The following is a 57,671-nucleotide window of genomic DNA, read 5'->3' as shown; positions in this document are numbered from 1 at the left end:
GGTCGTATGCCATCTGCGGTAGGTTACCAACCAACACTTGCAACAGAAATGGGTCAATTACAAGAGCGTATTACATCTACAAATAAAGGGTCTATCACGTCTATCCAAGCGGTATATGTACCAGCCGATGACTATACTGACCCAGCACCAGCTACAACGTTCGCTCACTTAGATGCAACAACAAACTTAGAGCGTCGTTTAACACAAATGGGTATTTACCCAGCCGTAGATCCATTAGCATCTACATCTCGTGCACTTTCTCCAGAAATCGTGGGAGAAGAACATTATGAAGTAGCTCGTCAAGTACAGCAAACTTTACAACGTTATAAAGAGCTTCAAGATATCATCGCTATCTTAGGTATGGATGAGTTATCTGAAGAAGATAAGTTAGTTGTACATCGTGCTCGTCGTATTCAATTCTTCTTATCTCAAAACTTCCACGTAGCTGAGCAGTTTACAGGTCAAAAAGGTTCTTACGTACCTGTGAAAAATACAGTTAGTGGTTTCAAAGAAATTCTAGAAGGAAAATATGATGACCTTCCAGAAGATGCATTCCGTTTAGTTGGTGGCATTGAAGAAGTTATTGAAAACGCGAAGAAAATGATGGCGTAAGGCCTTAGGAGGGACGAAGTATGAAGACATTTCCAGTCAGTATTGTAACTCCTGATGGACCGGTTTACGAAAAAGAAGTAGAAATGGTAAGTGTAAAAGCAGAGAGTGGGGAAATGGGGATCTTACCGGGTCACATTCCAACTGTTGCACCATTAAAAATTAGTGCAGTTCGTCTGAAAAATGGTGGACACACTGATTATGTAGCAGTAAGCGGTGGCTTTATCGAAGTTCGTCCAGATAAAGTAACTGTATTATCATCATCTGCTGAAGAAGCAAACCATATCGATATCCATCGTGCAAATGAAGCGAAGCGTCGCGCTGAGCAACGTATGCAAGATAAGCAAGCACATGTTGACTTTAAACGTGCAGAAATGGCATTACAACGTGCCGTGAACCGTTTAAACGTTTCTGATATGAAATAAAAAAATCCGTAAAGGCTTTGCCTTTACGGATTTTTTTATGTAGTTTATGGATAATTTTACAAAAATGGTATAATTATATTGATGCTTGTATAAGTAGAGAATAGACAACAATTTATAAAGGGGATGAATAAATGATCGGTGAAATGAAACGAGAAGCGTTGCACTCTTTAAAGGGAAAATGGGGACTAGGTGTTGGATCAACGATTTTATATTTTATTTTAAGTTATGTTGTTTCAATGGCTGCAATGCTTATACTTCTAATTCCAGGAATTATTATATTTTTCTTATTTGCTGGTTTAACAGGTCCACTTGAACAGGAAACCATATCAATTGGCGCAGGTATTACATTTGGTGTTTTTTATTGCATTATGATAATTTTAAGTAACGCATCATATGGTATTACCTCATACGGTTATATAAATGTATTTTTACAAATTAGTAAGCGAGAAGGCGCTAAAGTAGATCACTTATTCGAAGGATTTCGTGGCTTTAAAAGAATGATGAAAACGATGTGGGCTATGCTTGCGATTCTATTATATACAGGTACATGGATTCCGATGTTGCTAGTAGCCTTATTCGCATTTTTTGGTGAAGAAGGAAATCCATCGTTTACTGTTGCTTTCTTTGTACTAATAGCTATTTCGATCGTTGTTATGATTGTGATGTATTTTTCTTATGCGATGACGTACTATGTAATGGTTGAAAATCCAGAGTATAGTGTGTCACAAGCAATGAAAGAAAGTAAGCATCTTATGAAGGGACATAAATTAGATTTGTTTCTTTTATGGCTTAGTTTTATAGGATGGGGTATTTTAGCGATTTTAACACTTGGAATAGGTTTTCTTTGGCTTAGCCCATATATGAGTACAACGACAGCGCATTTTTATCGCTATCTTTCAAAAGATGAATTGTAGTCGGAACATGCTATACTAATAGAGTTATTATGTATAGGAGGAAAATTATGATTAGTGATTTAAAAGGAGAAGCGCTAGATTCATTAGAAGGAAAATGGGGCTTAGCTGTCGGGGCAACATTACTGATTTCGATCCTTATTTCAGTTTTTAGTCTTAGTGTTGATTTCATTTTCTCTCAATTTTGGGATTGGAAAGAAGTAAATAACTCACTTTCAGTAGATGTTATTACAATATTGATGATAGGTCCATTAACGTTAGGTGGTTATTATTTAGCGTTACATATCATTCGTGAAAAAGAAGCGCGTATTGGGCATATATTCAGATGGTTTACAGAAGGAAGTAAGTTTATAAAGTCATTCTTATTATATATAGTAGTGAACATTTATATTTTCTTATGGTTTTTACTATTTATTATTCCAGGCATTATTAAATCATTTTCTTATGCAATGACGTATTTTATTATAAATGATCATCCTGAGTATTCTATAAACCAAGCTATTACAGAAAGCCGTCGTATGATGGATGGACATAAGATGGAGTATTTCATTTTATGTTTAAGCTTTATTGGTTGGTTTATATTGAGTTGTATTACATTAGGGATTGGATTCCTATGGCTAATTCCATATTTTTATACGACGTCAGCAGCTTTTTATGAAGAGATTGCAGAGGAATATTACGAGAAAAAAATTCCGACACTATAAAGTGAAACTTTAATCAGTGGGAGGTATCTCCACTGATTATTAGTTGAACCAATCGGACATTTACGGGCAGTTGATCTCTCACCTAACTTCTTCGCTCCAGCCTAATTTTGATGTGGGAATCTTACTGCCCGTTAATGCGGGGTAAAGTGAAACTTTAATTAGTGGAGACATCCCACCTTGTTTACTCGTTTTACTGTCCGCAAACAGCATGATAAAAACACCCAGTATGAGCTATTGGTTCATACTGGGTGTTTTTTGTAGAAATTTTATAAATTGATGACCCGTAAGTGGTTTGCTAAAATAGTAACCTTGCATATATTTACAGTTGTTCTTTTGAAGAAATTTAAGTTGTTTTTCTGTTTCAATTCCTTCAGCAACCACAGAAAGATTTAAAGTATTTGCAAGGGAAAGGATAGTGGAAACGATGGCTCTTTCCTCAGGCCGATGATCGGCTAGTTGTGTAAACTCTCTCGGTACTTTTAATGTATCGATAGGGAAAATGGACAAATAAGCGAGAGAAGAATAGCCGGTTCCGAAGTCATCAATGGACGTTTGAATACCATATTCCTTTAATTGCTTTAGCTTGGATAACGTTTCTTTTTCATCGATCATGGCAATTCGTTCTGTTAACTCAAGTGTTACATCTTTTGGATCGACTTTAACGTCTGTTATTATTTGTAAAATATTCTTAATTAAATTATTTTGCTGGAACTCTTTAGCCGATAAGTTAACACTTATTTTTAAATCTTTATAGCCAAAAGTATGCCATATTTTTAGCTGACGACAAGATTCATTTAATACCCAATGGCCAAGTGGAATGACTTGGGGAGTCTCCTCTACAATTGGAATGAACTCACATGGCGGAATGTCACCTAGGAGTGGGTGTTTCCAGCGTAGCAATGCTTCAGCACCAATAATCTTGTTCGTCGTAATATCAATTTGTGGTTGATAGACGAGATAAAATTCTTCGTTTACTAAAGCGAGTGGTAAATCTTTTTCAATGCGAGCTTTTCGTTCCATTTTTTTATACAATTCTTTCGTGTACAGAGAGCTACCATTTTTCCCTTTATTTTTTGCTTCGTACATGGCCATATCAGCATGTTGTAAAATTGATAACGGATCTTCGCCTGCTTCAGGATATATTGCAATCCCGATGCTCGGTGAGATTTGTAAATGTTGATTTTCAATTTCAAATGGTTCATTCATGGCTGCTACAATCGTATCAGCTATTTTTTTCACATCTGGCCTCTTTTTATAATTTTCGATAAGGATTGTGAACTCATCTCCAGCTAATCGGGCAAGCTTCATATTTGGTGTCGCTATACTTTCGAGTCTTTTTGCTACTGCAATTAATAGCAGATCTCCTACCCTATGACCGAGGGTATCATTAATAACCTTAAAGCGGTCTAGGTCAAGAAACATAACAGCAAAAGGCATTTTTGATATCTCGGATCGAGCAATTGCTTGTTCTACATATTGATGAAATGCACGTCGATTTGCAAGCTCTGTTAGCGTATCATGATATGCTAGAAAATTAATTTGTTCCTGTTGTTGTTTGCTTTCTGTAATATCTTTAATCATTAAATAAACTCCAGAAATATGATTCTTTAAAAAGATAGGAACAGCTGTCACATGCAAGTAGTAAATATCTCTATTTTTATGATATGCCCGTATTTCTAAAGAAATAGATTTCCCCTTTTTTACGCGATGAAAGGCATTAATGATTTCTTCCAAATCTTCTTCATACGTAAGTGAATAGTAAGGTTGATTTAATAATTCATTCGTTTGATAACCAAGTAAAGTCGTACCAGCGTTATTCACTTTAAGAAAATTACCGTATAAATCTAATGTGAAGATTGGATCTGGATGATGCTCGTATAAAGATTTAAACATTTGTTGGTTATGATATAGTTCATTTTTTTGTTCTACTAAATCTTCTGTACGCAGTTCAATTTGCTTTTCGAGTTCTGAGTTGAATTGCATTTGGGCTAGTAATAATATTTTATTTTGTTTTCGAACTAAACTATGGCGTATGAGAACGAAGGAGAAAGTTATCATAAGCCCGATTACTACAATAGGTGCAAAAACGTATTCAACTAATATGAAAACAATAAGCATTACGACAGAAATATAAGGTAATGATAATCTGATCGATTCCCCAAGTTTAGGTGTTAATAGCACTTGTTCTTGTCTTTCAGGTTCTTTTGTATGAAGTATACAGGCGATTGCTACTAGTACTAAAGTTACTTGATAGAGAGGAGTAATTGTAAACATAGAATACTCAGGTATGAAGTATTTGATATAAGCATAAATCGCATCTGTAGTCGCATATAAAATTAAAGCACTGCCAAGGAGCGCACCAACTTTTTTCGGTAATAAGGAAAGTGGTTTGAATAAAAGGTTAATTCCTATGAGAAAAAAGAGTAAATCAGTCATTGGATAGGTAAGTTGAACAAATATGTCGATATAGGATGTTGAAGAAATGTGAATGGTTCGTTCAATAAGTAAGTAGTAACTTAAAGTAAATTGTGCTGTAACAATAATACAAATATCACATATCATAAAAAGCTTTTCTAATAAATCTCGGTTATGAATAATTTCATATAGAAAGGCAAATGTAAAGCTAATTAAAAAAAGTAGGTAAAAAAAATCAGACGGATCAACGAATGTATAGTATTCCTTTAAAATTAAACGTTGATAGGCAACGACGATATCACCAATGAAATAAGAGAGGGTTCCAACAGATAAAATGGTCCAAAATAAACGAGGTAACCCTTCTTTCATGTTTGAAAAATAAAGTATATAACTACAAGCGATAATATCAATGAACAATGTACTCATGCCAATTAATATTTGAAAAGGAAATGAGTATTCATATAGAAAAGGCATTGCCACGTAATGAATCAATATAGATAACAATGTAATGCTTATAAGAATACTTACATGTGTTTGTTTTTTCATTTATCTCACCCACGGGATATACATATAAATTCCTCTTTTTATTTTTTATAGTTTCTATACTTATTTTGCACAGATAGAGCCAGTTATAAAAACAGATTTTAATAATTCTCGTTTCTGTCCTCAACATGTCGACATAGGAATTTGAAGTTTGCTATAATGAATTAAATAGTTGCATTATTTAGAAAAATTTAAAAATAATAATTACTGCAACTAGGACATATTGTTTACTAAGTGAACTTGTTCTTAATTCAGGGGGGAGGGTTTCACAATGGCAAGTGTATATGAAAATAGTTATATGATCGTTTTGATTTTCTTGCTATTAGGCATATTGCTTCCGGTAGTGGCTCTTACATTAGGAAGGATGCTGCGTCCAAACAAACCAAGTGCAGCGAAAGCGACGACGTATGAGAGTGGGATAGAGCCTTTCCATAATGCAAATATTCGGTTTCATGCTCGTTATTATATTTTTGCTTTATTGTTTGTCATCTTTGATGTAGAAACTTTATTTTTATATCCATGGGCTGTTGCATATGACAAGCTCGGTTTATTTGCACTGATTGAAATGCTCATCTTTGTTGTAATGTTGCTAGTTGGATTAGCGTATGCTTGGAAAAAGAAGGTGTTACAATGGTTATAAATTTTGAGGAATTACATCCAAATGAGCGAGCGGAATTAGAACGAAATATCTTTTTTTCTACATTGGAACAGTTGAAAGGATGGGCACGGAGCAATTCTTTATGGCCGATGACATTCGGACTGGCATGCTGTGCCATTGAAATGATGGGAGTAGGTTCATCACATTATGATTTAGACCGATTTGGGTCATTTTTTCGGACTTCACCAAGGCAATCGGACGTTATGATTGTATCGGGAACGGTAACGAAGAAGATGGCTCCTATTGTTCGGCGCTTATATGATCAAATGCCTGAACCAAAATGGGTTATTGCAATGGGATCTTGTGCGACTGCAGGTGGTCCATATGTAAATTCGTACGCTGTTGTGAAAGGTGTAGATCAAATTGTACCTGTTGACGTGTATATCCCTGGTTGCCCACCAAATCCTGCTGCTTTAATTTACGGGATTAATAAATTGAAGGAAAAAATTCGTTACGAGGCAAAGACAGGGAAGCAGGTGACGAATAAATGAGCAATCTGGATAAAGATTTAGAGGATTTAAAAAAAGAAGCGGCTAGGCGGGCGAAGGAAGAAGCGAGAAAACGTCTTGTTGCGAAGCATGAAGCAGAAATAAGTAAAATTGAGGAAGAAAATCAGGGAAAAGAGAAAGCGCTACCAAAAAATGACGAACTGACTGTAGAAGAAGCGAAACGACGTGCAGCAGCTGCTGCAAAAGCAAAAGTGGCAGCATTAGCGAAGCAAAAAAGAGAAGGAACAGAAGAGGTAACGGAAGAAGAAAAGACCAAAGCGAAGGCGAAGGCAGCAGCAGCCGCAAAAGCAAAAGCAGCGGCGCTAGCGAAGCAAAAAAGAGAAGGAACAGGGGAGGTAACGGAAGAAGAAAAGGCCAAAGCGAAGGCAGCAGCAGCCGCAACAGCAGAGGCAACGGAAGAAGAAAAGGCCAAAGCGAAGGCAGCAGCAGCCGCAAAAGCAAAAGCAGCGGCGCTAGCGAAGCAAAAAAGAGAAGGAACAGGGGAGGTAACGGAAGAAGAAAAGGCCAAAGCGAAGGCGGTAGCAGCTGCAAAAGCAAAAGCGGCAGCGTTAGCGAAGCAAAAAAGAGAAGGAACAGAAGAGGTAACGGAAGAAGAAAAGGCCAAAGCGAAGGCGAAGGCAGTAGCAGCTGCAAAAGCAAAAGCAGCGGCGCTAGCAAAGCAGAAAGCCTCGCAAGGTGATGGGGATTCGGGAGATGAAAAGGCGAAGGCAATTGCAGCAGCAAAGGCAAAAGCGGCAGCGGCTGCAAGGGCGAAGACGAAGGGTGCTGAAGGTAAGAAGGAAGAGGAACCGAAGCAGGAAGAGCCATCTGTGAATCAACCGTATTTAAATCAGTATGTTGAAGTTATTAAAGGGAAAATAGGGGAGGATGCATTAGTAGATTCCTACATTAATAAACTTTCAAAGGACGTGCCAACTCTTGTGGTGGATTCCGCGAAGTATTATGAAGTGATGGAGTCATTGCGATTCCATGAGGGACTTGCTTTTGATTACATGTCAGAGCTACATGCGACGGATTTTGTGACACATATGGAAGTGTATGTTCATTTATTTTCATATGGAAAGAAACAGTCAGTAGCGGTGAAAGTAAAGCTGGATAGGGAAGCACCGCAAGTAGAATCCGTGACGGCGCTTTGGAAAGGGGCGGATTGGCCAGAGCGGGAAGCGTATGATTTGCTTGGTATTGTATTTAAGGGGCATCCGAATTTATCACGTATTTTAATGCCTGATGATTGGGTAGGGCACCCGCTTAGGAAAGATTATGAACCGTATGATGTGGAGGTGTAGCTAAATGATACGTACGGAAGAAATGCTTTTGAATGTAGGTCCTCAGCATCCGAGTACGCATGGTGTGTTCAGGCTTGTTATTAAGATTGATGGGGAAATTATTAAAGAAGCTACACCGGTTATTGGATATTTGCATCGCGGAACCGAAAAGATTGCAGAGAGCTTACAGTATACGCAAATTATCCCTTATACAGATCGAATGGACTATTTATCGGCCATGACGAATAATTACGTCATTTGCCATGCTGTAGAGACGATGATGGGGCTTGAAATCCCAGAGCGGGCTGAATACTTGCGAGTGCTTGCGATGGAGCTTGGAAGGATTGCGAGCCACCTCGTTTGGTGGGGGACAAATCTTCTTGATATAGGAGCGGTCAGCCCGTTTTTGTACGCGTTTCGTGAGCGAGAGATGATTATTAATTTATTAAACGAATTATGCGGTGCCCGGCTTACTTTTAACTATATGAGAGTCGGGGGTGTAAAGTGGGATGCGCCGGACGGTTGGATTGAAAAAGTGGAAGAGTTTGTTCCGTATATGCGAGAGCAATTGGCAGGTTATCATGATCTCGTTAGCGGTAATGAGATTTTCTTAAATCGCGTGAAAGGCGTTGGTACATATAGCGCGGAAGAAGCGATTTCGTATTCTTTAAGCGGAGCGAATTTGCGATGTACCGGAGTGAACTGGGATCTTCGCAAGGATGAACCATACTCCATTTATGATCGCTTTGATTTTGATATTCCTGTTGGGAGCGTGGGGGATGCTTGGGATCGCTACGTTTGCCGAATGCAGGAAATTGAGGAGTCTTTAAAGATTGTTGAGCAAGCAGTCCAGCAGTTCCCAAAAGAAGGAGCTGTGCTGGCGAAAGTGCCGAAAATTATTAAGGCGCCTAAAGGGGAAGCGTTCGTCCGTATAGAGTCGCCGCGTGGAGAGATTGGTTGCTATATTGCTAGTGACGGAAAGAAAGAGCCGTACCGTTTGAAGTTTCGCAGGCCGTCTTTTTACAATTTGCAAATTTTACCGAAGTTATTGAAAGGTGAAAACATCGCCAATTTAATTACGATTTTAGGTGGAGTTGATATTGTACTTGGGGAGGTTGATGGCTGATGATTGAAACGCTCTTACAATCACCTTCAAGCTGGACGAATTTCTTCATTTTTTTCGGATTAGCGGTGCTCCTATTATTTGCAGTCCTCGGTTTCGTTACATATGGTATTTTGGCAGAACGGAAAGTGATGGGTTTTATGCAAGGGCGAATTGGACCAAACCAAGTTGGGGGCCGGTTCGGTCTGCTGCAAACGGTAGCTGATGTTTTAAAACTATTACTGAAAGAAGATAGTATTCCGAAAGCGGCAGATAAACCGTTGTTTATATTAGCGCCTGTCATTGCATTCGCACCGGCATTTATGGTGCTTGCAGTCATCCCGTTTACTGATAAATTTCAGTTCGCGGATATTGGCGTAGGCTTACTGTATTACATTGCTGTTTCTGGCATTACGACGATTGGTGTCGTAACCGGAGGATGGGCATCAAATAATAAATATTCCCTTTTAGGAGGGATGCGTGCGGCGGCGCAAATGATTTCTTATGAAATTCCGCTCGTAATGAGTGTAATTGGCGTCGTTTTGTTAGCTGGTAGCCTGAATTTAAATGAAATTGTAGCGGCGCAGGAGAATGTTTGGTACATTTTCGTGCAGCCAATCGGTTTTGTCGTTTTCTTAATCGCAGCGGTAGCGGAGTTAAATAGGACACCATTCGATTTACCAGAAGCAGAGTCGGAACTTGTTTCTGGATATCATACGGAATACTCAGGGTTTCGCTGGGCGTTTTTCATGCTTTCAGAGTACGTATATTTCTTCGGAATGGCATCTTTAATTACAGTGCTCTTTTTAGGTGGATGGAATCCAGTTATGTTCCTTGGATTTATTCCAGGAGCTGTATGGTTTGCTTTGAAATTTAGCAGTGTAGTCTTTCTATTAATTTGGTTCCGCGTTACGTTTCCGCGTATAAGAGGGGACCAGTTAATGGAGTTTGGCTGGAAAGTATTATTGCCAATTGCACTTGCAAATATTTTCTTAACGGCATTGATTAAGGAGTTATTCTTCTAATCTATGAGGGGGGTGCCAGTAAGAGATGAAAGGACTATTTAAAGGATTAAAATATACATTAAGCAATTTGAGTAAGAAGAAGGTGACTTATGATTATCCGAATCAACCGTTGCCGTTGCCAGACCGCTTTCGAGGTATTCAAAAATTTTATCCGGAAAAGTGTATTGTTTGTAACCAGTGCTCCAACATTTGTCCGACAGACTGTATTCAGTTAACGGGGAAAAAACATCCGGATCCTACGAAAAAAGGGAAAATTATCGACACGTATGATATTAATTTTGAAATTTGTATTCTTTGTGATTTATGTACAGAAGTTTGTCCGACAGAGGCGATTGTTATGACAAATAACTTTGAGCTCGCGGAATATTCACGTGATGATTTATTTAAAAATTTGCAGTGGCTTGACGAAAACGACGAAAACGTCAGGAAGGAGAATAAAGCATGAATGGCGAGTTTGTAGCATTCTTTATCCTATCCTTGTCTGCAATTATCGGCGGTATTCTTATGTTGAACTTAACGAAAGTCATGCATATGATGCTAGCTCTCGTTCTGACATTTCTTAGTATCGCAGGTTTGTACTTTCTTTTATCGGCCGAATTTATAGGGGTTGCACAAATTTTACTTTACTCTGGTGCGATCACAATTATTATGATTTTTGGCATTATGTTAACGCAACATAACGCAGAAAATGAATCGCGTCTTACTCTTCGAAAATGGATTATCTTCTTTGCAGTTGTAGCATTTGGGGCAGTTATGTATTTCGCTGTTAACAATATTGATTTTGCAAATGAAAGCACACAAGGAAGTTTACCTCTCCATGAAAAAAACACACTTCAAATCGGTACACTTCTCTATTCAGAATATATTATTCCATTTGAGTTAACCTCAGTCATTTTACTTGTAGCACTTGTTGGCGCGATTATACTTGCGAAGAAAGATGAGAAAGAGGAGGATTCCAATGAGTAGCGTTCCGGCTTCTGCGTATTTAACGCTTGCGATTATTTTGTTTTGCATCGGTTTGTTTGGCGCTTTAACGAAGCGAAACACAGTGATTGTATTAGTTTGTATTGAATTAATGCTTAATGCGGCCAATTTAAATTTAGTAGCGTTTAGTAAATTAGGCTTGTTTCCAAATTTAACAGGGCAAATTTTCTCTCTGTTTACGATGGCTGTAGCAGCAGCGGAGGCGGCAGTAGGACTCGCCATTTTGATTGCTTTGTATCGTAATCGCACGACGGTTCATGTAGATGAAATGGATACGCTCAAAGGATAGCATTGTGACCGAAAAGGGGGAAGGAAACAATGATCGATTATGCATGGCTCATACCGCTTTTCCCGCTTGTTTCGTTTTTGTTATTACTTATATTCGGGAAGAAAATTAGAGAAGGAAGCAGTGTACTTAGTATTTTTTTCGTCTTTCTCTCCTTTATATTTGCGGTACTCGTATTAATAGAACGGTTTTCAAAAGTAGGAGTGAAGCATAAGTGGGTATGGCTTAGAGCTGGAGATATTGATATATCATTCGGCTTTGAAGTGACTGCATTAGGGGCTTTAATGCTGTTTATCGTCACACTTGTGAGTTTACTTGTACATGTGTATTCGAAAGGTTATATGAAAGGTGAGGAAAGACTACCAACCTTTTATGCCTATTTAGGGCTCTTTACATTTGCGATGCTCGGGCTCGTTATATCCCCGAATTTATTACAGCTATATATATTTTGGGAGTTAGTAGGCCTCGGTTCATTTTTGCTCATCGGTTTTTATTTCTTTAAAGAAGAAGCGAAGGCTGCTGCGAAAAAGGCTTTTATTATGACCCGCATTGGGGATGTCGGTTTATTTATTGGGATGATCTTAATTTTCTGGCATGCAGGTAGTTTTGAGTATGACGCAATTTTTAGAGCGATTCATACGGGGGATCTTACCCCTACGATGATTACAATAACGGCGATATTAATTTTTATCGGGGCGATGGGGAAATCAGGTCAGTTCCCGCTGCATACGTGGTTACCGGATGCAATGGAAGGGCCGACGCCTGTTTCGGCACTTATCCATGCGGCGACGATGGTCGCAGCTGGCGTATATTTAGTGGCGACGATGTTTCCGTTATTTTCAGCAAGTACGGTGGCAATGCAGACGGTGGCAATCGTTGGAGCCTTTACCGCAATATTTGCGGCTTCTATCGGTCTTGTACAAACGGATATAAAGAGAGTGCTTGCTTATTCTACAGTTAGTCAGCTCGGGTATATGATGCTTGCGCTAGGGTCTGCCGGTTATGTAGCTGGTGTTTTCCACTTAACGACACACGCCTTTTTTAAAGCGCTACTATTTTTGGCGGCAGGAAGTGTCATTCATGCAGTGCATACGCAGAACATTAATAAAATGGGTGGTTTACAGAAGAAGATGAAAGTAACGGGTGCACTATTTTTAATCGGTACTCTTGCAATTAGTGGTGTACCACTCCTTTCCGGTTTCTTTAGTAAAGATGAAATTTTAGCGGCGGCTTGGATGAACGGCAATTACATTTTATTCATATTAGCAGTAATTGCAGCATTTTTAACAGCTTTCTACATGTTCCGGCTATATTTCCTCGTCTTTACTGGGGAAGCGAAGACGAAGGAAGATGTGCAGGAATCGCCCCGCATTATGACATATCCGATGATTGTCCTTGGTGTCCTTGCAGTCGTGGCCGGCTATATAAATACACCGTGGTTTGGAACGTTTCTCGGGGATTGGCTTACGAAAGATGTAGCATTTAAAGTGCGAGAGGTACATGGACCAGTTTGGATTATGATTGTTGCGACGCTTGTTTCCTTGGCTGGGATTGCTCTTGCATATTTCATATATGGCAAGAAATCCATTTCTAGAGATTGGGCTGGGGATGAGGGAACACCCCTTTATAACCTTTTGAAAGAAAAATATTATGTGGATGAACTATACAATATAACGGTGATTCCTATTACGAAAGGAATCTCTCATGTGCTTCGCTTATTTGAAGTTTATGTAGTCGAAGGAATTGCCGTTTTAATAGGGAGTCTAGTTAAAGGGATAAGCGGAATCGGGTCTAGACTTCAAAACGGAAATGTACAAGTGTACGGGACTGTAACAGCTGTTTCGCTTGCAGTGCTCGTTATTATTTTGCTCTATACAGGAGGGGATTTACGATGAATGATTTGTTATTAACGTTCTTCATTTTTTCCCCGCTTTTAGGAATTCTCTTACTTGTATTCATACCGAAAAAAGAGTCGCGTACAGTGCGAGCGCTTGGTTTATTTGGAACGGCGCTTCCATTTGGAATCGCTATCGTCCTCGCTTGTACATATGCTTCTGGAAAGAGTTTGTCGCTATTTGATGAAAAAGTGAAATGGATTAAATTTGGGGATTTTGCCGCGATAGATAAAAGATGGTTTTCCATTTATTACGAGCTTGGTATTGATGGTTTATCGCTCGTTATGATGGTGCTGACGGCCCTTCTAGCGATGCTTGCAGCAATTGCAGCATTTACTATTAAAAGGAATTTGAAAGCCTTTTATATGCTGTTACTTATGTTAGAAATAGGGATGCTCGGCGTCTTTGCTGCTCAAAATTTAATGTTGTTCTTTATCTTCTTTGAAATTACATTGCCGCCAATGTTTTTGTTAATTGGGAAGTGGGGGAAATTGTCGAGTGAAAAGGCTGCTTATAGTTATTTAATATATAACGGCATTGGCTCCGCTATTTTGCTCATCGTTTTCTCGGTTTTATTTGCGAAAACAGGCACGACAAATATTGCAGAATTGAAAGAGATATTAGCAGGAGTAAATGCGGGGGGAGGACAAATCATCCCGAGTAGCTTACAGCTTGGTGTATTCATTGCTATAATGATTGCTTTTGCGATTAAACTCCCTGTTTTTCCATTACATCGCTGGATGGTTAATGTGCATATTGAAGCGCATCCGGCTGTAGTTATGCTTCATGCGGGCGTTTTACTGAAGATTGGAGCATATGGTATGATTCGCTTTGGAAAGGGTCTGTTCCCGGAATACTTTCGCGAGTTTGCAACGCTCATTGCGATTTTAGGAGTCATTAATTTATTGTACGGAGCCTTCTTAGCGCTCATCCAAACGGACTTTCGGAAGGTGCTTGCTTACTCTAGTATTTCGCATATGGGTATTGTATTAATGGGTCTTGCAGCGTTAAATGCACCAGGTACACAAGGGGCACTATTCCAAGTTGTATCGCACGGTTTAATTGCGGCCTTACTCTTCTTCTTACTTGGTGTTATAGAACAACGTTTTGGAACGTCGGATATTACAGCGCTTGGCGGACTTGCAAAAAGTGTCCCAATACTTAGCGGATTCTTCTTAGCGGGAGGAATGGCGTCGCTTGGATTGCCGGGCATGTCTGGATTTGTTAGCGAGTTTCTTGCCTTTCTTGGTTTATTCCAAGGGGAGCCGGTCATTGCGGCAGTCGGTGTACTTGGCATCATTTTAACCGCTGTATACGTATTAAGGGCAACACTGCAAGTAACATTCGGTAAGAAAGAATGGGAAGCGAAAGCTGATATACACGGATGGGAGTATGTCCCTATATTGCTACTTATCTTCTGCATTATTGCAATTGGAGTAATGCCAGAAATACTCGGAGAACCGCTTCAAAATACATTGAAAACATTGGGGGTGAAGTAGGGTGGATATGAATACGTTACTTAGCTTATCATGGCATCTCATGGTGCCAGAATTCATTATTCTCGGAGCTGCCATCCTTCTTTCCATATGTGATTTGTTTTTTAAGCTGAACCATAGATATGTAGCGATTAGTGCAATCGCAGCCGTCATATTAGCAATCGTGTCATTAATTATGCTATACGATGAACCAGCAGGAGATATTTTGAACGGATCGTTTGTGTTAGATGGGTTTTCAAAAGGATTTAAAACGTTATTATTAGGTGGAGTAGCCCTCATTTTATGTATCGCAATGAGCGATGATAAGAAGAATCCAATTGAGGATAAGGGAGAATATTATTACTTATTTTTAATGGCGCTTCTTGGGGCTATGTTTATGGCTTCTAGTGTCGACTTTATTACACTTTTCGTCGGTTTAGAGTTGCTTTCACTTTCTTCGTATATTTTAGTAGGAATACGAAAAAAGAACAGTGCATCAAATGAGGCGGCGATGAAATATGTCATTAATGGAGGAATTGGAACGGCAATCACACTTTTTGGAATGAGTTATTTATACGGCATTACGGGGTCGACCAATATCGTGGATATGCAAAAAGTATTTGCCGGGGAACTTGCTGGTGGTATTCAGTTATTGTTAGCTCTCGCATTTCTACTATTGCTCGTTGGGCTCTCATTCAAAATTGCAACGGTGCCGTTTCATATGTGGGCACCTGACGTATATGAAGGGGCTGCTACACCTGTTACTGCTTTTCTTGGAACGATTTCTAAAATTGCGGGGTTCTTACTCATTATTCGTCTGTTTCTCATGGTTTTTGCAAGTGTATTGGTGCAAGGAGACATACAATCTTTATACGGACGTATGAGCATATACATCGCGGTGCTAGCTAGTATTACGATGATTATTGGAAACGTAGTCGCGTTAAAGCAATATAACGTAAAACGTCTATTCGCCTATTCAGGGATCGCGCATGCGGGGTATTTACTCGTTCCGCTCGTAGCGTTATCACCATTTACGATGGATGGCATGTGGTTTTACATGCTTGCATATATGCTTATGAATATAGGCGCGTTTGCAATTATCCACGGCTTAATCTTACAAACCGACAAAGAAAATATCACCATTTTCACAGGATTATATAAAAGATCGCCATTTACAGCGATCGTGATGACGATTTTTATTTTATCGTTGGCCGGGATACCAGGAACAGCTGGTTTCATCGGGAAAATTAACATCTTTTTAGGTGCACTTCATGTAGAGCCAGCTCATTACGTACTAGCTTCTATCATGATGGGGACGACAGTCGTTTCATTCGTATATTATTTCCGTATTTTACAGCAAATGTTTTTCCGTACGGGAGAAGTAGAAGAGAAAATTCGTTTGCCACTAAATATAAAGGTTGTTATGAGCCTTTGTGCAATTTCGATTGTAATACTAGGGATTATGCCGATGGTTGGATACAATTTCTTTTATGAATATTTTCCATTAATGAAGGATTTCTTCTTCCTAGGGAACGTGGTACAATAGTGAAAATAAAAGGTGTGGAGTTGTTACTCTGCGCTTTTTATTTTGTGTGAACTACAATTGAAAATGCATATAGGTATACGTTTTTAAAGAGAATTTTACAACTTAAAATGTAAGATGCCTATTTGTATTTGAAAAAGTGTGGCGCCTACTTATTATGGTATCGTTTTTATAGTATTTTGTAAGTAGTAGCTAGGTAAAAAGGGGTCGATTTTTTGGCACATCTTTTAGGGCAACAAGCACTGATTGCCATTGTTTCGCATTTATTGTTTATTACCATTACGTGGTGGGCCTTACAAGGTATTCACATTGAGCGTCTAATGAAGCCTGGAAAGGTGATGCAGACGCGAGTATTACTGATCCTAATTACAATTGCAATTGGGACATCTGTAAGTAACTTTTTCCTTGATTATTTAGGCTATTCAAAGAGTTTAACGTATTTAGTAAAGTAAGTGTATAGAACCTCATATCTCCGTTAACAATGGGGATAGGAGGGGATGAAATTGAAGCTTAAAGCCATTCTTATTGTTGCACTTAGTGTTGTTTTATTTTTGGTTGGATATAGAGAGATGAAACCGATTAGCGATGAAAAGAAAATGGAGAGCATGATCGCAGCTTTAGAGAAAAATGATGCTAAAGTAGAGAAATGGTCATGGTTAGCGCGAGAAACAAAAACAATTTCTAATATACATACGTTTCAAAAATTGTTAAACGAGGTGAAGGACAAGGCGAATATTCAAAAGTGGGAATTAGAGCAATCTCCAGATGGATATAAAGCTACATCCTATAAAAAGTTTTCGTCTTATGAAGAACGAGTAGTAGTAACTTGGAGTAAGGAAAATACTAAAGAAAACACTTTCATTATTTTTGAAGTAAGTGGGGCGAAATGGGACCCGAAGTATGTTAAGAACATGAATAAAATTTTTAGTGAAAAACCTATAATTTACACTTGTGTTCAAGGTGTACTGAATGATAAGATTGAAGGTGTTTTGCAAAATAAAACCAATCAGTTTTTGAAAGATCTTTCAGCAAGAGCGATCGAACAGATAGAAGAAAGAGCATTTGTGTCAGTCTCCGCATACAATAAAAAGTGGGATGACGCTCTTTCAACAAATAGAGAGAAAATAAATGTGCAAATAGCAATACGTTCTACAGACAACAAAGATACAATTGTGGTTGGCACACCGATCATAACTTCTGAGTATTGAGTGAATAGATACTGAAAAAAGGACACGGAGGGGAATAATTTGGAAAAGATCATCGTCCGTGGCGGAAAGCGGTTAAACGGCACAGTGCGTGTTGAGGGCGCAAAAAATGCTGTATTACCTATAATCGCTGCAGCCCTATTAGCGAGTGATGGAAAGAATGTACTATCTGAAGTACCAGTTTTGTCTGATGTATACACAATTAATGAGGTATTACGTCATTTAAATGCTGAAGTCGTATTTGAAAATAACCAAGTAACAATCGATGCTTCTAAAGAACTAAACATTGAAGCACCATTTGAATATGTACGTAAAATGCGTGCATCTGTTCAAGTAATGGGACCATTATTAGCACGTAACGGTCGTGCTCGTATTGCACTTCCTGGTGGATGTGCAATTGGTTCACGTCCAATTGACCAACATTTAAAAGGCTTCGAAGCAATGGGAGCAAAAGTACAGGTTGGTAACGGTTTTGTTGAGGCATACGTTGAGGGAGAACTAAAAGGAGCTAAAATTTATTTAGACTTCCCAAGCGTGGGCGCGACAGAAAACATTATGTCTGCAGCTACATTAGCAAAAGGGACAACAATCCTTGAAAACGCAGCGAAAGAACCAGAAATCGTTGACTTAGCTAACTTCTTAAATGCGATGGGAGCAAAAGTACGCGGAGCTGGAACTGGAACGATTCGTATCGAAGGCGTTGATAAATTATATGGTGCAAACCACTCTATTATTCCTGACCGTATTGAAGCGGGAACATTCATGGTTGCAGCGGCAATTACTGGTGGAGACATCTTAATTGAAAATGCTGTACCTGAACATTTACGCTCAATTACAGCGAAAATGGAAGAAATGGGTGTTAAAGTTATTGAGGAAAATGAAGGTGTACGTGTTATCGGCCCAGATAAGTTAAAAGCGGTTGATATTAAAACTATGCCTCACCCAGGTTTCCCAACAGACATGCAATCACAAATGATGGCATTATTACTACAAGCTGATGGAACAAGTATGATTACAGAAACGGTATTCGAAAACCGCTTTATGCACGTTGAAGAATTCCGTCGTATGAATGCTGATATTAAAATCGAAGGTCGTTCTGTTATTATGAACGGTCCAAACAGCTTACAAGGTGCTGAAGTAGGCGCAACTGACTTGCGTGCTGCAGCTGCATTAATCTTAGCTGGTTTAGTATCAGAAGGTTACACTCGTGTAACTGAGTTAAAGCATCTTGACCGTGGTTATGTAGATTTCCATAAGAAATTAGCTGCATTAGGTGCAACTATTGAACGTGTAAACGAAAAAGTAGAAGAAGTGAAAGAACAAGAAGTTTCTGATCTTCACGCTTAATTGAAATAGTCTCTACGTCTTTTGACGTAGGGACTATTTTTTTGGGTTATTACTGTTATAGTCAAGAAATTCTATACTTATGCACGTACCAGTAAAAATATTTAGAAAATTTTTGTTTTAGATGGTTCCCCTTAAGTATGTTCTAAAAGAAAGAGTTGTTCCATAAGAATGAATGGAGTAAAGCTTTTGGATATTGGGGGAAATAAGATGAAATTTTCAAAGCCACTTTTCATCACAGTAGCGCTTCTCATAGCGCTCGTTATCATTGTACCTGCTGCTCTTGTTATTCCATTTGCGAAAGCAAAAGTAGGGGAAGAAGCAGCTTCCAAAACTCCTCCAGCGATAGAAAGTATACCAGCTCCAGGGAAAGTGGATACAGCAGTTCAAGTTGCTGTATATCGTGAGAAACAGAAGAAGGTAGAAACATTACCTATGGAGGAGTATGTGACCGGTGTAGTAGCTTCTGAGATGAATGCCAGTTTTGAAATAGAGGCGCTAAAAGCGCAGGCATTAGCAGCGAGAACATTTGTAGTGCAGCGTATGCTAAGCGGAGGTAAGAAAAACAATGCGGACGTGACAGATACGGTGAAAGATCAAGTGTACAAAAGTAAAGAAGAATTGAAGAAACAATGGGGCAATAACTACGAAAATAATTTGAAGAAAATCGAGGATGCTGTTTCGAAAACCGCAGGACAAGTTTTAACATATGATGGAAAACCAATCTCAGCATCCTTCTTCTCAACGAGTAATGGACGGACAGAAAATGCGGCTGATTATTGGGGAAATGATTATCCGTACTTAAAGAGCGTAGATAGTCCGTGGGATCAAGCTTCTCCGAAATTTACGAGTGAGCAAACCTTTACCGTAGCTGATTTTCAAAAGCGTCTCGGCGTGAAAGTACTAGCGGACGGAAAAGTTGGTGATATTAAAGAGCGTACAGAGGGAAAACGTGTAAAAGATGTAGCGTTTCAGGGGAAAACATTAACTGGAAGAGATGTACGTGACAAATTAGATTTACGCTCTTCTGACTTCACGTGGAAACAAGAGGGAGATAAAATCATTGTTACGACTAAAGGATTCGGCCACGGCGTTGGCATGAGCCAATACGGCGCGAATGGTATGGCAGCGGAAGGTAAGAAATATACAGATATTGTCGCTCATTACTACAAAGGCATTGAAATAAAGACAATGAACGATTATGAAGGCAAGTTGATGGTGAAGAAGTAGGGTACAAAAGGAGCTAATTTTAATTAGCTCCTTTTGTCATTATTTGTAGAAAACAAATGAAAGGTGACTTGTACGCCTCGTGTTATAATACAGTTATGTGAATATATAAAACATAATAACAGGGGGTAATGAAAAATGATGATGGATGTACCACTTCTCATTCCGTCAATGATGGAACGAGCGGAGAAATATTTTTCGAAAAAGGAAGTTGTTTCACGGACTGCATCGCGTATTCATACATTAACATACGGAGAAATTGCAAAACGGACACGTAGGCTTGCTAGCGTATTAACGAAAATGGGGATTGAAAAAGGGGATAAAGTAGGTACGATTGCTTGGAATCACCATAGACATTTGGAAGCATACTTTGCAATTCCAGGAATCGGAGCAGTGCTACATACAATTAATTTAAGACTTTCCGCTGATCACATCTCATATATTATTAACCATGCAGAAGATAAGATTATTCTTGTCGATGAAGATATGGTGCCTATATTAGAAAGTATTCAACACGAAATCCCGCATATAAAAGCCTTTATCATTATGACAGACGATCATAAACTACCTCACACAACTCTATCACCAGCATACCATTACGACCAACTACTCGAAGGAGGCGATGAGACATTTCCGTTTGTAAAAGATTTAGATGAAAAAGAACCAGCCGGTATGTGCTACACATCGGCTACGACAGGAAAACCGAAAGGTGTAGTTTACACACACCGTAGTATTGCACTCCACAGCTATACATTGGGACTTGCAGATGGCGGGAATATATCGGAAGTAGACACTTGTATGCCTGTCGTTCCGATGTTCCATGTTAATGCATGGGGATTACCGTTTGCGAGTACGTGGTTTGGTACGAAACTCGTATTACCAGGACCGCATTTCACACCGAAGATTTTAGCAGAATTAATTGAAAGAGAGAACGTCACAATTACAGCTGGCGTGCCCACGATTTGGATTGGCTTATTGCAAGAACTAGAAAAACATCCATATGATATTAGCAGTATAAAAACGATATGGTCAGGCGGATCAGCTGCCCCGCTAAGTATGATTCGTACGTATGAAGAGCGATATGAAATTGCATTTAGACAAATATATGGAATGACAGAAACAAGTCCGGCTGTTGTCATTAACTGTCCGAAATCATATCAACGTGATTTACCGAAAGAAGAGTATTATAATTTACGTTCGCGCCAAGGATATTTATTCCCTGGGTTAGAAATGAAAGTGATTGGACAAGACGGTGAAATTAAGTGGGATGGAGAAGAGATGGGAGAACTGTGTTTAAGGGGTCCATGGATCGCAGGTAGCTATTATAAGGATGAGCGTACAGAAGAATCAATGAAAGACGGTTGGCTCCATACAGGAGATATTGTCACGGTTGATTCGGAAGGGTTTATTAAAATTGCAGATCGTACGAAAGACTTAATTAAAAGCGGAGGTGAATGGATTTCTTCCGTAGACTTAGAAAATGCCTTAATGTCACACGATAAAGTGTTAGAAGCATCTGTTGTGGCGGTGCCGCATGAAAAATGGCAAGAACGCCCCGTTGCTTGTGTTGTATTAAAAGAGGGACAAGCAGTTGAAAGAGAAGAGCTGTACGCTTTACTAGAAGCCGAATTTCCAAAATGGTGGATGCCAGATGATATTTTATTTGTAAACGAAATTCCGAAAACATCTGTAGGGAAATTCTTAAAGAGAGCGCTGCGTGATCAGCTTAAGATGTATATGGTAGAGCAGAAATAGAGAAGAAGGCTATCCTTTCATTTGGATAGCCTTCTTTTTATAGTACTTCATAAAATATCAAAAATTTCCATTAATTGTTTGGTATAATGTGATAAAAAGCATTCGGGGGAGACGAAATGGCGTTATTGGAGTTGAAACAGTTAGGAAAGACGAACCAGTTACCGGTAATTGAGCTAGAGGTTGAGAAAGGGCAATGTATTGTTTTGCAATGTAATAATCATACAGCTAAAGTGTTGCACCGCATCATTATTGGTGAGGAAGAAGCTTCAACTGGCAATGTGCTATTTGAAGGTGAAGCGATTGGAAAGAAACATTATTCCCGCATCGGCTTCTGTTTCTTGAAAGATGAGGCATATGATCGTTTGAAGGTAAAGGAATACTTCAAGTTCTTAATAGGATTGTATGAATCAAATATGAGCACAGAAGAAGTAGTGCAATATGTCGGTCTCTTAGATAAGTTAAACGTTAAAATAGAAAAATTATCATTTTCAGAGAAACGTCGGCTTCATATCGGGCGTGTTATGATTCATAATCCAGATTTAGTTGTTTTGGAAGAGCCAGAGCAAAATGTAGATACAGAGAGTACGATTATGATTCGAAAAGCGATTATGAAAATGAAAGAGCAAGGAAAGGCAATTTTTATTACATCATCGTTTCTATCGGACGCCCTTTCGTTAACAGAAGATGTATACATATTAAACAATGATGGTGTGAAAAAAGTAGAAATCGAACAAGAGGAAGCAGAAGAAGTCGATGAAGAAAAAGTCATTCAAATGATTCCGCAAATGAAGTTAGAAAGAATACCTGCGAAAGTGAACGATAAAATCATTTTACTTGATCCAATGGAAATCCATTTCATTGAAACGCAAAACGGAGTAACACATATTCACGTTCGTGAAGGGGATTTCGTATGCGCATTAACATTAAGTGAACTAGAAGTGAGATTAACAGGCTTTGGTTTCTTTAGATGTCATCGCTCGTACCTTGTGAATTTACAAAGAGTACGAGAAGTGATTACGTGGACTCGTAACAGTTTTAGTTTAATTTTGGATGACGAAAGGAAAAGTTCAATTCCGCTATCAAAAGGACGAATGGATGAATTAAAAGGTGTGATTGGGCTATAAAAATTGCTCCAATAAGCTCAAAATACGATTCATTCACTGTTGAAAATACTCCTTTTACCGGTATTTTACTGCGCCTACCCTTTGTTTTTCATATGATTGAGTCAAGAAAAGCGAAACAAACAAACGAAAAGCGCTAAAGTGACTTTCAACTATAAAAGAAAAAACAAAGGGGATGACAAAATGACATTGGCAATTGAAATGAAAGATGTAATGAAAACCTTCAATGAAAAGACGGCACTTCGAAATGTAAATATTGAGGTGAAGCAAGGAGAGATTTTCGGATTCCTCGGACCGAGTGGATCTGGGAAAACGACGACAGTAAAAATATTAACTTCTCAATTACTTCATAGTGTTGGAACGGTAAAAGTATTAGGGAAAGATATCACAGGACCAAGCAGCATCGATTATAAACGAATTGGTATTTTAACAGACAACAGCGGTTTATATGAGAGACTTAGCATTTATGATAACTTACTATTATTTTGTGACTTATATGATTGCAAAAAAGAACGAATCGATGAAGTACTAGCGCAAGTGAACTTATTAGATGATAAAAAAACATTAGTAAAAAAACTATCAAAAGGAATGAAGCAGCGCGTTACACTAGCAAGAGCGATTCTTCATAAACCAGATATCCTCTTCTTAGACGAGCCAACATCCGCACTTGATCCAGTTAACGTACAAAACATTCATAAAATCTTAAAAGACTTAAATAAAGAAGGAACGACGATTTTCTTAACGACTCACAACATGGACGAAGCAGAAACGCTTTGTAACCGCATTGCCTTTCTATGCGGCGGAGAAATTGTAGCGCTTGATACACCGGAGAACCTTCGCTTACAATACGCGAAAGATCAAATACAAGTCGTGTTAAAGGATAAGAAGAAAGAAACGGTACAAAAAGATGAATTAGGTGCAAAACGCATTTCAGAATGGATGAAAAAAGGAGAACTATTATCCATTCATTCTTATGAGCCAACGTTAGGCGATATCTTTATTGAAGTTACTGGGAGGGGATTATAATGACATTTTCAATGAGACGTGTATCAGCTATTTTTAGAAAAGAAGTACAAGATTTTAAGACAAATTCACAAGTGTTGTTAATGGCATCTTTACCAATTATATTTGCATTTATATTTAGCCGATTTGGAGAAGGAAAGGCAGGGGTTGGCATTATTACTTTAATGGCCTTTCTATTTGTTGCAGGATTTGTTCAATCAATGGTAATTGCAGAAGAGAAAGAAAAACATACGTTACGAGTGTTAATGCTATCACCAGCTTCTTCTGTGGAAGTTCTTCTTGGGAAAAGTATATTAACAGCATGTTTAACGTTGGGTATTTCCATTGTAAACTTATTCATTTTAGATCAATTAAGTGGAAATTTCTTATTGCTAGCATTTGTTTTCTTATGTGGAACAATTCTATTTACTTTAATTGGAACAATGATCGGATTACTAGCTGAGTCTGTCCCACAAACATCACTAATTGGAATGCCGATATTAATGACGATGTATTTAGCTGTGCAATTTGAACCAATGGTTGAAAATAAAGTAATTAAGACAATGATTAGTTATCTTCCAACATCTCATCTTGAAAAGGCAATTAAAAGCTTAGTAGATGGTGCTGGGTTTAGTAGTATTAGTGGGCATATGATAAACGTTGGAGCTTGGCTTATTATTTCACTTATTGCATGTTTAATCGTATATAAAAAGAAACAATTAGATTAAAAACTGAGCCGAAACGCTCAGTTTTTTCTTTTTTCTATCATTTCCTCGGAAATTTTACAATTCTTATACATATTTTTACAGATTTTGTCGAAAAGTAATTAGTTATACGTTGTATAGGATACGTGAATATTGTTCAAAATGATTGCTGAGGTGATGATGGAATGCGAGGAAGAAATAATAAAAAGTCGCAAAAGGTAGTACATTTATTTCAAAAAAGATGGGTGTTTCCGGCACTATACATTGCTTGTGCAGCTGTAATTTTAATGGTTGCGCTATGGTTCCAAGGAGCTAATACGAAGAAGACTCCGAACCAAGATCAAGCAACACCGTATACACAAACGGAAGATCCGGCAGTACCAGTAACGAAGTCTTCAGAAGTAGTGAAAATGCCAGCTCCTGCTAATGCGGAAGTAGTCGTACAGAAGAAGTTCTATGAAGATGCAGCAACTGAGGCGGAACAAGAAAAAGCACTTGTCTTTTATAACAACACATATTCCCCAAACAAAGGAATCGACATTGCTGCGAAGAATGGAAAAGAATTTAATGTAGCTGCTGCTTTAAGCGGTACAGTAACGAAGGCTGAAAAAGATTCACTTCTTGGTTATGTTGTAACAGTTGATAGTGGAAATGGTGTAGCAGCTTCTTATCAAAGCTTAGGTAGTGTGAAAGTAGAAAAAGGCGCACGAGTTGTACAAGGTGAAGTATTAGGAACATCCGGTCTAAGTGCAATGAATAAAGAAGCAGGTTCTCACGTTCACTTTGAAGTACGTAAAGACAATGTGGCTGTGAACCCTGAGCGCTACTTAAATAAATCAGTAGCAGACATTAAAGCCGATGCAGGTGCTGCAAAGGCAACGAATGCTTCTGGTAAAAAAGCTGATGACAAATCTCAAAAAGAAGAAAAGTCAACAAGCACAAAACCAGAAAGTAAAACAGAAGACAAGTCTCAAAAAGAAGAGAAATCAACTAGCGGTTCGACTAGTGACAAAAAAGAAGAACCGAAGAAAGAAGAAAAATCAACAAATGGTTCTACAGAATCATCTAACGATTCTTCTTCACAAGAATAAGAAAGTAAAAAAATCAGCTCTCACTAGGAGAGTTGATTTTTTCATTTTCATATAAAAATACTCAATTTCGAGAAAAAAGTTGCAATAACAAGGAAAAATGACGAGATTCTCGAATATATATTACAAAAGGGAGGGGATACTGTGTCATTTTTATTTGTTCTGTCGACTGCTATTATTTTATTGTTTGTTTTATTCACCTTATATTATTATATTGCCGGTAAGAAAGAGGTTCCCCACCATCAATTATTAGAAGAAGAGTTGGAAAGAGAAGAATGACACTCTAAGAAAGAGTGTCTTTTTCTTTTGTACACCTATTGGAATTTTTAAAGCTAGGCCGTATAATACTAATTGTGATTTTTTTACATAGGAAAACGATATTTGAATGCAGTAGGACTCTAAAATACTGTGTTTTTTTGTTGTGGTTGAGGGGGAAGTTTAAAATTGGAAGCAAGAGAAAGCAAAAGTTCGAAAAAATTATTTATTTTAATAGCGGTTGTAGTGGCACTAATCGCTGGGATTGGATTTTTTATTTTTAATAAAATGAATGCTAAAAGTAATCAGAAGAAGGTACCTGTTTTACAGTATTACTATTTAGCTAAAGATAAAGATAAGAAGGGTAATCCAGAATTTAAGGATAAGAAAAATATTTTATCTGTAAGTGAATTTGAAAAACAAATTAAATATTTAGCAGACAATAAGTATCATGCGTTAACGCTAAAGGAATTTGAGGGTTTTATAAAAGATAAGAAGTCACTTCCTGAAAAAAGTGTACTAATTACATTTGATAATTCTTCAAAATCAAATTATGTCTATGCATACCCAATTCTAAAAAAATATAAAATGCATGCCGTTTCATTTGCAGTATCATCTAAACTAACTGAGCAAGTTCAGAAATTTGATCCTAAGAATATTCAAAGATTAAGTAAAGTTGAGTTAGAAAAGATGAAGGATGTATTTGAAATAGGAAGTCATACACATGATCTTCATAAAGAAATTGATAATGAGCCAGCTTTAATTAAAACAGCTAAAGACGATGTGAAAAAAGATATTTTGCAAAGTAATAAATTATTGCAAACAAAATATTTCTCTTATCCGTTTGGGAAATATAATAAAGCTTCAGTAGAAGCGATAAACGAGTTGAAAGTAGAATTAGCTTTTAATAGTTCACCAGGGTATGCTACAGAGAACAGTGAACCACTCGAAATCAAACGTTGGTTTATCTCGTCAGGGACTACAATTGATCAGTTCTCAAAAATTGTTGCTGGTAAATATGAAATTGTTAAAAAATAATAAAAAGCCGTTAGAATTTGTTGAAAATTCTAACGGCTTTTTTTATTAAGTATATCAAATGCTTTTCCTGTTTCCGTTGAAAAAATATTTTTTCTTCACTTAGTCCGCAAAAATAGTGAACATGTAGCATATATCAGTAGTGCGGGCAATACAATGGTATAAACCAAAGCAAAGAGAGTGTTTGAGGTGAGAAATCGTGAATCATTTCATTATAAATCCAAGAATGTTTAACGCTTACAAACAGCACTCACACTTACTTCTTAGTCGTATGCAGCGAGGCTCATTTCACACTTCTCACATCCAATTTAGGGAGGCGAGTGGTGTGCACGATTACATCAAAGAGAGAACTATCAAGATTGGTAAGTATATCGTGGAGACAAGAAAGACAGTGCGTGTCATTGCAAAGGAATTTGGGGTATCAAAGAGTACAGTCCATAAAGATTTAACAGAACGTCTACCAGAAATTAATCCAGAGCTCGCAAATGAAGTGAAAGAAATTCTTGATTATCATAAGTCTATTCGTCATTTAAGAGGCGGAGAAGCAACAAAACAAAAGTATAGAAAAGAAGATGTAGAAAAGCCGGTACGTCAATAAATATGCAATCGCAAACATTCCGTTTCAATTCGGTAATATTTTTCAGAAGAATTCTTTTTGCGAATATTACGTTTCTGTTAAATTTATGATAAAATCAGAAATTAGGTGTAAAAGAATTCGGGTGTAACCTGATTTTGAATATCGAGGAGGAAAAAACGGGAATGTTTGCGCGAGATATCGGAATTGACCTAGGTACGGCTAACGTATTAATCCATGTTAAAGGTAAGGGTATTGTATTAAATGAACCGTCTGTTGTTGCAATTGATCGTAACACAGGTAAAGTATTAGCAGTAGGTGAAGAAGCAAGAAGTATGGTGGGACGTACGCCTGGTAATATTGTAGCAATTCGTCCACTAAAAGATGGTGTAATCGCAGATTTCGAAATTACAGAAGCAATGTTAAAGTATTTCATTAACAAATTGGACGTAAAGAGCTTCTTTTCAAAACCTCGCATTTTAATTTGTTGTCCAACAAATATCACATCAGTAGAACAAAAAGCAATTCGTGAGGCTGCTGAACGTTCAGGTGGTAAAACAGTATTTTTAGAAGAAGAACCAAAAGTAGCCGCAGTTGGTGCTGGTATGGAAATCTTCCAACCAAGCGGTAACATGGTTGTTGATATTGGTGGAGGTACAACGGATATCGCTGTACTATCTATGGGTGATATTGTTACCTCTTCCTCTATCAAAATGGCTGGCGATAAGTTTGATATGGAGATCTTAAACTACGTTAAACGTAAGTATAAGCTATTAATTGGAGAACGTACTTCAGAAAATATTAAAATTAAAGTTGGTACAGTATTCCCAGGTGCACGCAGTGAAGAGCTTGAAATTCGCGGACGTGACATGGTAACTGGTTTACCACGTACAATTACAGTATGCTCTGAAGAAATTACAGAAGCACTAAAAGAAGACGCAGCTGTCATTGTACAAGCTGCAAAAGGCGTACTAGAGCGCACACCACCAGAATTATCTGCGGACATCATCGACCGCGGTGTTATTCTAACAGGCGGTGGAGCTTTACTACACGGTATTGACATGCTTCTAGCAGAAGAACTAAAAGTACCAGTATTAATTGCTGAAAACCCAATGCACTGCGTTGCGGTTGGTACAGGTATTATGTTAGAGAATATTGATAAATTACCACGTCGTGCTTTGAGATAAGGCTGTATTTATATGAGAAGTTAGGAAGATTTTTATTAAATTGTAGAACGAATAATGGATACTTTGTAAAAAGTCCGTTATTCGTTTTTTTTATGTTTCTGTACTTAATTTCTAGGCACGGCTAGAGAAAAAATAAAATTAATGTAATTCAAAACAGTTAAATGAAAATAAAATCATCAACAAAGTATTGGAATAATAACTATTTATCAGAGTGCCTTCAAGATGAAATATATATTTTGGGTTATGTGAGGTAATAATTTACCCGTAAATATTGGGGAAATAAGAACTTATAAATAGAAGAAGCATAGTTGAATTGAAGTTTAATAATTCACAGTTATGTCAATGCGTATAAGCAATATCGATTAAGGTTTATGGCTGTTATCAGAAAAATGTTTAATTATTATTTCGAAAAAAATTTTGAAGGCTATCAGTTTAATGATAAAATCACTTTTACTTTAACAGAGATTGGCTTTACAGATTTTAAACTTATCCAGCAATAGTAAAAATATCTCAAATTAAAAAGGATTTAATAAAAGATAAATAAAACAATTATTGTTTGTCGAAATATGATATAATCGTTTTTATGAAAAGTAATGTAAATTAATTGTAAATTAGGTGTGAACTTATTGTGAACTCTATGTGAAAAGCAAATGAATTCACATGAGTTTTATTTTTGATTAGAAATGGGACGTTTGTTAATTACAATGGGTAATATAGAGTTGTGTTAGCTTAATAAATCATTGTGAGAGTTTAGGGAGGACGACATTGATGAAAAAAGTTATTACATATGGAACATTTGACTTATTGCATTGGGGACATATTAATTTATTGAAAAGAGCAAAAAGTCTAGGTGACCATTTAACTGTAGCAGTATCTTCAGATGAATTTAATGCTATGAAAAATAAAAAAGCATACCACAGTTTTGAACATCGTAAAATGATTATTGAGGCTATCCGTTACGTAGATGAAGTAATTCCAGAATGTAGTTGGGATCAAAAGAAAAAGGACGTTGTAAACAAAGATATAGATATTTTTGTTATGGGAGACGATTGGAATGGGGAATTTGATTATTTAAAGAATCATTGCAAAGTCGTCTATTTACCACGTACGGTAGGGATTTCAACTACTAAGATTAAAAAGGAATTGGTTTTAGTAGCTAGATAGTTTTGATGATGAGAGAAATTATTATTACAGTATATTTGACCATAGTTAAACTTCTATCTAGTATCTGCGTATTATTTCCACTTCAAAATAAAGTAACATTCGTTATGTCCTATGGGGAAAATCATTTTTTTATTTATGAAGAAATGAAAAAACAAAATATTGATTGTAAAGTTGTTTTTTTGTATAAACCAACCTGTAAATATAAATTAGAGAAAAATCTAAAAGTAAAAAGTTATAAATTTGAAAGCTTAAATATAATTCATACGATAAAGGCTATCTATCATATTTCAACATCGAAATATGTAATCATCGATAATTATTTTGGGACATTAGCAGCAATCAGTTTTCAAAAAAAGGGGACTTGTATTCAAATTTGGCATGCGGCGGGGGCAATTAAAAAATTTGGATTATTAAGTAGTTCTTTTAAACAGAGAAGCTTGAGGGTACAACAACGTTTTTTAAAGGTTTATAATACATTTCATAAAGTTGTTGTAGGGTCAGAAAGCTTAGCGGCAATCTATATGAGAGCATTTGGTATATCTAGGGACTGCATACTTACGACAGGAGTCCCACGTACAGATTTATTTTTTGATGAGAGAAAAAAGGCAAGGATTAAGAAAGAAATTATATCTGATAATTTAAATTTAAAAGAGAAAAAGGTAATTTTATATGCCCCAACTTTTCGTAATGAAGAGTTGGATGAGTACAATTTTTACTTAGATATAGAGAGTATGTATAGTGGCCTTAAGGATGAATATGTTCTTCTCATACGGCTGCATCCGGCAATTAGGAAAAAGATGGAGTATGATGGAAAATACAAAGATTTTCTGTATGATTACTCATTTTATCCAAATGTAAATGAATTATTTTTGATAACTGATATTTTAATAACTGATTATTCTTCCATTCCTTTTGAATTCTGTCTATTACATAAACCAATGATTTTCTTTGCACCTGATTTAAATGAATATGTACAAAAAAGTGGGATAATTGATGAATATATTTCTAGCGTCCCAGGTCCGGTTTTATACAATACAGATGAGGTAGTCAATGAAATTAAAAAAGGTATTTTAGAATCAGATAAAATTGAGGGATTTACAGATAAATGGAATCAGTATTCTTTTGGAAATGCTAGTGAAAACTTTATAAATGTCATATTTAAGGACGATAATTTTGGGAGTGTAAAGGATGAAAACGGTTAGTGTTATTGTACCCGTATACAATAAGGAAGACTATCTTAAGAGATGTATAAACTCTATACTGAATCAAACATATACGAATTTGGAAATTATTTTAATAAATGATGGTTCTACTGATAATAGTAAGGGGATTTTGAAAGAATTTGCTAGGGGATATGAACAAATCAGATATTATGAATTTCAGAGAAACCATGGGGTAGCTAAAGCTAGAAACTATGGTCTTAGTAAAGCAACAGGAGAATATGTATATTTTTTAGATGCAGATGATTATTTAATGGTACAAGCAGTTGAAGTTCTTGTGGATAATATTAGGGATTATAGTGCTATAGCAGGGCCCTTTTTAAAAAAAACAGTAAAATACTCTAGTATAGAAGATGTAAATGTTCAATTATATACACAAGAAAACAAAATTAAAATGTTACGTGGGAAGACAGTTCTAAACGTTTTGTTTAGTAATAAGCATATTAGGCGCTATAAATTAAACTTTGATGAAGAGGTATCATTCTTTTCAGATTTAACATTTTTAATACCATTGTTAGCGAAAGAAGATACATTTCCGATGATAAACCTCCCACTTTATATTAAGGGTGAATGCTATGAACCAATTGATAATCCTACACTATCAATTATAGCTACTAAATATAAAATACACGATTTTTTTTCTGTATACAAGAGTTTAAAAGTCAATTTCTATAAAAATATCCACATATGCAATTATTTAGATGAATTATTATTGAGTTTCTATTTTAAGAATATAACAACTAGCATTCGGAAGTCCCCTAGTCTCCTAGAAAAGCATTTTAATGATTTAAAAACAAATGTAGATTTAATTAGTTTAGATATTATAAAAAAGAGAAATTTTTTAGAACGTTTAGAATTGCAGTGGATTAAAAAGGGAAATAAAAAGTCTACCTTTATATGCATGAAAATTAGAACTTTATATAAAAGATGGAAAAGGGCTTTTAAAGGTAAAAAAAGTCTTTATCAAGAGATATATAGGACGATTTTAGTAAAATTACCGATGAATGAAAAAACAATTGTTTTTGAAAGTTTTGCGGGGAAAAGTTATTCATGTAATCCACGATATATATACGAGTACTTAGTAAATACTAATAAGGATTTTAATTTTGTTTGGATATTTAATGAATTAGATAAGGACATATTTGGGGATGCCAAAAAAGTAAAGAGATTCAGTTGGAAATACTACTACTATTTAGCGACATCTAAATATTGGGTTACTAACACTAGAATGCCGAATAATCTATCTAAAAGGAAAGAAACGATTTATTTACAAACATGGCATGGAACACCATTAAAAAGGTTAGCGGCAGATATGAAAGAAGTTTATATGCCAGGTACAACGACTGAGAAATATAAAAAGAATTTTTATAATGAATCACGTAATTGGAATTATCTCGTTTCCCCTAATCAGTATTCTACTGAAATTTTTAAAAGAGCCTTTAAATATGATCAGGAGATCCTAGAATTTGGATATCCAAGAAACGATATCCTATGTGAAAATGATAGGGGAAGGAAAGAGAACGCGAACAGGATTAAAGACAGGATTGGTATTCCGAAAGATAAAAAGGTAATTTTATATGCACCTACATGGCGTGATGATGAATTCTATGAAAAAGGCAAGTATAGATTTGAGCTGAAATTAAACTTGAAAGAAATGCAAGAAAAATTTGGAGATCAATATGTAATTGCGCTTAGAATGCATTATCTAGTTGCTGATCATGTCAATATAGAAGGTATGGAGAAATTTGTATATGAGTTATCTAAATATGATGACATTGCAGAACTATATTTGATTTCAGACATTTTAATTACAGACTATTCTTCTGTATTTTTCGATTATGCTAATTTACGTAGACCAATATTGTTTTTTACTTATGATATTTCAAAATATCGTAGTATACTCCGTGGTTTTTATATGGATTTTGAAAAAGAAGCGCCAGGTCCATTGCTAGAGACATCGGATCAAGTAATTAATGCTATTTCGAATATTGAAAGTATCGAAATAGAATATAAAGAGGCATTTAATCGTTTTTACAATAAGTTTTGTCATCTTGATAATGGAATGGCTGCTAAAAGAATTTCTGAAAAAGTATTTAAATAATGGTTTAGTTTACCTGATAAAACTTTATAGAATAAGAGATGAAAGGTGTAGCCTTTGCATGGATGTATTGAGAAAGATAAAACAGGGATTTATAGTTTCAAGAATGTGTAAGTTAGTATTTTTATTATTGAGTTGCTTACCAGCCAAGAAACAATTAATTGTGTTTGAAAGCTATTCAGGAAAGCAATATAGTTGCAACCCAAGGGCTTTGTATGAATACCTAAGTAAACATCACCCAGATTTAGAATTAATTTGGAGCGTGAATAAAAATTTTAAAAAGGAATTTGATACAAAAAAAATCCCATATGTAACTAAGTTTTCACTACAATGGTTTATAGTAATGGTGCGTGCGAAATATTGGATCGTGAATAGTAGGATGCCATCATGGATTGTAAAACCCAAGCATACGATTTATATACAAACATGGCATGGGACCCCATTAAAAAAACTGGCAATGGATATGAAGGAAGTTTATATGCCAGGTACCACAACAGAAAAATATAAAGAAAATTTTCGGAAAGAAGTACAGAATTGGGACTATCTTTTGTCTCCAAATGAATATTCAACCCAAATTTTTAAAAGGGCATTTCAATTTAATAAAACAGTGATAGAAGCAGGGTATCCTCGGAATGATTTTTTATATACTGGTAATAACTTCAAAAAAATACGTGCATTAAAAAAGAAAAATAAACTACCTTTGGATAAAAAGATTATTTTATACGCACCAACATGGCGAGATAATCACTTTTATGGTAAAGGAAAGTATAAGTTTGATTTAAGGCTAGACTTAAGGAATTTACAACAGCAACTGGGAAAAGACTATATTATATTACTTAGAATGCACTATCTAGTTGCAGAACAGTTTGATTTAAGTGGTTATGACGGTTTTGTATATGATTTTTCCGATTATTTAGATATTAATGAAATATATCTTATGGCGGATTTGCTTATTACTGATTATTCCTCTGTATTCTTTGATTATGCTAATTTAAAACGACCAATTATTTTTTACACATATGATATTGAATCTTACCGCGATCGATTAAGAGGCTTCTATTTTAATTTAGAAAATGAGGCACCAGGTCCAGTTGTGAAAACAAACGAAGAGTTAGTAAGTGCTATTTTAAATTATGAGATGAAGGGATTAGGGGAATTTAAGAAAAAGTACAATGAGTTTTACAATCGATATTGTCACCTAGAAAATGGTGATTCCTCTGAAAAGGTAGTTAAGAAAATATTCTTTGGAGAGATATAAAATGAATTCAGTAGCAATTGTATTAAAGGAACAGATAAAGAGTCTTCATTTAATTAAAAGATTGTCTATTTATCAAATAAAAAGCACAAATAGCAATAATTATTTAGGAATGATTTGGGAATTTCTAAATCCATTAATCCAAATGAGTGTTTACTGGTTCGTTTTTGGATTAGGTATTCGTGGTGGTCAAGGAGTTAATGGTATACCTTTTATATATTGGTTAACAGCGGGTTTATTAGTATGGTTCTTTATTAATCCAGCAATTATTCAGGGGTCTAAGTCTATATATACTCGAATAAATATTATTTCCAAAATGAATTTTCCAATGAGTGTTATCCCGAGTTATGTAATCATGGCTAATTTCTATCAACATTTAATACTTTTTGGGATTGTAACATTAATATTTTTAGTTATAGGGCCAGGTATTTCAATTAACTATATACAAATCGTTTATTATATGTTTGCTACAATCATATTTTTATTTTCTTTTACTCTAATTACTTCTACTCTAGCAACGGTGGTTCGTGATATACAAATGATTGTACAAGCAGTAATGAGAATGATGTTATATTTAACACCTATTTTATGGACACCTGAAAAATTACCATCTGTAATTCAAAAAATAATGCAACTAAATCCATTAGGTTATATTGTTGAAGGGTATCGTCAATCTTTATTAGGAACAGGATGGTTTTACCAAGATATAAAACAAACGCTTTATTTTTGGGGGATTGTTTTGTTTATGCTATTTTTAGGATCAATTTTACACATTAAATTTAGGAAACATTTTATAGATTATCTATGATGGGATTTGTGATTAATGAGTTATTCAGTGAGATTTAATAATGTATCCAAAAAATATAAAATGCATAGTAAAAGCACGGATAAACTAAAGGATATTTTATATCCGAATGGATTCGGTGAAGAGTTTTATGCATTAAAAAATGCAAGTTTTGAGGCTGATAGGGGAGATATTATAGGGATCCTTGGTGTAAATGGATCAGGTAAATCTACGATATCAAGTTTAATAGCTGGTGTGACACCAGCTACATCTGGAGATTTAGAAGTCAAGGGAAAAGTTTCGCTTATCGCAATTGCAGCTGGATTAAATAAACAATTAACTGGTAGAGAAAATATAGAGCTTAAATGTTTAATGATGGGATTGAATAAAGAGGAGATTCAAAATTTAACGCCAGAAATCATAGATTTTGCTGATATTGGACAGTTCATTGATATGCCTGTAAAAAAATATTCGAGTGGAATGAAATCTCGTTTAGGTTTTGCAATCTCAGTTAGTATTAATCCGGATGTGCTTATTATTGATGAAGCACTATCAGTGGGTGATCAAACATTTGCTGATAAATGTTTGAAACGTATGAATGAATTTAAAGAGCAAGGAAAAACAATGTTTTTTGTTAGTCATTCTTTAGGACAAATAAAAAAATTTTGCACAAAAGTTTTATGGCTTGAACATGGGCAAGTTAGAGAATACGGGGTTATTCAAGATGTTCTACCTAATTATGAGCAGTTTTTAAAAGAGTATAAGGCCATGAGTAAGGAAGAACAATGTAAATTCAAAGAGGAAGGTATGAAAAAAAGATTATATCCCAATAAAGTAGTAGAACAAAAAGAAGAAGGATATAAAAAGGAAGAATATTGGATTGCTTTGGGGGCGGGAATTGGCCCAAGAAATAAGCGTAGACACAAAAAATATATCGTAGGTACTAGTATTTTATTGTTAAGTACTATAATTGGTTGTGGTTTATATTTGGGTAAGGATTATTTATTCCAAAAGTCAGAGGCAAAAGAGAAATTTATTGAAGAAGTAAAAAATCAGGAACAAATAAAGAACGTGAATCCTTTAGAAGCCTTAGATATCCGGTATACAAATGTTGCAAAGGCTACGATTCGTAGTAACCCAGATTTGAATAGTAAATCACTTGGAATTATGCCGTTTGGGCAATCTTTTGTTGTTAAAGGAAAACAACAAAATGAGCAATCAGGTATGAATTGGCTAAAGCTCAATTATTTAGATGGAACAGAAGGTTGGATTAGTGAAGCAATAGTAACAATTATTCCATTTAACACAATTATTAAATACGAGGATATTTCTCCGAAAATTGTTAGTCTAATAGGTTCTTCTAAAAATATGGATCAAATATTATCTATCTTAGATAAAAGAAGAGAAGAAGTAGGTAGTACTTTAGGAAATATAAAAGACGAGAGTGATCTTTTAGAAGGAAAACTTGTAAAATATAGTGATATAGATGTTGTATATAATAGTCAATCTAGAGTAACAAAGGTAATCTTGAACAAGGTATCCTTTACAAAGGATGCACTAACAGCACAATTAGGAGAACCTAATTTAAAAGATGAGTATTCAGCTATATTCGTGTATAGATCAGATAAATTTGACCTTTTATGCTATTTAAATGGTAATTCAGTTAATAAGTTAGAGATAAATTCAACTGTAGGATTAAATATAGATAAAAAATAAAAATAGGGGTGCACTGGCAATATGTATAAGCTTTATAAAAATATAATAGAAGTAATTGATGTGAATTTTTTACACATACATCTTTATGTTAAGAGCTTAAATAAAGGAATAAAATTAAAAATGGAGGATCTCAAATTAGATTTACCAAAATTTCTTTTTGAATATGAGATTAGAGATCAAATCCTTTTTGAATATAAACTATCTGAGGAATATATTGTATATATATACGCTTTAAATAATAATATATACATATTAAGAGAAGACAAGGGGAAAAATGATAATTCCCCGCGTGAAGATATATATAGCTTTGATGTGAAAAACTTCAAAAAAAATCTTTTAGTAAGACAAAAAGGATTAACAAGACTGGAAATTATAGATAGAAGTCAAAATGAAGTCATGACTATAGATAATTTTTTAACAGCTGAAGTAATAAATTTTAATGTAGGATATGAGATAGGAATTGGTAATGAAAACAAACGTTTTATTTTAATTTCAAAAGTTAGTTATGATATTTATAATATTGTTGTAACTTACGATAGTTTGAAAAAAGAGTTTAATGTATTTAAAATTCTTTTTAATGTATTAGTAGAACATCCTAGTATGAAAATTGAAATTCGAAATCGGAATGAAATATTCGTTGGAAATAAGTTAACTGGTACTCGAAAGGTGTTAAATTTTAAAAGATTATCTTTAAAGAAACCTAAAAAGCTTTTTGGTAAAGAAAGTGTTAAAAATTTTAAAGAAGAAAATATTTTGTCGATTTGTGTAATTAATGGAGCAAGGTATTATATTTATATGAAACAAAATGGGATTTTTGCATTAAGGAGTAATCCACTAGCAGTAACGCAACATAAGGCAAATCTAAAAGTATTTTCAACAAATAAATTTTGCTATATTTATGGAAGATTTACGCATCATGCTTATAATTCGTTTAAAAAATATGATTATTTATATTTAAGAAATTCAGATTTTCAAGTTGCTAAATTTATCAGACCTTTTAGTCATATCAAATTTCTAAAGCGATTTGGTTTCTTTAGAGTGCCACTTTCGAACCTTGATATTGATGAGAGGATACATAATAATCTATTTGTTGGTAATGAAGATAGGTTGATTCATAATTTATGCTTTAAAAAAAATGATGAAAAGGTAAAAACTTATATTTTTAAAAAACACAAGGATCAACTTCAAGTTATTCGAACGAATTTACAAGGGAATATTACCTCTACTAGGATTCCTTATGCACCTGAATATTCGTTAACCAGCCGTCTAAAAATAAAAGTAGCTAAATTTGTTTCGAAATTCTTTAAAAATAAAAAGAAAAATTTGAACTTATACTTTGAAAAGAAAAGCAATAAAGCAGATGAATCAGCATATAGGGTGTTTGAATATATTATGAATTTGGATACACCTAAATCTATAAATTATTTCATTCTAAATAAGGAATCTAATCATTATAAATACATGAAGCAACAGCATGGATCTAATATTATAAAGAAATATAGCTTTAAACATTATCTTTCAATATATAATGCAGATTACTTTATTTCAAGTGAGTTATCTAATCATCTCCTAAATGATAGATTATATATAGATAGTTTGAGGAATAAAATTATGGAAGTCCCTTTAGTATTTTTACAACATGGTATTATGTTCGCAAAACCAGTTGATAATCCTATGGCGTTTGGCTTCCATAAGGATAAGAATCTATATAATATGTATAAGTCAGTAATTAGTTCTGAGCTAGAAGCAAAGGAATTTTATAAAATGCAATATAATAGAAATGATTTAATTTTAACAGGATTAGCTACTTTTGATTTTGCGAAGTTAGCACCTGATGCTGATAAAATTGCATATATGCCAACGTATAGATATTGGGAAGAGGGGCTCATTTATTGTGATAGTATAGAGGAAACCTCTTATTACAAGGCAATTATGAAGGTTATAAAGGGGTTTGAAGCCGCAGGCTTAATCGATAGATTGTTAATTGTGCCACATAATAAGTTTTCAGAGTTTATTTATAGAAATATGCCGGAATATAACCACATTATTTCTGATAATCCATCGGAAGCATTGAAGGTTTCAAAAGTATTCATTACAGATTATTCATCAGCTATTTATGATGCACAGTACCGTGGAGCATATCCTATTTTCTATTGGGAGGAAAAAGATTATTTAATCCAACAATATAAGGCTATTCCGCCTGTTAATGAGAGTAATAGTCCAGGTCCTGTTGTGTATAATATTGATGAATTAATACGTGTAGTAAATGATGCGATAAAAAACGATTATAAAATTGATAGACGGTATAAGAAAAGATATTCTCGAATTAACAAATTCAAAGATGGTAAAAATACAAATAGAATTGTAAGATTCTTAAAAGAAGATAATATTATATAATTGTAAATTGGAGAAAAATGATTTCAACTTTTTGTTGAAATCATTTTTTGTTAAAATAAAATTTTTTACAATTTTTGAGTGGAATTATATGTTTTGGGTAAAGACTCAGAGCCGATTGTTTGACACCAAAAACACATAGAGTGATACAAGGTCTTGTGCCTGAAATTTTAGTTTTTGCTGAATCATACCCGTTTGATACGCAAGTTTTTGTAAGTGATGGATAAAAAATTTATTTAAAAATTCGTCACCGAGTATGCGAAATTCATCAACTAATGGGTTATTGTTTGTAGATATAAATTAGGGTACCCTTTCATATGATACTGAATGAAAGGATACCCTAATTTTATTCATTTTCTTACGTTGATGGCTATGCCTATACTTTGAGGGGATTATTAGCCATTGTATAAATAGTTTCAAAATCATCTATAACATATTTGGACTCAATATAGCTATAATTTATCTTTGGAAGTGTGTTAAAATTGCTTCTACAATACGCTCTGATGCACGGCCATCACCGTACGGGTTAGATGCTTTTGACATCTTATCATGAGCTTCTTTGTCTGATAACAACTCATCAGCAAGACTAAAGATTGTCTCTTCGTCTGTTCCTGCTAATTTCAATGTCCCTGCTTCAATACCTTCTGGGCGCTCTGTTGTATCACGAAGAACAAGAACCGGTACCCCTAATGACGGTGCTTCCTCTTGTACCCCACCAGAATCAGTTAACATTAAGTATGAACGAGCTGCAACATTGTGGAAATCAATTACATCTAGCGGCTCAATTAAATGAATGCGGCCATGATCCCCTAAAATATCATTCGCTGTTTCACGAACAACAGGGTTCATATGAACAGGATACACAACTTGTACGTCTTCATGCTTATCAACAAGACGCTTAATTGCACGGAACATGTTACGCATTGGCTCTCCTAAGTTTTCACGACGATGAGCTGTCATAAGTACAAGACGATCATTCCCAAGTTTCTCTAGTACAGGATGACTATATGTTTCTTTTACAGTCGTTTTTAGTGCGTCAATCGCTGTATTTCCTGTTATGAAAATGCTTGACTCATCTTTATTTTCTTTCTGTAAGTTCGTTGCCGATTTTGCTGTAGGTGAGAAATGAAGATCTGCCATTACACCTGTTAATTGGCGATTCATCTCTTCTGGGTATGGAGAATATTTATCCCATGTACGAAGTCCTGCCTCGACATGGCCTACTGGAATTTGATTATAGAAAGCAGCCAAGCTTGCAATAAATGTTGTCGTTGTATCACCATGTACAAGTACGATATCCGGCTTTGCTTCTTTCATTACTTTATCCAAACCTTCTAAACCACGTGTTGTAATATCAATTAAAGTTTGGCGATCCTTCATAATATTCAAATCGAAATCTGGCGTAATTCCAAAGATACTTAATACTTGATCTAACATTTGACGATGTTGTGCTGTTACAGTCACAATCGATTCAATTTTATCTGGATGCTTTTGCAACTCTAATACAAGAGGTGCCATTTTAATTGCTTCTGGGCGTGTCCCAAAAATTGTCATTACTTTTAAACGTTCAGTCATTTTATTGCCTCTTTCCTTTACCATTTAAAAAATCTGGTAGTATTGTTACTGTATTATTATACATGAAAGTTATAAGGAAAAGGGGGAATCACCCTTATATAGAAGATATTGAAATTTAATTGAATAGCATTTTTGTATCATGAAATCAAAGAGTACGAGAGATATTTATATTAGATTGATTTTGTGAAAACCATTTTAATAAATAAACTGAAAAACATATGTAAAAGTGATAACGATAAGATAGCATATTTTTTGATATTTTATTTTAATGTTAAAATATAATAATTTAAAGAAAATAGGAGGAAAAAAGAGAAAATGCTAATAATTATCCTAAAAAAAAACAAAAAAGGTGTAATATTAGGTTTTTCTTTCAAGATTTTCTCCTATATAATGATTTATGAATACGACATTAAGGCTTAATATATTTGATATAATTTGCCTTTCCCTAAATTGGGTATACACTCTTTTCAACCTCCGTGTCAGTGATAATACATATTGAAAAGAGTGTATACATTTTTTTATTTAGAAGAGAAATCTTGAAATCCTTTTTTATAATGACAAATGAGATTTAAAATGGGATAATGATAGTATAACTTCCGGTGGTATGACCAATCTTGTTTAAGGAGAGAAGTGTATGCTAGATATTCAACAAATTAAAGAAATAATTCCTCATCGCTATCCATTCTTACTAGTGGATAAAGTTTTAGAAGTAGAAGAAGGAAAGCGTGCTATTGGGATAAAGAATGTTACAGCTAATGAAGAATTTTTTAATGGACATTTTCCGGATTATCCTGTAATGCCGGGTGTTTTAATTGTGGAGGCTTTAGCACAAGTTGGCGCTGTTGCTATGTTGAAGAAAGAAGAGAATCGTGGTCGCTTAGCATTCTTCGCAGGCATCGATAATTGCCGTTTTAAACGACAAGTCCGTCCAGGTGACCAACTTCGTTTAGAAGTTGAAATGACACGTGTACGTGGAGCAATTGGAAAAGGAAAAGCAATTGCTACTGTAGATGGTGAAATTGCTTGTGAAACAGAAATCACGTTTGCGCTTGGTGACAAGAAAGAATAAATATATTAAGATATGTGATAGACAAATAACAATATATAATTGTTGTTTGTCTATTTTTTGTGGATTGCTATATTATTTGGTTTTATTAAGTTTTTTTTTTGTATAATAGGATTTATATGTATTGTAAGTTAGGCTTAAGAAAGAAGGTTACAATAATGAAAAAGAAAATTTTATTTTGGGTACTCGGTATTCTTGGGGTACTAATCATAGGTGGAGGAATTTATGCCTATAATGTATATTCTTCCGTATCTAATACATTAAAGGAAGTTCATCAACCTTTAAAACGTGATCAAAACAACAGTAACGTTGGAGAAAAAGTTAGCAAGAGTGAACCAGTGTCAATTTTATTACTAGGGGCAGACGAGCGTGGTAATGATAAAGGACGTTCAGACTCTTTAATGGTAATTACATTAAATCCTAAAAATAACTCTATGAAAACAGTAAGTATTCCTCGTGATACTTATACAGAAATTGTTGGAAAAGGTAAAAGCGATAAAATCAATCATGCCTATGCATTCGGCGGAGTAGATATGTCTGTAGCGACTGTAGAAAACTTCTTGAATGTTCCTATCAATTATTATATTGAAGTGAACATGGAAGGCTTTAAAGATATCGTTGATGCAGTCGGTGGGGTAGATGTAAATAATGATTTGGAGTTCTCTTTAGAAGGGAAGCACTTCCAAAAAGGGAATATTCATTTAACAGGTGACCAAGCTCTAGCATACACACGTATGCGTAAAGAAGACCCACGTGGTGACTTTGGACGTCAAATGCGTCAGCGTCAAGTAATGCAGGCTGTTATTAAGAAGGGCGCAAGCTTCTCTTCTTTAACAGGTTATGGAGATGTATTAGCAGCAATTCAAAAGAATGTGAAGACAAACTTAACGCAAGATCAAATGTTTGATATGCAAAAGAACTATAAAGATTGCTTGAAAAATAGTGAGGATATCCAAATCCCAGGTGACGGTCACAAGGCAGCTGATGGCATTTGGTATTACTATGTTCCAGATGCAGCAAAACAAGATTTAACGAATAAATTAAGAACGCATCTTGAAGTGACTAAGTAATGATTCAACTTCTTTAGACAAAGTGCTAAAGGCTACGAAGTTTGGGCACAATATGTAACGGATTATTTCGTTGCTAAGTAATAAAGGTACACAAAAGGTATACGAGCAATCGTATACCTTTTATAATAAGAGAGTGAATAAGAAATCCTAATATATGTAGGAGGAAGACTATGAATTCAATTTTAATCTGCGGCGGAGCTGGTTATATCGGTTCTCATGCTGTGAAAAAATTAGTAGAAGAAGGTTTATCTGTAGTAGTAGTAGATAACTTACAAACTGGTCATGAGGATGCAATTACGGAAGGTGCGAAGTTTTATAATGGTGACCTTCGTGATAAAGCATTTTTAAGAGATGTTTTTACACAAGAAAATATTGAGGCTGTTATGCATTTCGCAGCTGATTCTTTAGTTGGAGTTAGTATGGAGAAGCCTCTTCAATATTATAATAACAATGTATACGGTGCACTTTGCTTATTAGAGGTAATGGATGAGTTTAAGGTAGATAAGTTTATTTTCTCTTCTACTGCGGCGACGTATGGTGAGGTAGATGTAGACCTTATTACTGAGGAAACGATGACAAATCCAACAAATACGTATGGAGAAACGAAGTTAGCAATTGAGAAGATGCTTCATTGGTATAGCCAAGCTTCTAATTTACGTTATAAGATTTTCAGATACTTTAACGTGGCTGGTGCAACTCCAAATGGTATTATTGGAGAAGATCATCGTCCAGAGACGCATTTAATTCCTCTTGTATTGCAAGTGGCGTTAGGTCAACGTGAGAAGATTATGATGTTTGGTGATGATTATAATACACCAGATGGTACTTGTATCCGTGATTATATTCATGTTGAAGATTTAGTGGCAGCTCACTTCTTAGGACTTAAGGACCTACAGAACGGCGGAGAGAGTGATTTCTATAACTTAGGAAATGGTAATGGTTTCAGTGTAAAAGAAATCGTTGATGCAGTTCGTGAAGTTACAAATCATGAAATTCCTGCTGAAGTAGCACCACGTCGTGCGGGAGATCCAGCACGTTTAGTTGCTTCTTCTCAGAAAGCGAAAGAGAAATTAGGTTGGGATCCTCAGTATGTAAATGTGAAGACAATCATTGAGCATGCTTGGAATTGGCATCAGAAGAAACCTAATGGGTATGAGAAATAAAGTGAAACTTTAATAAGTGAAAGAGGGGTATTGTCGTTCAATATATGTTCGACAATACCCTCTCTTTTTTTGTATGATTTTTGCTATACTAAACTGTACTATAATACAGGATGGAAGGAGGAGAATAATGAAGATACTTGTAGTTGATGATGAATCGAGTATTCGTAATTTGATTCGGATGCAGTTGGAGATGGAAGGCTATGAAGTATTGACAGCGGCAGACGGGAGAGAAGCTTTAGAGAAATGGAATGAAGGGCCGGATGTATTGATTTTGGATGTTATGCTTCCAGATACAGATGGGTATGAATTGCTTCGTCTGTTCCGTGAGAAGGATAGGGATATTCCAGTACTCATGTTAACTGCGAAGAGTCAGATGAATGATAAATTGCTTGGCTTGCAGCTTGGGGCGGATGATTATGTGACGAAGCCCTTCAATTATGCGGAGCTTATTCTTCGGGTCAAGAATATGGCGCGACGTGTGAAGAAGAAAGAGGTAACGGTAAGTCATGAGGTAATCGAGGCGGGAGAGATAACGATCTGTCCTAAGGAAAGAAAAGTGCATGTTAGTGGACAAGAAATTCAGTTAACGTACAGAGAGTTTAATTTATGTCAGTTGTTTGTTTCCAATCCGCAGCGTGTATTTATGAGAGATGAGTTGCTTGAGAAAGTATGGGGGTTTGAGTATATCGGAAATACGAGAGCGGTTGATATTATGGTGCAAAGACTGCGAAAGAAGCTAGGGAATAGCGGGGAATATATTAAAACAATTTATGGCGTTGGCTATAAACTAGATTGTTAAGTGGTGATGGTATGTCTTTAAAAAGAAATATGGTGTTTGGAATAGTTGGACTGTTAATCCCGATTTTTGTTCTTTTGTACGGAGTTGTTTATATTACGTTAGAAAAGAATATGTATCATAACGCGGCAAATTCTTTAGAGAAGTTAAGTGTAGAAGCACAAATTTACACGATGAATTATTTAGAGAAGGAAGCAGAGGTGGAGACGCTCGGTCCGAATTCACTTTTAATTGCTTCGTATTTAGCAAAGCGCATGGATGTCCGTGTACAGATGATTGGGAAGAATGGAGATGTTGTTGCGGATACACAAAAAGGAGCACTTCTTCACCGGAATATTGATATTGAGAGCTCTTTGAAGGGGAAGAAATCTTATGTTTTTGAAGAGGGAGACCCAGCTCCAATTCTTTTGTTTTCAAGCCCAGTTTATTATGGAAACGATGTCATTGGAAGTGTTCGTTTTATAAATGAGTTAACGGGTGAGAAGGAGGTTTTAACGAATGTCGGTTGGACGTTCTTAATGACGTCTCTTTGTCTAGTAGCTGCGGGTATTTTCTTTGCAATTCGTTTGGCAAAGTCTCTCCATAAGCCGATTGATCAGTTAAGACAAATGGCGCACCGGCTGGCGAATGGTGATTATAAAAGTAAGATTGAGCTAAATGAATATGTGGAAATTGCTCAGCTTTCCGCATCTTTTAATGCGATGGCTGATGGAATTGAGCTGCATATTAAGCAATTGAAAGAGGAGAAAGAGAAGCAGAAAGATTTCTTAGACCGTATTACGCATGAGCTGAAAACACCGCTAACGGCGATTATTGGCTATGTGGATTTAATTCCGAAGTTACAATCGAAGGACGATGTACAGGAGAGCCTTCGTTATGTGGCTGTAGAAAGTGAGCGTTTATTGTCACTTGTAGAAGAATTACTTAAGTCTTCAAAGTACGGGACGAGTACGTTTGAAGTGTCACCTACAGTTGTGAATATAAAGGAATTAGCCGAAGAAGCAGTTTCAATTGTGAAACCTCGCCTGCAGAAATTTGAGATTGAAGTTATAAATGAGTTAACAGATGTACATGTTGTTGCGGATTTCGATAAGACGAAACAGATCTTCTTAAACGTGCTTGATAATGCGATAAAATATAGCGATGCTACGCAAATTCGTATGAATGTTATTGTAAATGAACGTGAGGCGAAGGTTTTTGTTCATGATGATGGCATTGGTATAGATGAAGGTGTGCTTGCAGAGTGGAATGAATCGCCAAAAGGGAAGGTACTTCCTTCTAGTTACGGGAATGGTTATGGTTTGTATATTTGTCAGGAGATTATGAATAAGCAGGGCGGAAGTATGCGGATTGAGAGTAGTGAAGAAATAGGCACTACAATATTTATCATATTCTTGCTTCCGAGACGGATGGAAGACATAAAAAACTTGAAAGCGGTTAAATGATACATTTATGAAACAATTATGCGGTATTTTCGAAACAACGTTTTTTTATCTTGGAGGTAGGCAGAAATGAAAAGGCTATCATTTCAAATTCTTATGTTTGTCCTTTGTATAATTGTTTCTCTTATTTTGTTTTATGTGATGGAGAAGCAAATATATAATCGAATCACAATAGTGAATGACAAACAAACTGTTTTACAAAGAGTGAATGAATCCCTGCCTACTGAAATGAAGGTTAGGCATGAAAAGTGGGGAGAAATTGTTATAACGGATGAAGTTCGTTTGCATACGATTGTTTCATTCTTTGACCAAATTCAATTAAATCCGAGAGAAGCTAAGATTCAAGAACAAGTATTTACTGGAGAAGTAACGTACTTGAATGGACATAAACGTACTTTTGCAGTAGGTGACTTGTTCCAGTACGGGGCTGATATGTACGGAAAGAATGGTACGGATCCAATGATTTCAGCATTTCAAACGTATTTGTTAAGCCTGTATTACACACCAGATCGTATTAGTGATTTCTTTGCGTCAGCACAGGATGTTATAGTACGCCAAGGTGATGTAGAACGTGCGATGAATCTTACGCACATACTTGATTCGATTCGGTACGCAAAACAAATTACAGATTACGGAGAAATACAGAAATTATTACAATCACAGAATGAACCGATTGCTTATATTACCGCTTATAAAACAGGGAAGCGTATAAAGAATGAGCGTGAAGACATTCTTACTATTTCTGTATATCCGTCGTACTTTGTTGTGCAATATCTCGGTGATAATAATGGGAATGTCATGTATATGAAAAGCTCCCTCGCAAATTTATTTGTAAAGGAGAATGTGTCATGAGAAAGATAGCCTTTTTCTTCTTTTTGCTAGTAATCGGAGGAGCGATGTCTAGTTGCTCTCGAGATACAACCTCTATTAAATATAATAAAAGTGGTCTCCCTATTTTGGATGATCGTCATCTTGTTGCGTACGTGGCGGCCCGCGAGGAAGTTGGGGAAGCTTTGCTTTCATCATTTTGTAAACCACGCGGTTGTACGTATGAATTTATTCGTCTTTCGACGGAAGAGCTTCTTCGGAGGGTAGAAGAGGAAGCTGGAAATCCGAAAGCTGATATTATTATTGGCGGTACGGTAGACGCGCATCAAATGATGAAGCAAAAAAATCTATCTATTCCTGTTACGAGTCAGCATGCGAACCGTATTTCAAAAACTGTTAAAGATAAAGACGGTTATTGGTACGGTTATGAAGTAGAGAAACTGGCAATTGCGATTAATAAAGAGCGGTGGAATGAAGAAATAGCCCCGCTCGGCCTTCCCTATCCATCAAGGTGGAAAGACTTGTTAAATCCAGTATATAAGGGAAAGATTGTTATGCCGGATCCAAATGTTTCAGGTACAGCATATACGTTTTTTCAATCACTTATTGATACTTTAGGTGAAGAGGAAGCGAAGGAATATGTGAAGAACCTTGCAGGGCAAATTGGAGAAGTAACAGTGAATGGTTACATACCGGCAGAACTTGTTGCGAGTGGTGAATATATGGTAGGCATCAATTTCATGGGAGATCAGAGAATGCTTCAAAAGCGAGGCTTTCCTATTTTAAGTAACGAACCTGAGCAAACAGGATTATCTGTTAATGCGATTTCGAAACTAAAACGTGCACCGAATGGTATTATTGTGGATTTATTTATTGATTATTGTTTATCAGAAGAAGCGGGGCACATTTTAGAAAAAGTTTCGTTTGGCGTACCAACGATGTTTGCGAAGAATGAGAAAGAAATAGAAGGGCAGCCGGTTAGAAGAACGAACCAAAATATATCAAATAGCGGAATAATCGAGATATGGAATAGACAGCGTCTCTCTCAGAAGTGAGAAAAGGAGACGAAAGAATATGTTTAAATGGCTTAAGCCAGCGCCTGCAATTGAGAGATTGCCAGCGGATATGATTGATCGAGTATATAAATTACTACGTATCCGTGTGTTAATCGGAATTTCAGTTGGGTACGCTGCTTATTATTTAGTTCGTAGTAACTTTACGTTATCAAGTACGTATTTAGTAGAAGAATTCGGATTTAGTACAGCTGAAATTGGTCTACTAGGTTCAGTAATGGCAATTGTTTATGGATTTAGTAAGTTCTTTATGGGGAATTTATCTGATAAAGCTTTCGCCCAGCGCTTTATCGCGGTCGGTTTATTTTTATCAGGGCTTGTAAATATTTGCTTCGGTTTTGCATCTTCATTTGGGATGATTGTTACATTACTTGTCGTTAACGGTATTGTACAAGGTATGGGAGCGCCACCTTGTAGTATCGTTATGACGAAATGGTTCTCGAAGAAAGAGCGTGGTACGAAAACAGGTCTTTGGAATATTTCACATAACGTTGGTGGAATGCTTGTGCCACCACTTGTCGGAATTGGTGTAGGTATTTTTGGTGAAAATCATTGGCAAGGCGGCGTGTTTATTTTCCCAGCGATTATCGCAATGGTAATTTCAGTTCTAGTATGGATTAATGCGAAGGATACACCAGAATCAGAAGGTCTTCCTCCAATTGATGAATATCGTAATGACTATGAAAATCTTGAAAAAGCAGATAATGCTAACAAGATGTCACCAAAAGAAATTTTAATCAAATATGTATTGAAAAATAAATTTGTATGGTTCTTATGTATTGCGAATGCATTTGTATATTTAATTCGCTTCGGTGTTATTAACTGGGTTCCACTTTATTTAACGACAGTTAAAGGTTTCTCAAAAAATGAAGCACACGCGGCATACACAATCTTTGAAGGTATGGCAATTCCAAGTTCATTAATCGTTGGTCTTTTAAGTGATAAATTATTTAAAGGAAAACGTATGCCATTATGTATCATTAGTATGGTTGGGGTTGTTATTGGTACGTTTATATATTGGCAAGCAACTAGCATACTTGTTGTAAGTATTGCAGTTTCTATTATCGGTTGCTTAATTTATGTACCACAGTTCTTAATCGGTTTAAGTGCGATGGAATTAGTACCGAAATTTGCAGTAGGTACGACAGTTGGTATGTGTGGTCTGTTTGGTTACGTAGGTGGAAGTCTTGTAGCAAACGCAGCAATTGGTGTTATTGTTGATCGTTCTGGCTGGGATGGCTGCTTTATCTTACTATTAACAGGTGCCATTTTATCAACGATCTTCTTGTTCATCGTTCAACGTGGACATGAGAGCAAAGCTCCTAAAGCGGCGTAATATTTTGTTTGAAAAGCTATCCAATTATCATTTTGGATGGCTTTTTCTATATAATATAATCTTTCCTTAAATCTATCTTAAAAGACATAATGTCATATTTCTAATCATGGAAATTTTTGTTACAATAAAAATGGATGTGTAAAACTTTGTAAAAAGAATGTAATAATATGTATTTTGTTTCCAGAAAGTTTTATACAATTTTTATATTAAACTATTAAGTTATAAAAAGGAGAGAGAATATGGTACCAAATACGGTTCGTACTCCAAACAAGAAGAAGAAATGGATTATTATCGGGGTTATTGCACTAATTGTTATTGTAGCAGCAGTTAATATTTTTATTATGCAAGGCAAGAAGAAGGGGGCATCAACATCTGCTGATGCTGTAAGTTTCGAGAAAGTGACAGAGCGTAAGCTGAATAATACGAAGTTGATTTCTGGTCAGGTGAAGCCTGGGAATATCGAAAGTTTTTATGCGGATCCGACTAAAGGAAAAGTGAAAGATATTGAGGTAAAAGAAGGACAAGAGGTAGAGAAAGGTGCGAAGTTATTCTCTTATGATAATGAAGAGATTAATTTACAAATGAAGCAAGCTGAGCTTGATCAGAAGATGGCAGATATGCGTTATGATCAAGGGAAGAAGAAGATTGATTCGTTGAAGAAAGAAATTAAAAAGGCGAAAGATGGCGGAGCTGGGAAAGAAGTAACAGATCCGATGGAAGAGCAAGTAAGTGAGTTAGAGATGGCGCAAAAGACAACGGATCTTGAGAAAGAAAAAGGGAAGTTGCAGAAAGAAGAGTTAAGTAAAAAGCAGAAAGAGCTTACGATTTATAGTAACTTTGCTGGTGTTGTTCAAAAGTTAGATAAAGATGCGGCGCACAGTTCATCTCAAGCGTTAGGTGGTCAAGGGAAAGCCTTCTTACAAGTGGCTTCTAAAGATCCGTTCCAAATCCAAGGGACGTTAACTGAGCTTCAAAAGTCACAAATTCAAAAGGATCAAACATTTACTGTAACGGCGAAAGCAAATAATAAGCAGAAGTGGACAGGTAAGATTACAGAGGTAAGTGAATTCCCAACGAGTGCAGAGATGGCTCAAGCTGGTGGTATGGGTGAAGCGACTCAAAATATGTCCCAATATACATATAAAGCAAGTCTTGATAGTCAAGATGGTTTATCTCCAGGTTATCATGTTTCATTGCAAGTAAATTTAGAGAATAAGAAGATGGTTGCTGTTCCGACTAAGAGCATTGTAGAAAAAGGCGATGATGCATTTGTTTATGTTGAGGATAAAGGAAAGCTTCGTAAACAAAATGTGAAAAAAGGTTCTACTGATGGAGACTGGACAGAGATTACTGAAGGCGTAACAGTGGGGCAAAAGGTGGTTAAAAATCCTTCCGACGATGTGTATGACGGAATGGAAGTGAAAGAGAAATGATCACGCTAAATAATATTGCTAAAACGTATTATCAAGGAAAATTGGCAGTGCCGATTTTGCATGGTATTAGTTTAACGATTCAAGGCGGCGAGTTCGTTTCGATTATGGGGCCGTCTGGTTCTGGTAAGTCAACGCTTATGAATATTATCGGCTGTTTAGATCGTCCAACAGAAGGCGAATATATGCTGAATGATGTGAATATCTTAACAGCAGACGAGTCAAAGCTTGCTTTAATTCGTAATGAATATATCGGTTTTGTGTTTCAGCACTTTAATCTGCTTCCACGTCTTTCAGCAGTCGAAAATGTTGAGCTTCCGCTCGTATATGGCGGCATAAAGAAAGCAGAACGTCGCAAGCGTGCTTTAGAGGCATTAGGTAAAGTCGGATTAGCAGACCGCGTGCATCATTTACCGAACGAATTGTCAGGTGGACAGAAGCAGCGTGTAGCAATTGCAAGAGCGATTGCGAATAATCCAACGTTCATTATGGCCGACGAGCCGACTGGTGCACTTGATACGAAGTCTGGTGAGCAAGTTATGGATATTTTTACGAAGCTTAATGCAGAAGGTACAACAATTGTTATGGTTACGCATGAAGAGGAAGTAGCAGCGTATTCTTCCCGCCGCATTGTACTGCGAGATGGGAAAATTACAGAAGATAGAAGGTGTGCGGTATGAGTTTACTAGATAGTATAAAAATTGCCCTATCTTCTATTTTAGCTCATAAACTGCGTTCAGCTCTTACGATGCTCGGTATTATTATCGGAGTAGGTTCGATTATTACTGTCGTTGCAATTGGGCAAGGCGGGGAAGCGATGCTGAAGTCGAAATTCGCAGGTTCTGGTGGTAATAATCTTATGCCAATTCAATTTAAAGCAGATATTAATGATGAGTTTGCTATGGGCGGATTTCAAATGCCGAAGTTAACGGAAGAGGATATTTTGGAAGTAAAACAAGTGAAAGATGTTTCACACGTTATTACGACAAACCAGAATTCAGAGGTGCTTGATGTAAATGATAAAAAAGCAAATCTGAATATTATTGGTCTTGATAATGAATATTTTGCGGTTAATAAAGTAAAGGTCGTAAAGGGACGTACTTTAAGTGAATCAGATATTACTCATGCAAATAATGTTGTGATGATTAGTACAAAAACAGAGGAAACATTATTTAAGGACGTAAACCCAGTTGGACAAATTATTGAGATGAAGGGGCAGCCAATGCAAATTATTGGTGTGTATAAATCTGATAATGAGTTTATGGGATTTGAAATGGAAGAAGCATTAATCCCCCTTACGTTATGGCCTGTTTTATACGGAACAGATGATATTCAAAATATCGCAATTCAAGCTAAAAATGTAGATGACTTAGAAGCAGCGGGGAAAAAAGCTGTTGATGTATTAAATAGTCGTAAGCCAAGTGAAATTCCAGGTAAATATGAACTGGTAAATTTAAAAGAATTCCAAGAAAATGTTTCTAAAGTAACTGGTATTATGACGATGATCATAGGCGGTATTGCAGGTATTTCATTAGTCGTTGGTGGTATCGGTGTTATGAATATTATGCTCGTATCTGTAACGGAGCGTACGCGCGAAATTGGAATACGTAAAGCACTTGGAGCAACGCGTAGTAAAATTTTATTACAGTTTTTAATTGAAGCAGTTATGTTAACACTTCTAGGTGGTTTGATTGGAATTGGTCTTGGATATGGCGGAGCATATATCGTTTCTACATTCGCAAAATGGCCACCACTTGTTTCATGGGAAGTTGTCGTTGGTGGCGTATTATTCTCGATGACACTTGGTATTATTTTCGGATTAATTCCAGCGAATAAAGCTGCGAAATTAGATCCAATTGAAGCATTACGTTATGAGTAAGTAATAGTGTAGTAGAGAGGGGGGCTCTCTACTACAAATTACCGTTCTAGTGGGCGGTTCGTAGCCTCTATGTGAGGAAGTGAACCGCCCGTTAGAACGGGTTATATAAATAGAAGGAGGCGTTATAATGGAAGCAAATGTGAATACACAAAAAGCTGGTGGTGAGAAGCCATCATTATTTGGAATGATTACTTCTCCTGGTTTACAGTTTGAGAGAATGAGGACGACTGAGAAAGTTTGGGGTATGTTCTTCATAGTGGCGCTATTACAAGGGCTTGTAGGTGGTTTAAATTCGTATATTACGTATACATCACCTGAGATGATTGAAATGCAAAAGAAATTAGGTGGTGCACTTGCAGAGCAGGGCTCGCTTGTATCAGATGTAATTTCTAGTACGATATGGGGAATAGTAGGTGTTATGATTGCGACATTAGTTGTTGCAGCTATTTATAAAGTGTTTATGATGTTTTACGGGAATGATACTTCTTATAAAAAAATAGTAATGATTATTGTATACGCGGATATTATTGTTATTATTGGTGGACTTATTAATGGTATTATAGCTTTAACTTTAGGTGCTGCACCAACTGCGTATACAAGTTTAGGGCCGTTATTTGAGAAAGGCTCACTTGTATACGGAATCGGTAATTCAATCGAAGTGTTCTCTTTATGGAATTTAATTTTAATTTGGTTAGGATTACAAGTTACAGCAGGATTAAGTAAAGTGAAAGCAGCTATTCCAATTATCATTTTATTCATTATTAAGGCAGTATTCTTAGCTGCGATTGTTGTATTGATGGCAAAGTTTTTACCTGGTTTGCCGGTATAATATGATTAGATTAAAAGGTGGCTCTCCCAAGAGTCACCTTTTTTATTTTTACTCTTATTTCAAATACCACCAGCAGAATTTCAAATTCTACTTCATGTAATTTCAAATTTCAGCGGTAGTATTTGAAATTACTCACAGTGAAATCACTTCTTTATTTTTATATTGTGGAGGTACCGGCGGAATAACAAAGAGGTATACCTTTTAGAAGTGGGCACTGTGTGAAACCAGCAACTTTTAAAGAGGCAGTTGTGTTGTATGAAGGTATGATTATAAATCAAATAAAGAAGCTAGGTATTTATCAAGATCATGAAGAATATTATCAATGTGGTTTAATCGGTCTTTGGCATGCGTATGAAAAGTTTGATGCAGAGAAAGGAAGCTTTCCCGTATATGCAGTTGTAACGGTACGTGGTTATATATTAGAAAGATTGAAGAAAGAGTTTGCAGTGCAAGAAAAGTGTGTATATGTAGGAGAATATGAAGATACCTTTCATTTTGAAGATGTTGAAATGAGAGTGAAGGAATTTATGAGTGTATTAGATGAGAAGGAGAAGCATATTATTTTTGAACGTTTTTTTGTAGGAAAGACGCTGGGGGAAATCGCTTTAGAGACAGAGATGACCTATTATCAAGTAAGATGGGTGTATCGGCAAGCGCTTGAGAAAATGCGAAATAGCTTAAGAGGATAAATATTATCATAAGAATGGAAGGCAAGGGATATTGCTTTCCATTCTACTTATTTTGTTAAGGTAGTAAATGTAATAAGAGGTTTTTGAATTGTAGTGAATCTTGCATGTTCATACGTGATAATACGTATCCAGCTTTTAATAATTGTTGTTTTAGCTTATGGGGACTGATATGTATTGTTGTAGTAGTGCCATTTGAAAAATGAATGGTAGCTTTTTTACTCTGTTTGAAAAATTCTATGTCATCTATATGATTATAAAATAGCCATATACAGTTTGGAGAAGAAGGAGATTCTGTTGGGAAAGCACAAATATATTCTCTATGATTAATTGGAATCGGGACATTTTGTTTGAAATTAAAGTTTGTTTGAACTGCTTTACGTCTGCCTTGATAAGTAGAGTGAACATTGGTTAGACAAGATTTCTTGATGAGTTGAAGAGCGGTTTGGCAGGAATAAAAATGGTTCCCGCTACTGTCGATAACTTTTGTGCAATAATAAGGGTGCTTGTAAGGCTCTAACATCATTGTAGAATTAGAAATAATAATATCATTTTCATCGTTCATAACTCTGAGTCCTCCCTTATAAAATGTTATTAATATCATTATATACAAATTAAGTAAAATAATTGTTAATCTTTTGTTTCGTATTGTAAATTTTAGTTATTCGTTTACAATCAATAGATGATAGTCTTTCTAATTTGCATCGCTTGTACATATATATGAAAATAGAAAAGAGTAGGCGGTGAGATAATATGAAGAAAAGGTATATTGTTATGGCTCTAGTTGTTGTTCTTCTAGTATATTTAGCAAATAGTAACCCGAGTAAAGGTGAATATACGGACTGGGCAGCAAAGCAGTTTATGAAACGTAATGATGTAAGTAAGAAGCTAGACGAAGTTCAAAAAGAAAATGAAGAGGGTCTCCTTGGCGATTTAGCATCGGCTGGTAAGAAGTTGGCGAAAAAATATGTTGAGCCACAAGTTGGATTATTAATCGATCATTATACGAAGCGAGATGATTATATATTCTTCTCAACATATAAGACGGAATTTGATATCGGCGGAGAACACTATAAATATGTATGCGTCGGTTTTTCAAAAATCTTTATTCCAATTGAAATGCCGAAGAAAAAAGACGAATCTGCAAAATGATGCAGATTCGTCTTTTTGTTTATAAGTTAATTGGAACTTCAGATACATTCCTTTCTACGAGACGAGCGCCTTTTTTTCGGGTATTTTCATTCATTGATGAAAATACAGATGAGGCAAGGATGGTATCCATTACTTGATTTACGACTTGTGCATCGATGGGTGTGATGGGGTTCTCGATAGAAAAAATAACGGTTTTTCCATCTTCTTTCGCGAAAATTAATTCTAGTACTTGCATGCTTTATTTCCTCCTTTTTATTTATCCAGCTGTTGGTGTTGGCTAATAATCAGTGGGGGATGAACCCCCGCTAATTAAAGTTTCATCTTATAGGCTAGAAAGATCTGATGTGCTAACAAGTTGTACAGCGTGAAGTGGTAATGTTTGTAAGGAAGCAAGGGCACGTGCTACGTTTTGTACTTGCTCTAAGTTTGCGTTTGTTTTTACACGCTTAAATTGTTTGTTCTTGAAAACTGTTTTTCCGTTCTTATCTACTCCATTGTTTAAGACAAGACGTAAAGTTAAGTCCATTACGATTGTTTCAACTGCCATGTTTATCACCCCCTTTCACTATATAAATAGGGCGCGAATGTCATGTTTTGGCGTGAAATTTATTATTTTTTTTGGTACTCTTAAAAGACTAAGAGAGGGGTTTCGGAAGAATGAATCGTAAATGGTTATTTTGGATTCCTGTTTTACTATGGATGGGGTTAATTTTCTATTCCTCGGCACAACCATATAAAAAGCAGGATATGCGCTCGGATATTGAACAATATGTAAATGTTGAGTTTGTGAAAGAGCATTTTTCATGGGTATCTATCGATTACGGCGGTGGTACACCTGTTAGCATTGCAAATAAAGGTGTAGGCGGATTTATTGAGTTTTTCCTTCGTAAAGGTGCTCATTTTATGGTGTTCTTTATGCTTGGTTCATTGGTGTATTATGCTTTTCATCGATTGGGTTATTCGAGAAAAAGGTGTTTTATATACGCTCTCCTTTTCGTTGCGGGATATGCAACATTTGATGAAATTCATCAATGGACTACGGGAGATCGTACACCGATGTGGCAAGATTCATTACTGGATACGTGCGGCGGATTAACAGGGATTATAATAAGTAATTGGTTTTGGAATAGAAAAAGGAGCTAATCTTTTGAGATTAGCTCCTTTTGTTTATACACCAAGCAATTCTTTTAGTTCATCTGTAGATAGTTCGGTCATCCAACTATCGCTTGTAATGACGGCGTTGTTTAGTGATTGTTTTCTCTCTAACATTTCATCAATTTTCTCTTCGAGTGTTCCCGTTGTAATAAGTTTATGAACGTGAACGAAGCGTTTTTGACCAATGCGATATGCGCGGTCTGTTGCTTGGTTTTCTACAGCTGGATTCCACCAACGGTCGTAGTGAATGACATGGTTGGCAGCTGTTAAGTTTAAGCCAGTTCCGCCTGCTTTTAACGATAAGATGAAAATGTCATACGTTCCGTTTTGGAACTGCTCGATCATTTTGTCACGTTCTTTCTTCGGTACACTACCGTTTAAGAAGAGGACGCGCTGACCGAAATGTTCTTCTAACACATTTTTTAGCATGTTGCCCATACCAATGTATTGTGTGAAGATTAAGCAACTTTCATTTTGATCTTTTATATTTTCAATTAGTTCCATTAGCGTGCTCGTTTTCATGGAACGTTCAATGATGTCTTTCGGTTCTGTTTCTTTTAAATAAAGAGCAGGGTGATTACAAATTTGTTTAAGTTTGTTCAGCATTAGTAATATAAATCCGCGTCTTTCAATCCCGCTTAATCCTTCTACATTTTGCAATGTATCTTGAACAAGTTGTTCATATAAGGAAGCTTGTTCACCGGTAAGTGGACA

At 35.9% G+C, this 57,671-nt stretch carries 56 protein-coding genes (2 of these 56 running past the window's edge); 50 read left to right on the top strand and 6 right to left on the bottom strand.

The window, feature by feature from the left end:
• The 4 genes from atpD to DN390_RS02310 all read left to right on the top strand — a co-directional run.
• Positions 1 to 612: the 3' portion of a F0F1 ATP synthase subunit beta gene (gene atpD / locus DN390_RS02325; RefSeq protein ID WP_001032588.1), read on the top strand. 798 nt of this gene lie to the left of the window's left edge; only the last 612 of its 1,410 coding nucleotides appear in the window; its start codon lies beyond the left edge, outside the window; the stop codon is at positions 610 to 612.
• A 20-nt stretch (positions 613 to 632) separates the two neighbouring features.
• Positions 633 to 1,034, top strand: a complete 402-nt coding sequence (gene atpC / locus DN390_RS02320; protein ID WP_000847214.1) for a F0F1 ATP synthase subunit epsilon — start codon at positions 633 to 635, stop codon at positions 1,032 to 1,034.
• 131 nt (positions 1,035 to 1,165) lie between these two features.
• On the top strand, positions 1,166 to 1,948 hold the full coding sequence (locus DN390_RS02315) for a DUF975 family protein (RefSeq protein WP_097950858.1): 783 nt from the start codon (positions 1,166 to 1,168) through the stop codon (positions 1,946 to 1,948).
• 47 nt (positions 1,949 to 1,995) lie between these two features.
• On the top strand, positions 1,996 to 2,649 hold the full coding sequence (locus tag DN390_RS02310) for a DUF975 family protein (RefSeq protein WP_060632952.1): 654 nt from the start codon (positions 1,996 to 1,998) through the stop codon (positions 2,647 to 2,649).
• Between the two features lie 231 nt (positions 2,650 to 2,880).
• Here DN390_RS02310 and DN390_RS02305 read toward each other — a convergent pair whose 3' ends face one another.
• Positions 2,881 to 5,610, bottom strand: a complete 2,730-nt coding sequence (locus DN390_RS02305; RefSeq protein ID WP_147806496.1) for an EAL domain-containing protein — start codon at positions 5,608 to 5,610, stop codon at positions 2,881 to 2,883.
• A gap of 268 nt (positions 5,611 to 5,878) precedes the next feature.
• Here DN390_RS02305 and nuoA point away from each other — a divergent pair, with 268 nt between their 5' ends.
• The 31 genes from nuoA to DN390_RS02150 all read left to right on the top strand — a co-directional run bounded on the left by nuoA (position 5,879) and on the right by DN390_RS02150 (position 39,480).
• Positions 5,879 to 6,247: an NADH-quinone oxidoreductase subunit NuoA gene (gene nuoA / locus DN390_RS02300; RefSeq protein ID WP_098986308.1), complete on the top strand. Its 369-nt coding sequence runs from the start codon at positions 5,879 to 5,881 to the stop codon at positions 6,245 to 6,247.
• Positions 6,238 to 6,756, top strand: a complete 519-nt coding sequence (nuoB, locus tag DN390_RS02295) for an NADH-quinone oxidoreductase subunit NuoB (RefSeq protein WP_000236331.1) — start codon at positions 6,238 to 6,240, stop codon at positions 6,754 to 6,756. The genes nuoA and nuoB overlap by 10 nt, the downstream gene beginning before the upstream one ends.
• Positions 6,753 to 8,060 carry an NADH-quinone oxidoreductase subunit C gene (locus DN390_RS02290; protein WP_147806495.1) on the top strand — a complete coding sequence of 436 codons (1,308 nt, stop codon included), beginning with the start codon at positions 6,753 to 6,755 and terminating at the stop codon, positions 8,058 to 8,060. Before nuoB ends, DN390_RS02290 begins: the two co-directional genes overlap by 4 nt.
• A gap of 4 nt (positions 8,061 to 8,064) precedes the next feature.
• Positions 8,065 to 9,165, top strand: coding sequence for an NADH-quinone oxidoreductase subunit NuoD (nuoD, locus tag DN390_RS02285; RefSeq protein ID WP_060632949.1), 1,101 nt, complete (start codon positions 8,065 to 8,067; stop codon positions 9,163 to 9,165).
• On the top strand, positions 9,165 to 10,166 hold the full coding sequence (nuoH, locus tag DN390_RS02280; RefSeq protein WP_000573437.1) for an NADH-quinone oxidoreductase subunit NuoH: 1,002 nt from the start codon (positions 9,165 to 9,167) through the stop codon (positions 10,164 to 10,166). Before nuoD ends, nuoH begins: the two co-directional genes overlap by 1 nt.
• Positions 10,167 to 10,191: 25 nt before the next feature.
• Complete coding sequence (gene nuoI, locus DN390_RS02275) at positions 10,192 to 10,611, top strand: NADH-quinone oxidoreductase subunit NuoI (RefSeq protein ID WP_000677191.1); 420 nt, start codon at positions 10,192 to 10,194, stop codon at positions 10,609 to 10,611.
• The gene (locus tag DN390_RS02270; RefSeq protein ID WP_001012808.1) at positions 10,608 to 11,132 is read left to right on the top strand and encodes an NADH-quinone oxidoreductase subunit J; all 525 of its coding nucleotides are present in this window, start codon (positions 10,608 to 10,610) and stop codon (positions 11,130 to 11,132) included. Before nuoI ends, DN390_RS02270 begins: the two co-directional genes overlap by 4 nt.
• The gene (gene nuoK / locus DN390_RS02265; RefSeq protein ID WP_000100078.1) at positions 11,125 to 11,439 is read left to right on the top strand and encodes an NADH-quinone oxidoreductase subunit NuoK; all 315 of its coding nucleotides are present in this window, start codon (positions 11,125 to 11,127) and stop codon (positions 11,437 to 11,439) included. Before DN390_RS02270 ends, nuoK begins: the two co-directional genes overlap by 8 nt.
• Before the next feature lie 29 nt (positions 11,440 to 11,468).
• Complete coding sequence (gene nuoL, locus DN390_RS02260; protein ID WP_147806494.1) at positions 11,469 to 13,331, top strand: NADH-quinone oxidoreductase subunit L; 1,863 nt, start codon at positions 11,469 to 11,471, stop codon at positions 13,329 to 13,331.
• Positions 13,328 to 14,830 (top strand): NADH-quinone oxidoreductase subunit M, encoded by a 1,503-nt coding sequence (locus tag DN390_RS02255; protein ID WP_147806493.1) that lies wholly within the window; start codon positions 13,328 to 13,330, stop codon positions 14,828 to 14,830. The genes nuoL and DN390_RS02255 overlap by 4 nt, the downstream gene beginning before the upstream one ends.
• Positions 14,831 to 14,837: 7 nt before the next feature.
• On the top strand, positions 14,838 to 16,352 hold the full coding sequence (nuoN, locus tag DN390_RS02250) for an NADH-quinone oxidoreductase subunit NuoN (RefSeq protein WP_147806510.1): 1,515 nt from the start codon (positions 14,838 to 14,840) through the stop codon (positions 16,350 to 16,352).
• A 212-nt stretch (positions 16,353 to 16,564) separates the two neighbouring features.
• The gene (locus tag DN390_RS02245; protein WP_000940742.1) at positions 16,565 to 16,801 is read left to right on the top strand and encodes a DUF1146 family protein; all 237 of its coding nucleotides are present in this window, start codon (positions 16,565 to 16,567) and stop codon (positions 16,799 to 16,801) included.
• Positions 16,802 to 16,852: 51 nt separating this feature from the next.
• Positions 16,853 to 17,557 (top strand): YwmB family TATA-box binding protein, encoded by a 705-nt coding sequence (locus tag DN390_RS02240; RefSeq protein WP_370513464.1) that lies wholly within the window; start codon positions 16,853 to 16,855, stop codon positions 17,555 to 17,557.
• A 39-nt stretch (positions 17,558 to 17,596) separates the two neighbouring features.
• Positions 17,597 to 18,901: a UDP-N-acetylglucosamine 1-carboxyvinyltransferase gene (gene murA / locus DN390_RS02235; RefSeq protein ID WP_060632944.1), complete on the top strand. Its 1,305-nt coding sequence runs from the start codon at positions 17,597 to 17,599 to the stop codon at positions 18,899 to 18,901.
• A gap of 207 nt (positions 18,902 to 19,108) precedes the next feature.
• Positions 19,109 to 20,128 (top strand): stage II sporulation protein D, encoded by a 1,020-nt coding sequence (spoIID, locus tag DN390_RS02230; protein ID WP_147806491.1) that lies wholly within the window; start codon positions 19,109 to 19,111, stop codon positions 20,126 to 20,128.
• Positions 20,129 to 20,263: 135 nt separating this feature from the next.
• Positions 20,264 to 21,880, top strand: coding sequence for a long-chain fatty acid--CoA ligase (locus DN390_RS02225; protein WP_147806490.1), 1,617 nt, complete (start codon positions 20,264 to 20,266; stop codon positions 21,878 to 21,880).
• Between the two features lie 116 nt (positions 21,881 to 21,996).
• Positions 21,997 to 23,004 (top strand): LytTR family transcriptional regulator DNA-binding domain-containing protein, encoded by a 1,008-nt coding sequence (locus tag DN390_RS02220; RefSeq protein ID WP_147806489.1) that lies wholly within the window; start codon positions 21,997 to 21,999, stop codon positions 23,002 to 23,004.
• Positions 23,005 to 23,184: 180 nt separating this feature from the next.
• Positions 23,185 to 24,027 carry an ABC transporter ATP-binding protein gene (locus DN390_RS02215; protein WP_147806488.1) on the top strand — a complete coding sequence of 281 codons (843 nt, stop codon included), beginning with the start codon at positions 23,185 to 23,187 and terminating at the stop codon, positions 24,025 to 24,027.
• Positions 24,027 to 24,731, top strand: coding sequence for an ABC transporter permease (locus tag DN390_RS02210; RefSeq protein WP_060632940.1), 705 nt, complete (start codon positions 24,027 to 24,029; stop codon positions 24,729 to 24,731). The genes DN390_RS02215 and DN390_RS02210 overlap by 1 nt, the downstream gene beginning before the upstream one ends.
• 161 nt (positions 24,732 to 24,892) lie before the next feature.
• Complete coding sequence (locus DN390_RS02205) at positions 24,893 to 25,798, top strand: stage II sporulation protein SpoIIQ (RefSeq protein ID WP_060632939.1); 906 nt, start codon at positions 24,893 to 24,895, stop codon at positions 25,796 to 25,798.
• A 141-nt stretch (positions 25,799 to 25,939) separates the two neighbouring features.
• Positions 25,940 to 26,074: a hypothetical protein gene (locus DN390_RS02200; RefSeq protein WP_000008903.1), complete on the top strand. Its 135-nt coding sequence runs from the start codon at positions 25,940 to 25,942 to the stop codon at positions 26,072 to 26,074.
• Between the two features lie 165 nt (positions 26,075 to 26,239).
• On the top strand, positions 26,240 to 27,088 hold the full coding sequence (locus tag DN390_RS02195; RefSeq protein ID WP_147806487.1) for a polysaccharide deacetylase family protein: 849 nt from the start codon (positions 26,240 to 26,242) through the stop codon (positions 27,086 to 27,088).
• A gap of 322 nt (positions 27,089 to 27,410) precedes the next feature.
• On the top strand, positions 27,411 to 27,683 hold the full coding sequence (spoIIID, locus tag DN390_RS02190; protein WP_000544012.1) for a sporulation transcriptional regulator SpoIIID: 273 nt from the start codon (positions 27,411 to 27,413) through the stop codon (positions 27,681 to 27,683).
• A 161-nt stretch (positions 27,684 to 27,844) separates the two neighbouring features.
• The gene (gene mreB / locus DN390_RS02185; protein WP_016085501.1) at positions 27,845 to 28,846 is read left to right on the top strand and encodes a rod shape-determining protein; all 1,002 of its coding nucleotides are present in this window, start codon (positions 27,845 to 27,847) and stop codon (positions 28,844 to 28,846) included.
• 768 nt (positions 28,847 to 29,614) lie between these two features.
• Positions 29,615 to 30,010, top strand: coding sequence for a glycerol-3-phosphate cytidylyltransferase (gene tagD, locus DN390_RS02180; RefSeq protein ID WP_098289140.1), 396 nt, complete (start codon positions 29,615 to 29,617; stop codon positions 30,008 to 30,010).
• Positions 30,011 to 30,015: 5 nt separating this feature from the next.
• Positions 30,016 to 31,212 (top strand): CDP-glycerol glycerophosphotransferase family protein, encoded by a 1,197-nt coding sequence (locus tag DN390_RS02175; protein ID WP_098289139.1) that lies wholly within the window; start codon positions 30,016 to 30,018, stop codon positions 31,210 to 31,212.
• Positions 31,199 to 33,331, top strand: a complete 2,133-nt coding sequence (locus DN390_RS02170; RefSeq protein ID WP_147806486.1) for a bifunctional glycosyltransferase/CDP-glycerol:glycerophosphate glycerophosphotransferase — start codon at positions 31,199 to 31,201, stop codon at positions 33,329 to 33,331. Before DN390_RS02175 ends, DN390_RS02170 begins: the two co-directional genes overlap by 14 nt.
• A 58-nt stretch (positions 33,332 to 33,389) precedes the next feature.
• Positions 33,390 to 34,586, top strand: coding sequence for a CDP-glycerol glycerophosphotransferase family protein (locus DN390_RS02165; RefSeq protein ID WP_064473166.1), 1,197 nt, complete (start codon positions 33,390 to 33,392; stop codon positions 34,584 to 34,586).
• 1 nt (position 34,587) lies between these two features.
• Positions 34,588 to 35,391, top strand: a complete 804-nt coding sequence (locus DN390_RS02160) for an ABC transporter permease (RefSeq protein WP_064473151.1) — start codon at positions 34,588 to 34,590, stop codon at positions 35,389 to 35,391.
• Positions 35,392 to 35,406: 15 nt separating this feature from the next.
• The gene (tagH, locus tag DN390_RS02155) at positions 35,407 to 37,083 is read left to right on the top strand and encodes a teichoic acids export ABC transporter ATP-binding subunit TagH (RefSeq protein ID WP_147806485.1); all 1,677 of its coding nucleotides are present in this window, start codon (positions 35,407 to 35,409) and stop codon (positions 37,081 to 37,083) included.
• Positions 37,084 to 37,104: 21 nt separating this feature from the next.
• Positions 37,105 to 39,480, top strand: coding sequence for a CDP-glycerol glycerophosphotransferase family protein (locus DN390_RS02150; RefSeq protein ID WP_098289136.1), 2,376 nt, complete (start codon positions 37,105 to 37,107; stop codon positions 39,478 to 39,480).
• 456 nt (positions 39,481 to 39,936) lie between these two features.
• On the opposite strand, the gene wecB is transcribed toward DN390_RS02150, so the two are convergent.
• On the bottom strand, positions 39,937 to 41,052 hold the full coding sequence (gene wecB, locus DN390_RS02140; RefSeq protein ID WP_147806484.1) for a non-hydrolyzing UDP-N-acetylglucosamine 2-epimerase: 1,116 nt from the start codon (positions 41,050 to 41,052) through the stop codon (positions 39,937 to 39,939).
• Between the two features lie 634 nt (positions 41,053 to 41,686).
• Here wecB and fabZ point away from each other — a divergent pair.
• The 13 genes from fabZ to DN390_RS02075 all read left to right on the top strand — a co-directional run bounded on the left by fabZ (position 41,687) and on the right by DN390_RS02075 (position 54,653).
• The gene (gene fabZ / locus DN390_RS02135) at positions 41,687 to 42,121 is read left to right on the top strand and encodes a 3-hydroxyacyl-ACP dehydratase FabZ (RefSeq protein WP_000884318.1); all 435 of its coding nucleotides are present in this window, start codon (positions 41,687 to 41,689) and stop codon (positions 42,119 to 42,121) included.
• A gap of 155 nt (positions 42,122 to 42,276) precedes the next feature.
• The gene (gene tagU / locus DN390_RS02130; RefSeq protein ID WP_097950837.1) at positions 42,277 to 43,188 is read left to right on the top strand and encodes a polyisoprenyl-teichoic acid--peptidoglycan teichoic acid transferase TagU; all 912 of its coding nucleotides are present in this window, start codon (positions 42,277 to 42,279) and stop codon (positions 43,186 to 43,188) included.
• 170 nt (positions 43,189 to 43,358) lie between these two features.
• Positions 43,359 to 44,351 (top strand): UDP-glucose 4-epimerase GalE, encoded by a 993-nt coding sequence (gene galE, locus DN390_RS02125; protein WP_147806483.1) that lies wholly within the window; start codon positions 43,359 to 43,361, stop codon positions 44,349 to 44,351.
• 127 nt (positions 44,352 to 44,478) lie between these two features.
• Positions 44,479 to 45,150, top strand: a complete 672-nt coding sequence (locus tag DN390_RS02120; protein WP_060632930.1) for a response regulator transcription factor — start codon at positions 44,479 to 44,481, stop codon at positions 45,148 to 45,150.
• An 11-nt stretch (positions 45,151 to 45,161) separates the two neighbouring features.
• Complete coding sequence (locus tag DN390_RS02115) at positions 45,162 to 46,592, top strand: HAMP domain-containing sensor histidine kinase (protein ID WP_147806482.1); 1,431 nt, start codon at positions 45,162 to 45,164, stop codon at positions 46,590 to 46,592.
• Positions 46,593 to 46,658: 66 nt separating this feature from the next.
• Positions 46,659 to 47,441 (top strand): DUF3919 family protein, encoded by a 783-nt coding sequence (locus tag DN390_RS02110; protein WP_060632928.1) that lies wholly within the window; start codon positions 46,659 to 46,661, stop codon positions 47,439 to 47,441.
• On the top strand, positions 47,438 to 48,472 hold the full coding sequence (locus DN390_RS02105; RefSeq protein ID WP_060632927.1) for an ABC transporter substrate-binding protein: 1,035 nt from the start codon (positions 47,438 to 47,440) through the stop codon (positions 48,470 to 48,472). Before DN390_RS02110 ends, DN390_RS02105 begins: the two co-directional genes overlap by 4 nt.
• Positions 48,473 to 48,491: 19 nt before the next feature.
• A complete protein-coding gene (gene pgtP / locus DN390_RS02100) occupies positions 48,492 to 49,826 on the top strand; it encodes an MFS transporter (protein WP_098288564.1) in 1,335 nt (444 codons plus the stop codon).
• 239 nt (positions 49,827 to 50,065) lie between these two features.
• Positions 50,066 to 51,259, top strand: coding sequence for an efflux RND transporter periplasmic adaptor subunit (locus DN390_RS02095; protein ID WP_097950833.1), 1,194 nt, complete (start codon positions 50,066 to 50,068; stop codon positions 51,257 to 51,259).
• Positions 51,256 to 51,936: an ABC transporter ATP-binding protein gene (locus DN390_RS02090; protein ID WP_000631615.1), complete on the top strand. Its 681-nt coding sequence runs from the start codon at positions 51,256 to 51,258 to the stop codon at positions 51,934 to 51,936. The genes DN390_RS02095 and DN390_RS02090 overlap by 4 nt, the downstream gene beginning before the upstream one ends.
• A complete protein-coding gene (locus DN390_RS02085; protein ID WP_060632924.1) occupies positions 51,933 to 53,135 on the top strand; it encodes an ABC transporter permease in 1,203 nt (400 codons plus the stop codon). The genes DN390_RS02090 and DN390_RS02085 overlap by 4 nt, the downstream gene beginning before the upstream one ends.
• A 127-nt stretch (positions 53,136 to 53,262) precedes the next feature.
• Entirely contained in the window at positions 53,263 to 53,964 is a 702-nt protein-coding gene (gene yknW, locus DN390_RS02080; protein WP_147806481.1) for a YknW family membrane protein, read from the top strand.
• 218 nt (positions 53,965 to 54,182) lie between these two features.
• On the top strand, positions 54,183 to 54,653 hold the full coding sequence (locus DN390_RS02075) for a sigma-70 family RNA polymerase sigma factor (protein WP_147806480.1): 471 nt from the start codon (positions 54,183 to 54,185) through the stop codon (positions 54,651 to 54,653).
• Positions 54,654 to 54,708: 55 nt separating this feature from the next.
• Here DN390_RS02075 and DN390_RS02070 read toward each other — a convergent pair whose 3' ends face one another.
• On the bottom strand, positions 54,709 to 55,215 hold the full coding sequence (locus DN390_RS02070) for a competence protein ComK (protein WP_098952841.1): 507 nt from the start codon (positions 55,213 to 55,215) through the stop codon (positions 54,709 to 54,711).
• Positions 55,216 to 55,403: 188 nt separating this feature from the next.
• Between DN390_RS02070 and DN390_RS02065 the strand changes: the two genes are divergently transcribed.
• A complete protein-coding gene (locus DN390_RS02065; protein ID WP_060632920.1) occupies positions 55,404 to 55,802 on the top strand; it encodes a DUF4359 domain-containing protein in 399 nt (132 codons plus the stop codon).
• Between the two features lie 19 nt (positions 55,803 to 55,821).
• Here DN390_RS02065 and DN390_RS02060 read toward each other — a convergent pair whose 3' ends face one another.
• Positions 55,822 to 56,037, bottom strand: a complete 216-nt coding sequence (locus DN390_RS02060) for a DUF2922 domain-containing protein (RefSeq protein WP_147806479.1) — start codon at positions 56,035 to 56,037, stop codon at positions 55,822 to 55,824.
• A gap of 87 nt (positions 56,038 to 56,124) precedes the next feature.
• Positions 56,125 to 56,349, bottom strand: coding sequence for a DUF1659 domain-containing protein (locus tag DN390_RS02055; protein WP_147806478.1), 225 nt, complete (start codon positions 56,347 to 56,349; stop codon positions 56,125 to 56,127).
• 110 nt (positions 56,350 to 56,459) lie between these two features.
• Here DN390_RS02055 and DN390_RS02050 point away from each other — a divergent pair, with 110 nt between their 5' ends.
• A complete protein-coding gene (locus tag DN390_RS02050; RefSeq protein ID WP_147806477.1) occupies positions 56,460 to 56,945 on the top strand; it encodes a VanZ family protein in 486 nt (161 codons plus the stop codon).
• A 24-nt stretch (positions 56,946 to 56,969) separates the two neighbouring features.
• On the opposite strand, the gene DN390_RS02045 is transcribed toward DN390_RS02050, so the two are convergent.
• On the bottom strand, positions 56,970 to 57,671 hold the 3' portion of the coding sequence (locus DN390_RS02045; protein ID WP_147806476.1) for a DEAD/DEAH box helicase. 2,055 nt of this gene lie beyond the right edge of the window; 702 of the gene's 2,757 nt are visible here — the last part of the coding sequence; its start codon lies off the right edge, out of view; the stop codon is at positions 56,970 to 56,972.

This window comes from Bacillus sp. SH7-1 (genome assembly GCF_008042405.1).
GTDB lineage: Bacteria > Bacillota > Bacilli > Bacillales > Bacillaceae_G > Bacillus_A > Bacillus_A thuringiensis_N.
Note: the sequence above shows the minus strand (reverse complement) of the source record. Positions and strands in the feature narration are given on the sequence as shown.

Bases quoted from the DNA above. Each gene is read 5' to 3' on its own strand.
- nuoD (WP_060632949.1), top strand. From the start codon at position 8,065: ATGATACGTACGGAAGAAATGCTTTTGAATGTAGGTCCTCAGCATCCG.
- tagU (WP_097950837.1), top strand. From the start codon at position 42,277: ATGAAAAAGAAAATTTTATTTTGGGTACTCGGTATTCTTGGGGTACTA.
- DN390_RS02105 (WP_060632927.1), top strand. From the start codon at position 47,438: ATGAGAAAGATAGCCTTTTTCTTCTTTTTGCTAGTAATCGGAGGAGCG.
- pgtP (WP_098288564.1), top strand. From the start codon at position 48,492: ATGTTTAAATGGCTTAAGCCAGCGCCTGCAATTGAGAGATTGCCAGCG.
- tagD (WP_098289140.1), top strand. From the start codon at position 29,615: ATGAAAAAAGTTATTACATATGGAACATTTGACTTATTGCATTGGGGA.
- DN390_RS02310 (WP_060632952.1), top strand. From the start codon at position 1,996: ATGATTAGTGATTTAAAAGGAGAAGCGCTAGATTCATTAGAAGGAAAA.
- fabZ (WP_000884318.1), top strand. From the start codon at position 41,687: ATGCTAGATATTCAACAAATTAAAGAAATAATTCCTCATCGCTATCCA.
- DN390_RS02120 (WP_060632930.1), top strand. From the start codon at position 44,479: ATGAAGATACTTGTAGTTGATGATGAATCGAGTATTCGTAATTTGATT.
- DN390_RS02150 (WP_098289136.1), top strand. From the start codon at position 37,105: ATGTATAAGCTTTATAAAAATATAATAGAAGTAATTGATGTGAATTTT.
- DN390_RS02050 (WP_147806477.1), top strand. From the start codon at position 56,460: ATGAATCGTAAATGGTTATTTTGGATTCCTGTTTTACTATGGATGGGG.
- nuoN (WP_147806510.1), top strand. From the start codon at position 14,838: ATGAATACGTTACTTAGCTTATCATGGCATCTCATGGTGCCAGAATTC.
- nuoL (WP_147806494.1), top strand. From the start codon at position 11,469: ATGATCGATTATGCATGGCTCATACCGCTTTTCCCGCTTGTTTCGTTT.
- DN390_RS02055 (WP_147806478.1), bottom strand. From the start codon at position 56,349: ATGGCAGTTGAAACAATCGTAATGGACTTAACTTTACGTCTTGTCTTA.
- DN390_RS02205 (WP_060632939.1), top strand. From the start codon at position 24,893: ATGCGAGGAAGAAATAATAAAAAGTCGCAAAAGGTAGTACATTTATTT.
- nuoK (WP_000100078.1), top strand. From the start codon at position 11,125: ATGAGTAGCGTTCCGGCTTCTGCGTATTTAACGCTTGCGATTATTTTG.
- DN390_RS02065 (WP_060632920.1), top strand. From the start codon at position 55,404: ATGAAGAAAAGGTATATTGTTATGGCTCTAGTTGTTGTTCTTCTAGTA.
- nuoA (WP_098986308.1), top strand. From the start codon at position 5,879: ATGGCAAGTGTATATGAAAATAGTTATATGATCGTTTTGATTTTCTTG.
- mreB (WP_016085501.1), top strand. From the start codon at position 27,845: ATGTTTGCGCGAGATATCGGAATTGACCTAGGTACGGCTAACGTATTA.
- DN390_RS02290 (WP_147806495.1), top strand. From the start codon at position 6,753: ATGAGCAATCTGGATAAAGATTTAGAGGATTTAAAAAAAGAAGCGGCT.
- DN390_RS02270 (WP_001012808.1), top strand. From the start codon at position 10,608: ATGAATGGCGAGTTTGTAGCATTCTTTATCCTATCCTTGTCTGCAATT.
- galE (WP_147806483.1), top strand. From the start codon at position 43,359: ATGAATTCAATTTTAATCTGCGGCGGAGCTGGTTATATCGGTTCTCAT.
- nuoH (WP_000573437.1), top strand. From the start codon at position 9,165: ATGATTGAAACGCTCTTACAATCACCTTCAAGCTGGACGAATTTCTTC.
- tagH (WP_147806485.1), top strand. From the start codon at position 35,407: ATGAGTTATTCAGTGAGATTTAATAATGTATCCAAAAAATATAAAATG.
- nuoB (WP_000236331.1), top strand. From the start codon at position 6,238: ATGGTTATAAATTTTGAGGAATTACATCCAAATGAGCGAGCGGAATTA.
- DN390_RS02305 (WP_147806496.1), bottom strand. From the start codon at position 5,610: ATGAAAAAACAAACACATGTAAGTATTCTTATAAGCATTACATTGTTA.
- DN390_RS02110 (WP_060632928.1), top strand. From the start codon at position 46,659: ATGAAAAGGCTATCATTTCAAATTCTTATGTTTGTCCTTTGTATAATT.
- DN390_RS02160 (WP_064473151.1), top strand. From the start codon at position 34,588: ATGAATTCAGTAGCAATTGTATTAAAGGAACAGATAAAGAGTCTTCAT.
- nuoI (WP_000677191.1), top strand. From the start codon at position 10,192: ATGAAAGGACTATTTAAAGGATTAAAATATACATTAAGCAATTTGAGT.
- DN390_RS02210 (WP_060632940.1), top strand. From the start codon at position 24,027: ATGACATTTTCAATGAGACGTGTATCAGCTATTTTTAGAAAAGAAGTA.
- wecB (WP_147806484.1), bottom strand. From the start codon at position 41,052: ATGACTGAACGTTTAAAAGTAATGACAATTTTTGGGACACGCCCAGAA.
- spoIID (WP_147806491.1), top strand. From the start codon at position 19,109: ATGAAATTTTCAAAGCCACTTTTCATCACAGTAGCGCTTCTCATAGCG.
- DN390_RS02315 (WP_097950858.1), top strand. From the start codon at position 1,166: ATGATCGGTGAAATGAAACGAGAAGCGTTGCACTCTTTAAAGGGAAAA.
- DN390_RS02165 (WP_064473166.1), top strand. From the start codon at position 33,390: ATGGATGTATTGAGAAAGATAAAACAGGGATTTATAGTTTCAAGAATG.
- DN390_RS02070 (WP_098952841.1), bottom strand. From the start codon at position 55,215: ATGAACGATGAAAATGATATTATTATTTCTAATTCTACAATGATGTTA.
- atpC (WP_000847214.1), top strand. From the start codon at position 633: ATGAAGACATTTCCAGTCAGTATTGTAACTCCTGATGGACCGGTTTAC.
- DN390_RS02220 (WP_147806489.1), top strand. From the start codon at position 21,997: ATGGCGTTATTGGAGTTGAAACAGTTAGGAAAGACGAACCAGTTACCG.
- yknW (WP_147806481.1), top strand. From the start codon at position 53,263: ATGGAAGCAAATGTGAATACACAAAAAGCTGGTGGTGAGAAGCCATCA.
- DN390_RS02095 (WP_097950833.1), top strand. From the start codon at position 50,066: ATGGTACCAAATACGGTTCGTACTCCAAACAAGAAGAAGAAATGGATT.
- DN390_RS02170 (WP_147806486.1), top strand. From the start codon at position 31,199: ATGAAAACGGTTAGTGTTATTGTACCCGTATACAATAAGGAAGACTAT.
- DN390_RS02060 (WP_147806479.1), bottom strand. From the start codon at position 56,037: ATGCAAGTACTAGAATTAATTTTCGCGAAAGAAGATGGAAAAACCGTT.
- DN390_RS02115 (WP_147806482.1), top strand. From the start codon at position 45,162: ATGTCTTTAAAAAGAAATATGGTGTTTGGAATAGTTGGACTGTTAATC.
- DN390_RS02175 (WP_098289139.1), top strand. From the start codon at position 30,016: ATGATGAGAGAAATTATTATTACAGTATATTTGACCATAGTTAAACTT.
- DN390_RS02215 (WP_147806488.1), top strand. From the start codon at position 23,185: ATGACATTGGCAATTGAAATGAAAGATGTAATGAAAACCTTCAATGAA.
- DN390_RS02085 (WP_060632924.1), top strand. From the start codon at position 51,933: ATGAGTTTACTAGATAGTATAAAAATTGCCCTATCTTCTATTTTAGCT.
- DN390_RS02090 (WP_000631615.1), top strand. From the start codon at position 51,256: ATGATCACGCTAAATAATATTGCTAAAACGTATTATCAAGGAAAATTG.
- DN390_RS02255 (WP_147806493.1), top strand. From the start codon at position 13,328: ATGAATGATTTGTTATTAACGTTCTTCATTTTTTCCCCGCTTTTAGGA.
- DN390_RS02225 (WP_147806490.1), top strand. From the start codon at position 20,264: ATGATGATGGATGTACCACTTCTCATTCCGTCAATGATGGAACGAGCG.